The organism is Marinobacter santoriniensis NKSG1 (assembly GCF_000347775.1).
Classification (GTDB): domain Bacteria; phylum Pseudomonadota; class Gammaproteobacteria; order Pseudomonadales; family Oleiphilaceae; genus Marinobacter; species Marinobacter santoriniensis.
The window spans coordinates 1-57671 of record NZ_APAT01000019.1; the positions used below are offsets into that span (position 1 = coordinate 1).

Consider the following 57671-nt stretch of genomic DNA (forward strand, 5'->3'; position numbering starts at 1 on the left):
GCATCGCGGGGTTTTTCAACAACAGCGACCGGCCTCAGTGGAGCCCGGACACGTAATTGGCTACCGCTTCGATTTCTGCATCGGTCAACTTCGCGGCAACGTCCATCATGATCGCAGAGTTGGAATCGGTCGCACGTGAACCACTGCGATAGGCTTTCAACTGGGTCATGACGTATTCCGCATTCTGGCCACCCAGACGGGGGAAACCGCCCGGCTTGTTGCCAAGCCCCTGGGGGTTATGACAGCCCGCACAGGCCGGAACACCAGACGCCAGATTACCGCCGCGGTAAAGGGCCTCACCCTGTGCAATCAGCGCCGGGTCGGCCTGATTGACGATCATTTCCTGATTGTCCATGTAGGCCGCCAGATTCTGCAGGTCCTGCGTGGACATGTTGTCCAGAATTCCAGCCATCTGAGGCACGGCACGCTTGCCGGACTTGATGGCCTGCAGCTGGTTGAACAGGTACTTTTCTCCCAGCCCGGACAATTTCGGGTATGATCCCATAACCGGCTTCTGGCCACCCTGGCCATGGCACCCGGCACATACTGCTGCTTTCTGTTCACCTGCCTGAGGATCTCCGGCGCCATACGCCAGCGACGTGAGGCTGACACCAAGAACCACTCCTGCGATCAGTTTTTTCATGCTCGCTCCACTTCTCTCATCTTGAAAGTATTCTTAACATGCAGCCGGCAGGCACTGACAGGCAGGCTCAAAACCGAGGCTGATAGCGGTCGCGCCAAGCGCACCACCCAGATTTGGTGTAGCATTATACATTAATCATCGGTAACTGAAATCCAAAGGGAAGCCAACCGTAGTGGACCCTGATCTGACTCAAAAATCCGTCTCTTTTAACAGCGCCCGTTTTCTGATCAGCGCTTCCAGGCTGAACGAGTGCCCGCCGGATTCCGGCGCGGAAATCGCCTTCGCCGGACGCTCGAATGCGGGGAAATCCAGCGCCCTGAACGCAATCACCGCCAATGGCAAACTCGCACGTACCTCCAAAACACCCGGGCGCACCCGGCTTATCAACTTTTTTTCGCTGAACCGGGAAGACTGCCGGCTCGTCGATCTGCCCGGCTACGGCTACGCAAAAGTCTCCCGGGACATGAAAGACGACTGGCAACAGCACCTGGGGCATTACCTCAATGATCGGCGCTGCCTGCGTGGGTTGGTACTGGTGATGGACATCCGGCATCCGTTGACGGATTTCGACCAGATGATGGTTGAATGGTGCGAACACAATCGCCTGCCGCTCATGATACTGGCCACCAAGGCGGACAAGCTGAAGTTCGGCCAGGCCAAGACCGCCATGCTGGGCATCGCGAAAAAGCTGCAGGACTTCCAGTGTCTGGAACACCTGATCATGTTTTCAGCCACCTCCAAACGGGGGGTTGATGAATGCCGGGAGGCACTGAACGACTGGCTTACGGCCCCATAAACGAAAAAACCGGTCTGCCAGAAGACAGACCGGTAAAACGTCAGGGTTTGCGACGTGCTAAAACCTGAGAACTCACTCAGGAGACGCAAGGAATGTCCGATTTTCCCAACGTCGCCAGTTTTGACGGACAATCCGGCAAAAAGTTCCGAAAACTGTCTATTTTTTAATCACACCCCGGTGACCAGCCGCTCACGCCGGTAACGAAGGCCGATATTGCTCCCTCAGCGCCATCACCTGTTCCCGATACGCCGGTGTCAGGTAGGGGATCTCGAGCGTCAGCACCTGATAGATGCCCTGCTTCAGCTCCGTCAGAGTCAGGTTGTTGGAATCTTCGGCCGCGTGGGCGGTTTTCAGGAACGCCATCCAGTTAGTGATCACCAGCCAGACATTGAGTGACATCGCGGTCCGCAGATCCACCGGCTGGGGTTCGATGATGCCCGCCTCCGCCATCTTTTCGAAAATCAGCCGGATCGATCCCAGACACCGATTCGTGAAGTCCCGATAATCCCGTCGCAACCGGTTGTCACTGTCGAGCAGATACTCGAGGTCCCGGTGAAAAAACCGGTAACTCCAGAGGCCATCGAACACGGATTCCAGATAAAACGTGAGGTCCTCGAGCGTCAGTGATCGGTCTTCCGGGATATCCAGGTAAAAATCCACCAGCTTTTCGTATTCGAGAAAGATCTCGTAGATGATGTCCGACTTGTTCCGGAAATGGTAATAGAGGTTTCCGGGGGATATCGCCAGATGGGCCGCAATGTGGTTTGTCGTGACGTTCCGCTCGCCTCGTTCATTGAACAGTTCGAGGCTGGCCAAAAGGATTTTGTCTCTTGTTTTCATAGGGGTGTCGATACTTTTTGGTGATCGCGCTGTGACTGGCCCGATAGGCCATCGGGCCTTGCTTGACTCACTAGAGTATATACTCTAATAATAGACCCTGATGCAAATTGGCTACTTTTTGGCCACACCACAACAAGACGCACCCGGCCACTGAACCGGTTGCACTGAGGAGAGCGTCATGGCTGCCACCGTTGTCCAGCTGACTGAAAGCAAGAAGCACATTCAGCATACACACCGTGTCTTCGAAGAACAGAAAAAGGCGTTTCGCAGCAATACCATGCCTTCGCTGGCGGAGCGCCAGGAAAATCTCAAGCGCCTCAAACGCGCACTGCTGACCAACCAGGATCGACTCCTGGAGGCCATCGACCGGGATTTCAGCTGCCGTTCCAGGGACGAGTCCCTGATCGCCGAAGTGATGCCTTCCATTCAGGGCATCAACTACACCCTGAAGAATCTCGCCGGCTGGATGAAACCCTCCCGGCGGCATGTCTCGGTTCTGTTCCAGCCAGCCAGCAACCATGTGCACTATCAACCAAAGGGTGTGGTTGGTGTTATTGTCCCCTGGAACTACCCGCTTTATCTGGCCGTCGGGCCACTGGTGGCTTCGCTGGCAGCCGGCAACCGGACCATGGTCAAGATGTCCGAGTACACGCCCCATACCTCGGCGCTGTTCAAGGAGATCATCGAGGCCACCTTCCCGGAAGATCTGGTCTGTGTGATCAACGGCGAAGCCGATGTGGCGGCCGATTTTTCGTCCCGTCCGTTTGACCACCTGCTGTTCACCGGCTCAACCTCCGTCGGCAAGATGGTCATGCGGGCGGCAGCGGAAAACCTCACACCGGTGACCCTGGAACTGGGCGGCAAGTCGCCGGCCATCGTGTCACCGGATGTGCCCATGGAAGACGCCGCCCAACGCATCGCCTTTGGCAAGGCCTTCAACGCCGGACAGACCTGCGTCGCACCGGATTATGTCCTGTGTCCGTCCGATCGGGTTCAGGCGTTTGTGGACGAGTTCCGCAGCCGCTTCGCCGAGATGTACCCGACCCTGCGCGATAACGACGACTACACCGCCATCATCAACGAACGGCAATACGACCGTCTGCAGAGCTATCTTGAGGATGCCCGGGCGAAGGGCGCCGAGGTCATCGAAATCAATCCCGCGCGCGAGGACCTGAAAGACGGTACCCGCAAGATTCCCCTGACGCTGGTGCTCAAGACCACGCCGGACATGAAAGTCATGCAGGATGAAATCTTTGGCCCGATACTTCCGGTTGTGGCCTACGGCGCACTGGAGGAGGCGATCCACTACATCAATGATCGTCCCCGGCCGCTGGCCCTCTATTTCTTTGGCTACGACCGGGACCACCAACGTCAGGTCGTTGAGAACACGCTCTCCGGGGGCATGTGTATTAACGACGCCCTGATGCATGTCGCCCAGGATGACCTGCCGTTTGGCGGTATCGGCGATTCGGGCATGGGCCATTATCACGGCAAGGAAGGGTTCCTGACCCTCTCCCATCACCGGGCGATCTTCACCAAGCAGAAATTTAACAGCGGCAAGTTTGTGTACGCGCCTCACGGAACCGCAGCGCATAAATTGGTGTACAAGCTGTTTATCCGCTGAGCTGTCCCCGCAGGATCGGTGCGAAGACCGGTCCTGCGGCAACCTCCACGACAACAACAAAAGACACGCCAACATGAACCAACAGAACCACGCCCCTGACACTGAAGAAACCGGGATCGGACTGGATCGCCGGCGTTTTCTGAAAACCGGACTTGGTGGCGCCCTGTTCCTTGGCACCGTCAGCGTGACTGCCGGCCTCTCCGGATGTGCCTCCGCACCCGCCGGTCGGATCACGGCTGTCGGCACCCGGATGGACGCCAGTTACAACTTCCGCTTTCTGACCAACGATGATATCCAACTGTTCGAAGCCTTGCTGCCGGCCATTGTCGGTCCCGGCCTGCCAGAGCAGCCCGAGGCACGCCGACAGGCAATCGCCGGCACCATCGAGCGTATCGATTCCGGCATTCACCAGTTCGGGCCTGCCAACCAGGCAGAACTCCGACAACTGTTTGACCTGCTCAATTTTGGCCTGACGCGGGTCACGGTTGCCCGGGTCTGGTCCAGCTGGCCCAATGTGACGACCTCCGAGGCAGACGCCTTTCTCGAGCGCTGGCGCACCAGCAGCATCGGACTGTTCAACAAGGGTTATATTGCACTGACCAAGATCAGCAACGTCGCCTTTTACGGCTATCAGGATTTCTGGCATCTGTCCGGTTATCCCGGCCCGCCTCAGTATGCGGTCGACGCCCTGCCCCAATTCCACAACGCCTGATTTCCAGCAGACCAACGGAGTGAAACATGCAGTCAAACGATGTCATTGGACAGGGCCTTGCGTCCGGCTGGAACGTCACCGACGGTGCAACCCTGACAGCAAACCAGACAGTGGAAGCAGATGTGGTGGTGATCGGCACCGGTGCCGGTGGCGGCACCACGGCTGAGATCCTGGCCCGGGCAGGCCTCTCCGTCATCCTGGTGGAGGAAGGCCGGCTGTATTACCAGAAAGATTTCAAGATGGACGAGCTCACCTCGTACGCCAACCTGTATCAGGAGGGCATGAGCCGGGTCACCCGGGATGGGGCCATCGCCATCCTGCAGGGGCGATGTGTCGGAGGCTCGACAACCGTCAACTGGACCAGCAGCTTCCGGACACCGGACGAAACCCTGAACTACTGGGCCGAACAGTTCGGCCTCGAGGCGCTGACGCCCACCGCCATGGCGCCATGGTTCGAAGGTCGTGAAGAACGACACAACATGTCGCCCTGGGACATGGATCCGAACGTCAACAACGACATTCTGAGACAGGGGTGCAGCTCTCTGGGTTACACCTGGGACATCATCCCCCGGAACGTCAAGGGGTGCTGGAATCTGGGCTATTGCGGCGTTGGTTGCCCGACCAATGCCAAGCAGGGCGCCTTGCTGACCACGGTTCCCGGCGCCCTGAACCACGAGGCCCGCCTGTTCCACGGGCTCCGGGCAGACCGTCTGGTCATGGACCAGGATCGGATCGATCGCCTCGAAGCCAGCGCCATGGGTGCCGACGGCGTCACCCCGTCCGGCATCACCGTCACCCTGAAGGCCCGACACTTTGTGGCCGCAGCCAGTGCCATCGGTACCCCCGGACTGTTGTTGCGCTCAGACATACCGGACCCCTATGGCCGGCTCGGCAAACGATCCTTTATCCATCCGGTGAACGCGTCGGTTGCCGACATGCCCAACAAGGTCGACCCTTTCTACGGAGCCCCCCAATCGGTGTATTCCGACCACTTCAATTTCCTGAAGGGCGTGAGCGGTCCGGCCGGCTACAAACTGGAGGTCCCTCCTCTCCACCCGGCCATGTCCAGCGGGGTCATTCCCGGCCACGGCCAGGCCCAGGCCGACAACATGGCCAGACTGCCCTGGATGAACTCGGTCATCGCCCTGCTTCGTGACGGCTTCCATCCGGATAGCCCGGGCGGCAGCATCAGCCTGCGTGACGACGGCAGTCCGGTACTCGACTATCCGGTGACCGATTATCTCTGGGACGGCCTGCGCCGGGCCTATCACACCATGGCAGAGGTGCAGTTTGCCGCAGGCGCCAAACGGGTACGTCCGGTCCACATGGACGCCGGGTGGTACACCAGTCTGGCCGAGGCCCGGGCAGCGATCGATCGCCTGCCGATGGAACTCCACCGGGTTCGTCTGTTCACCGCGCACCAGATGGGCGGCTGCGGCATGGGGGCCAGACCGGAAGAATCTGTCGTCAATGGTTTTGGGGAACATCACCAGGTCCGCAACCTGAGCGTGCACGATGCGTCGATTTTCCCGACCAGCATCGGCGCAAACCCTCAGCTGTCCGTCTACACACTGGCGGCGCGCAACAGTACCCGGCTGGCGACGAAACTGGCCGGTTAAAGCGCCATTTCCGAAGCCAGGGACGGCTTCGCTGCAACTACAGAACCCCCGGGAATGCTGATATGATTGCAGCCAGCGAATAAAGGAGCTGTGCATGTCCAAAGTCATCTACCCGGGCACCTTTGATCCCATCACCAACGGCCACACCGATCTTATCGAACGGGCCGGCCGAATGTTCGACGAAATCGTTGTTGCCGTCGCCTACAATCCGAAGAAACAGCCACTCCTCAACCTTGAGGAACGCTGTGATCTGGTCCGCAAGGCCACCGCCCACCTGTCGAATGTCACCGTCACGGGCTTCAGCAACCTCCTGGCGGATTTTGTCAGGGAACAGGGCGCCACTGTCATCCTCCGGGGGCTGCGCGCCGTCTCCGACTTCGAGTACGAATTCCAGTTGGCGGACATGAACCGGCGACTCGCACCGGAGGTGGAGAGCGTGTTCCTGACACCCGCCAATCACCTGTCGTATATTTCCTCCACCCTGATCCGGGAAATCGCATCCCTGGGCGGGGATGTATCCGAGTTTGTCGACCCGGCTGTCGAGGCCGCCCTGAAACAGAAGTTCAACTGAGCCTGAGGAAACGCAGATGGCCCTGATGATTACCGACGAATGCATTAACTGCGACGTCTGTGAACCGGAATGCCCCAACGAGGCAATTTCTCCGGGCGATGAGATCTACGTGATTGATCCGAACAAGTGCACCGAGTGTGTCGGCCATTACGACGAGCCGCAATGTCAGCAGGTGTGTCCGGTGGACTGTATCCCACTGGATCCGGAACATGCCGAATCGAAAGATCAGCTGATGGAAAAATATCATCGCCTGACGGGCCTGTAACGAGCCGCCCAACCATAAAAAAAAGCCCCGTTCGGGGCTTTTTTTATGGAACATGGCGCCGTCAGAGAACCGGCGGCAGGGGCACCTCAACATCCTTGTTCACTTTCACCACCATATCGTTCAGCGTGGCGTCCATCACCAGTCTCTCGCCCTTTTCCACCAACAGTCCCTGCTTGATCAGGGGCGCGGCCTGCATCCGGATTTCAGGATAGTTCTCGACAAGTGAAAGCGGCAGTCCGAAATGCAGGTTCCCGGTCAGACGCTGCATCACCAGCAACATGCCGGACCTGTCATCGCCGGACAGTTCCGGATGACGCACACTCAAATGCCCTTTTACTTCGCCCTCGGGCGTGGCAATGCTCAGTTTCGGGATCGCAAACTCGAAACCGGCAGCCGCCAGGTTTCTCAGCGCGTCGTTCATCTGCTGAATGGCCGCCATCTGTTGTTCCATGTCCGGCACCCCAGCGTCTGACTGACTGACTTCCTGCAGGTTGGACAGGCCGGAGGTAAAGACATCCCAGCTCGCCACATCCAGATCCTTCAGCGCCACGACCAGTCGGTGAGGACCATAGGTGCCTGCCTCCGAGGAGACCGACTGCAGATTGACGTCCATTTGTGAATCCAGACGGGCACCGTCATCCCGGGACTCGCTGGAACTGGCGATCCGGAGCCCTTTCAGCGAGACAGACGCGCCATTCTTCGGTCTCAGGCTCATCGACGCCAGGTTCAATTCGCCATTACCGGTCCATACCTCTCCGGACAGGTGCTCCATGATTTGTTGCAGGTGCACCCCTGAAAAGCGGAGTTCAGCATCTGCGCTTTTCAGGGTCACATCCGAAACCTGGGCGAACGCATGTACCTCCTGCCCCTGATCACTGAACTCGAGCTTCGCCGAACCTGGGCTCAGGGTGACGCTCTCGCCGGATTCCGGATTACGAATACGGGTGGCGGGCACATCAAATGTCAGGGTCGCCGTCCCCCAGACGCGGGTTTCGAGCGTCAGTTTCGGTTCTTTTCCGGCGAACCAGTTGGCGTCTTTCGGCGACCAGCCGTCGACGGGACGAAGGTGAATCAGGCTGCCGGTAACCCCGTGATCGACGTCGGCGTGCAACCGGTAGCGGTGGGTGTCACCGGTTTCCGGATTGGCGATCACGACGGCCACCTGGATATCAGAGCCGAGTATCCCCCGTCGGTAGTCGCTGGTTTCCATGTGCATGAACGGCTGGGCATCGTTCACTTCGGTTGTGGCCTGCTGCCACTGGTATTCCGTCAGGTATCCCACCCCCCAGGGCAGGGCACCGGCGACAACCAGCACAACGGCGCCGGCAATAATCCATTTGCGCTTCAAGGGCGCCTCCGTTATCGATCAGGGTTTTCCGGTAAGGCGATCCAGCAGGACCAGCTGGGACGCGAGTCGTTCCTCGCCTTCCGCTGGCTGATTCTGCAGATAGCTGCCATCCGACTGCAAGACCCACGACTGACAATTGTCGGCCAGATAGGTATCGAGATCTTCTTTCACGCGCGCTACCAGGGACGGATCCTCAATGGGAAACGCGGTCTCCACGCGGCTCAGCAGGTTGCGTTCCATACCATCAGCGCTGGAACAGTACACCTCCGTTTTACCGTTGTTGCCAAAATAATACACCCGCGTGTGCTCCAGGAAACGACCAATGATCGACCGGACCCGGATGTTATCCGACAACCCCGGCACCTGGGGGCGAAGACAGCAGATTCCCCGGATGATCAGATCGATCTGCACGCCAGCCTGCGAGGCCCGGTACAGCGCCTTGATCAACTGGGTTTCCGTCAGGGCATTGAACTTCAGAATGATGCGGCCGTTTTCGCCAAACTCCGCCTCCCGCTCAATCAGGGCGAGCAGACGCGTATGGAGCGTGAATGGTGCGTGAAACAGCTTCTTGATCTTCAGCGCCTTGCCCATGCCGGTCAACTGCTGGAACAGTTTATTGACGTCGTCACCAATCGACTCGTCGCAGGTCATGAAACTGTAGTCGGTATAGAGTCGGGCATTACCGGCATGGTAGTTACCGGTCCCAAGGTGCACATAGCGACGAAGACGACCTTCTTCACGACGGACGATCAGAATCATTTTGGCGTGGGTCTTGTAACCAACCACCCCGTACACCACGATCACACCGGCCTCCTGGAGGCGACTGGCCAGCTCCAGGTTCTCCGCCTCACTGAATCGGGCCCGAAGCTCGATAACGGCCGTCACTTCCTTGCCACGACGCGCCGCATCGGCCAGCGCCTCCACGATTTCCGATTCGGCACCGGTGCGGTAGAGGGTCTGACGAATGGCCAGAACGTGCGGATCCTTGGCGGCCTGGCGCAGCAGGTCGACAACGGGGCTGAAGTTCTCATAGGGGTGCAGCAGCAGGATCGGGCGCTTGCGAATGGCATCAAACATCGAATCCCGGCTGCGAATCTGTTTCGGAATCGAGGGCGAAAATCCCGAATAGGTCAGATCCGGCCGATCCACCAGGCCGCTGACGGCCATCAGCCGGGTCAGGTTGACCGGCCCGTGGACCTGATACAGGTCACGCTCGGTCAGACCGAACTCGGTCAGCAGGAACTGCATCATTTCCTGTGGGCAGTTATCCGCCACCTCCAATCGAACACCGTCACCGAAGCGACGGCTCAGCAACTCGCCCCTCAGGGCGGAGGCCAGATCCTCAAGGTCGTCTTCGAGCTCCAGGTCGGCGTTGCGCGTCAAACGGAACTGATAGCAGCCCTTCACTTCCATGCCCGGAAACAGTTCATCGGCGTGGGCGTGAATCATCGACGACAGAAACACCAGGTTGTCGCCGTCGCCGCACACTTCGTCCGGCAGCCTCACAAGCCGTGGCAATGACCGGGGGGCCGGCACGATCGCCATACCGGTCTCGCGACCAAAGGCGTCTTTGCCATCCAGCTCGACGATGAAATTGAGGCTTTTATTCACCAGCCTAGGGAACGGGTGGGACGGGTCCAGACCGATAGGACTGACCACCGGCAGAATTTCTTCCTCGAAATAGTTGCGCACCCACTCGGCCTGCTCAGGCGTCCACTCCCTGCGCCGGACGAAATGAATATTCTCCCGTTCCATCTCCGGAATCAGGACATTGTTGAGAATGTCATACTGCTCGTTGATGTATTCGTGGGCGACCCGGCTGATTTCGGCGAGCGCCTGTTCCGGAAGCATGCCGTCGGCACCAATGGTTTCACGCCCGTACTTCATCTGCTGGCGGAGACCGGCCACCCGGATCTCGAAAAACTCATCCATGTTGCTGCTGAAGATGCAGCAGAAAATCAGTCGGTTGATCAGTGGATGGGTGGGGTCCATCGCCTGCTTCAGCACCCGGTAATTAAACTGGAGCTGGCTCAGTTCCCGGTTGAAGTAATTTTCGCTGGCGTCAAGATTGATCTCTTCGCCAGCGGGGGGTACGTCGACCGGAGCCGGGACGCTCTGGTCCGCGTCCGCCGTTGCCCGTGTTTTTGCCGATTCCATTGTCATACGCTTCTCGATCCCGCTCCTCTGACCTGCATTTTCTGACCTGCCACGCCGTCCTGTCTCACCGGCCCCGCATCAGCCGGGCCGCACGCACCGCAAAGTAGGTCAGAATGCCGTCGGCACCGGCCCGTCGCATCGCCATGAGGCTTTCCATCATCACCGCGTCGCCGTCGAGCCAACCGTTCTCAGCGGCCGCCATGTGCATCGCGTACTCACCACTGACCTGATAGACGAAGGTGGGTACCTGCAATTCCTTCTTCACACGGTGAACGATATCCAGATAGGGCATTCCCGGCTTGATCATCACCATGTCGGCGCCTTCGGCAAGATCCAGCGCCACTTCGTGCAAAGCCTCATCGCTGTTGGCCGGGTCCATCTGATAGGTCGACTTGTTGCCCTTGCCAAGATTGGCAGCGGAACCGACCGCATCCCGGAATGGGCCGTAGTAGCTGGAGGCATACTTCGCAGAATAGGCCAGAATGCGAGTGTTCACATACCCAGCCGATTCCAGGGCATCGCGAATCGCCGCAATCCGGCCATCCATCATATCGGAAGGGGCCACCACGTCGGCCCCCGCATCGGCGTGGGACAGCGCCTGGTTAACCAGGGCCTCTACCGTCACGTCATTGAGTACATAACCGTCATTGTCGATGATCCCATCCTGTCCGTGGGTGGTAAACGGATCCAGCGCCACATCGGTGATCACGCCCAGTTCAGGGTGGGCTTTCTTGAGCGCCCGGACAGCACGCTGGGCCAGGCCATCAGAGTCCCAGGCCCCGGAACCCGACAGGTTTTTCTTTTCTTTCGGCACCACCGGGAACAAGGCAACCGCCGGAATACCGAGATCGACCAGTTCGGCCGCCTGTTCCACCAGCAAATCGATACTCAGGCGTTCAACGCCGGGCATGGACGGAACGGACTCGCGCTGCCCCTCGCCTTCCAGTACGAATACCGGATAAATCAGGTTGTCCGGGGTCAACGGGTTTTCCCGCACCAGACGCCGTGAAAAATCACTGGCACGGTTGCGACGCAGACGGGTACGCGGAAATGAGCGGGGAGTCAGACTCGACACGGAAGGCCTCCTGATAGCATGACGGGAAAGTATTGGTGATGGCGCCCGGGAACCCCGAAAAACCACTCTGCCTGCCATGATACACGGCAACCGCCTGCCGGTGCAGTTGCCGCAGAGGCAATCCTCGCGGAGACTTATGACATTTTCATGACGACGAGTTCAAAAGACGCCGCCAACCGCCCGCCGGAAATCCAGGTTCCTGCTATTATCCGGGGCAGGCTATCGAAGGAATATGGGTACAGGGCGAAGCCAAAGCGCCGCCCTGTACCCCCGGAACCGAATCAGAAGGAGCGATTGTTGAATCCCACATCGACCTTTCGGGGGGAATTGGCACGGAAGGCATTGTCCACTTGCTGGATTTTGCCACCCTGTTGCAGGAACGACTCAATATCCGCCTGCAACTGCGCCCTGACCCGCGCCCGACCGGCGACGGAATGGGTATCCTCGCTGTCGCTGCCCCAGCTCCCGGACTGCTCCAGGTTGCTTTCGTCGAATTCACTCACGGGCTCATCTCCATCAACGAAAACAGATCTGAAAGTGCGCTCGCCTGAGGTGGCCAACGCGCACTCTGTGTCGACGAACGCGCCATCAACCGGTTCGTCTTGGCGTCTTTATAATCCCGAAATCCTGACGACGCCATTTCCCGGCAACGACATTTTTGTAAATTTTTGTTACAGACCATAATAGACTGATTTTAAAGATTTAATAGAGCTACAAGACACCGCTTCTTGATTGACACAAAGAATGAATAATGATTCACTGCTTATAAGGAGTAGGCATGGCCTATCGTGAAACGGAGAAAATGCGACAACGCAAGGCTGAGGCCCGTCGACGAATCGTGGAGTGCACTTACGAGTGTGTTGCCGAAGGCGGCTTCCGGAGTGCCCGGATCACCAGGATCGCCGGACTTGCCGGTGTCGCGACGGGAACGATCTACCGGCACTTTGAATCCCGGGAAGACCTGTTCGCCGAAATTTTCCGCACGGCAACACAGAAGGAAGTGGATAAGGTCGCCGAGGCACTCGACACGCCGGGTGACGCGACCACGAGACTGGAAAATGCCCTGCGGCAGTTCGCCGAGCGCGCATTAAGGGGCCCCATGATGGCCTGGTCGCTGATCGCCGAACCCGTGGATCCGAAGCTGGAAGAGGAACGGCTGGTTTACCGCCGAGCCTATGCAGAACATTTCGAGAGAGCGATCCGGGAAGGCATAGCCGAAGGCTGCATACCGGATCACGACGCCCGCCAGAGCAGCACCTGTCTCGTGGGCGCCATTGCAGAAAGCCTGGTTGGCCCACTGTCTCCGACACTGGCCAGCCAGAATTCATTGACCGAAACGGACAAGAACCGGCTGGTCGACTCCATCGTCCGTTTTTGCGTGCAGGGGTTGACCGGCTCCAGGAGATAGCCATGACAGCGCGCCAGCTCAGACCCGATAGTGACACGCCGAAACACGAAGACCGCTACCTGGCGGTCACCCACGACGTATTCAACCAGCCGCCAGCCCTGCAGGACTACAACCTGTTCGAACAGGACCAGGCGCTTCAGGAAGCGACCGTGCGGGAAGGCGCTGCCCATGCCGCCAGCGATCTGCAGGCTTTTGGCGCACTGGCGGGAGGCGCGGACACCATCGACCTGGGCTTTCGCGCCAACAACAATAAACCGGTGTTCAACACCCACGACCGGTTTGGTCACCGCATCGACGAGGTCGATTTCCATCCTTCGTACCATGAGCTCATGCGCATCGCCATGGAAAACGGCCTTCACAGCAGCCCCTGGACCCATCCCGGGCAGGGCGCCCACGTCGCCCGTGCCGCCCGCTATTATATGCATTCCCAGGTGGAAGCCGCCCACTGCTGCCCGGTGACCATGACCTTCGCTGCCATCCCGTCCATTCGAAAGCAGGCAAACCTGGCAGCGGACTGGGAGCAGAAAATCCTCGCCAATCGCTACGATCCCCGAAACCTGCCCGATTCGGAAAAAACGTCGGTCACCATCGGCATGGCCATGACCGAAAAGCAGGGCGGCAGCGACGTTCGTGCCAACAGTACCCGAGCCTATCCGATAGGGAGCGAGGGGCCGGGCGAAGCCTATGAGTTGGTGGGGCATAAATGGTTTGTCTCTGCCCCCATGTGCGATGCTTTTCTCGTGCTGGCCCAGACGGCCAATGGCCTTTCCTGCTTCCTGATGCCGCGCTGGCGGCCGGATGGCAGCAAAAACCCCTGGCAGGTCCAGCGACTGAAAAACAAGATGGGTAACGTGGCTAACGCCTCCAGTGAAGCGGAACTGCGCGGAGCACTGGCCTGGATGGTCGGGGAGGAAGGCCGTGGCGTACCCACCATCATCGAGATGGTAGCCATGACCCGCTTCGACTGCATGATCGGCAGCTCCGCCGGTATGCGCCAGGCCGTCGCTCAGGCGACCCATCACTGCCGCCACCGGAGCGCCTTCGGCAATCGCCTGATCGAACAACCACTGATGCAGAATGTCCTGGCCGACCTGGCCCTGGAAAGTGAGGCGGCCCTCGCGTACACCATGCGAGTCGCCCGCGCTCTCGATAACCAGGACGACGAGCGCGAACGTCTGTTCACGCGCCTGGCAACCCCCATCGGCAAGTACTGGATCTGTAAACGCACCCCCAACCATGCCTATGAGGCCATGGAGTGCATTGGCGGAAGCGGTGTCATGGAAGACTGCATCATGCCCCGCCTGTTCCGAGAATCGCCGGTGAATGCTATCTGGGAAGGCAGCGGCAACGTCCAGTGTCTCGACACACTCCGCGCCCTGCAGAAGGAACCCGAGACCCTCGATGCCTTTTTCCTGGAAACCGCCGAAGCCAGAGGTACTGACCGTCGCTTTGACCAGTTCCTCACGCAGTTGCAGGACGATTTCGCCGACATCAGCGATTTCCAGTACCGGGCTCGCAACCTGGTGGACCGGATGGCCCTGGCCCTGCAGGCCTCCCTGCTGATCCGCCACTCCGACAAGGCCGTGGCAGACGCCTTCTGCGCCTCCCGCCTGGAGAACACGGGCGGTCAGAATTATGGAAACCTGCCCTCCGGCACCGACCCCGCGGCCATTATCAAACGGGCTACGCCTGTAGTAGGCTAATGACATTACCTTCGGCGGGAACCCGTTCCCGCCGGATCCAGCACCAAAGCCGGAACCAACCATGTCAGAAGCCCTGCGAAAACTCCTGAGGGAAGGCAACTTGCCCCAACAGCCGGTGATCACACCGCATGTGGGCGTCCTGACCCTGCATTTCCAGCTTTATGGCTGTGAAGACCTGAAAGCCAAGCGCAAGGTCTTTACCGCATTGAAAGCCGTCTGGGGCAAGGAACCGGATCTGGCCGTGGCCGAAACCGCCGATCACGACGCACTGGATTGCGCCACCTGGACCATTGCGGCCCTCGGCACCTCCTCTCGCCAGATCAGCCAGCGCCTCGACCTTGTCGAAAAGGCCATTGAGGAGAAAGTAGACGCCGCCGTGCTTGATGTGCAGCGTGAAATTCTCTGACATCATGCCTGCTCAGGGGCGTCGGTGGCGTAACAGCCAGTGACGCCGTATACTACGCGTCCTCAGGGATGCCAGCTAACCTGCATGAAGCGGGTAACCAATTTTGCCGACGCCGGATCGTGTTCCGGCTGTGTCCGTTGGGCATCCGGAACCGGCCCTCGGATGACCACTGATTGTGCGTGGTGCCTATGACCGGAAAGAAAAAGTCCGCCCAGGCCTCGGTTGAGGCGATGTATCGTGTGTTCACGGTGCCCGAAGCACCGGAATCCACCCTCAGCCGCATAGACCAGGACATCTCCCGAAACCTTGCGGGCTTCCTGCAGGAACACATCGTTGCCGTCGAGCGGGACCTCTCGGAAGTCGAGAAAGACTTCTCCGAGTACAACATCCCCGAAAAACCCGTGTTCGTTTCCGAGCAGGCCCAGTTCCTGCTCGACAAACTGGTCGCCAACTCGGTCCATACCGCCTCGCCGGCCTTTATCGGCCATATGACATCGGCTTTGCCCTACTTCATGCTGCCGCTGTCAAAGATCATGATTGCGCTGAACCAGAACCTGGTGAAGACCGAAACTTCCAAGGCCTTTACGCCCATGGAGCGCCAGGTGCTCGGCATGGTCCATCGCCTGGTGTACGAAGAAGATGGCTCCTTTTACCGTAAGTGGATGCACGATCCCCGACATACCCTCGGGGTCATGTGTTCCGGAGGCACCATTGCCAATCTTACCGCCCTGTGGGTCGCCCGGAACCGCGCATTCCCGGCGGAGGGCAGCTTCCGGGGACTGCATCAGGAAGGTTTGTTCCGGGCGCTGAAATATTACGGCCATGAGGGCGCTGCAATCCTCGTCTCAAGCCGTGGGCACTACTCCCTGCGCAAGGCAGCGGATGTTCTTGGCCTGGGCCGGGACGCGTTGATTGCGGTCGAGACTGACGACCGGAACCGCATTCAGCCCGATGCGTTGCGGGAGAAGTGCCTGGAACTGCAAAAGCAGAAAATCAAGATCATGGCCATCTGCGGGGTTGCGGGTACCACCGAGACCGGCAACGTCGATCCGCTGGATGCCGTCGCGGACATTGCCCGCGAATTTGGCGCCCATTTCCATGTGGATGCGGCCTGGGGCGGACCGACCCTGTTCTCCCGAACCCACAAACACCTGCTCCGCGGCATCGAAAAGGCCGACTCGGTGACGTTCGATGCCCACAAGCAGCTGTACGTCCCCATGGGCGCCGGCCTGGTGGTCTTCAAGGACCCAAGCCTTGCCACGGCGGTTGAACACCATGCCCAGTACATTATCCGAAAAGGCTCCCGGGACCTGGGAAGCACCACCCTGGAAGGCTCCCGCCCCGGTATGTCCATGCTGATCCATTCCGGCCTGAGAATCCTCGGGCGGGAAGGGTACGAGATTCTGATTGACCAGGGCATCGAGAAGGCCCGCATCTTTGGTGAGATGATCGACGAAGCACCGGACTTCGAGCTGGTCACCGAACCGGAACTCAATATCCTGACCTACCGTTATTGCCCGGAGGACGTACAACAGGCGCTGAGGGTCGCGGATGAACTGCAGGCAGAAAAGCTCAACACCTGCCTCAACCGGATCACGAAATTCATCCAGAAAATCCAGCGTGAACGAGGCAAGGCCTTTGTCTCAAGAACCCGCCTTGAGCCCGCTCACTACTATCGTTTCCCGTGCATCGTCTTCCGGGTGGTCCTGGCCAACCCGCTGACAACCCGCGAGATCCTGGCGGAAATTCTGGAGGAACAGAGGAAGCTGTCCGGAGATGAGGGGATTTCAGACGAGATGACTATCCTGCATCAGATGGCGGCAGCAGTGCTGAAACAGCACGAACCGAGCGCAAGACAGGCATAAAGTGACCCGGGGTCGCGCTTAAAACGGCCCCGGGCAATCCCGGATTCAGTAAAGCGCTTCCTCGTCGTCCAGGACATCGTGAATGATGTCCAGAAACATCCGGTCCGCTTCGCTCCAGTGCTCAGGAATACGGATAGTGGTGTTGGCACTGATCTCCCGGGCAATCACCTCGTCCGCATTGGGCTCCGCCCGGTGTTTCCTGGCGATTTCCATCGATTTTACGGCGATTGTGGGGTCGCTCAGGACCTTCTTGATAAAGACTCGCAGCTCGTCGATCATCTTCGCCTGACGGCTTTCAACGGATGAACTCATACGTTACTCCCGGAACCATGGAATACCGGGGGCAGAACGCCCCCTTCGCAGGGAATAGTATGACCAAAGCCGGCCTGGACAACCAGCCCGATCAGATCAACAGGCCTCGCAGCGTGAAGAACAGGATCGCAGCCATACATGCGGAGGCCGGGACGGTAATGACCCAGGCCGCGGCAATTTTCACCAGTTGCGACCGTTTGACCATCTCTTCCCGGTAGATCTTCTTGAGCCGCTTCCGTTCAGACTTGGACAGGGGAACCTGTTTCTTTTTCTTCGCCTGCTTGAGCAGCTTTTCCATCTCTTCCACGGTGGCGTTGCGGAAATCATCCAGGAAGGGCTTCAGGCGCTCCTGCTCAGCCGGGTCATGATGCTCCATGATCTTGTGCAGCTGGGTGGCGTAGTTACGTTTGAGATACTCCCTGAGGAATCCGACGCCGAACACGCCCCCGATGGCAATGTGGGTGGAACTCACCGGCAACCCCAGTTGCGACGCCAGGATCACGGTCAGGGCGGCCGACAGGGCGATACAGAACGCCCGGGTCTTGTCCAGTTCGGTAATTTCGCTGCCAACCGTCTTGATCAGACGGGGCCCGAACAGCATCAGACCGACGGCAATGCCCAACGCACCAACCATCATGACCCACAGGGGAATACCGGCCGAAGTGATCACAGCGCCCGCCGCCAACGCGTCATTGATAGCCGCCAGCGGACCAATCGCATTGGCCACGTCGTTGGCACCGTGGGCAAAACTCAGCAAGGCAGCCGCAAAGATCAGCGGCCAGGTGAACAGGGTATTCACGCCACTCGCACTGTTTTCCATGGTTGCCGCGCGGCGGCTGACCAGAACGCGGACAATGAAAAAGACCACGGCTGCCGCAACCAGTCCGATGAGTGACGCTTCCAGGAAATCCACCTTGATGATCTTCTTGACCCCCTTGATCATCAGATAGGTTCCGAAGGCCCAGGCCATGATCCCCACCAGCCAGGGCACAAAGGTCCGCGCCGCTGCCACGACATTCTGCCGGTAGAGCACGGTCTTCTTGATAACCAGCAGGAACAGGGCCGCCAGCAAGCCGCCCAGTACCGGCGAAATGACCCAGCTGGCCACGATCTTGCCCATAACCGACCAGTCGGCAATGCCCCAGCCTCCGGCCGCAATGCCGGCACCCAGGACGCCACCCACGATGGAATGGGTGGTCGACACCGGCGCACCCATCCAGGTGGCGAGATTCAGCCAGAGCGCACCGGCCAGGAGCGCAGCAGTCATCAGCCAGACAAACGCCTGACTATTGTCCAGCACCGTGGGATCGATAATGTCGCCCTTGATGGTAGACACCACGTCACCACCGGCAATCAGCGCCCCGCCGGCTTCAAATACGGCCGCGATCACGACCGCAGCCCCCAGCGACAGGGCACCGGACCCTACCGCCGGACCGACGTTATTGGCGACATCGTTGGCGCCAATATTGATCGCCATGTAGCCGCCAATCACCGCCGCAGCCATGAGGAGCATGCTGTTGGGCATTCCATTGCTGAAAGAACCGACGGCCAGCCATATGCCGAGCAAAAACAGCAGACTGATTCCGACCCTGTATCGTTCCGTGGAGGGGCTCGTGAGGATGGTATCCAGGAATCCGGTTGAACGGGCCATAGAGACTGAATCTCGTGTGGTAGGGGTTAAATTTTGCCCGCAACTATAAAATTTTTGACATCAAAATGAAACACAACTGTCATGTACGTCAGTTGTGATCCGTCGCAGCGTTTTACATATTTTTTGACGGATAATGTTTTGAATTGGCGTCAAAAAGACAGAAAAAGGCCCCCATGACAGACCCCCTTTCAGCAAGCCACGAAGCAGCCGGTGCCCGCGAGGATGCCCAGGTAGCCGGGTTACTGAACTGGCTGTCCGGGGCTGCGATCCTGTTCCTGTCCGGCATTGGCACCAAGGCCTGGTTCGCCGGCCACACACTTCATGCCTGGGTACTCTGGATCTTTGCCGTTCTGGTTGGCCTGACCATCGTCCAGTTCTCACTCACCCGCAACCAGCCACGCCAGAAAGCCAGCCTGATTGTGATCGCCGCACTCCTGTTCATGTATCTCGTTGCCTCTGGCGGTGAGAGCAATACCGGGCCACTGTGGTTCTATGTATTTCCGCCGCTGCTGTTCTTCCTGACCGATCTGAAAACCGGCACCGCGGTCCTCCTGATGTGCTGTCTGGTAGCCGCCATCGTGTTTGAATTCCCCCAACTGCCGTTCGTCGGCGCCCATTACAGCTACGATTTCAAGATCCGCTTCTTCGCGACCCTCGCCTTCGAGTCCATTTTCTGTTTCATCCTTGAAGCCGGTCGACTGAAGGCGCGAAACGAACTCGTCGAGCTGGCGGCTACCCACGAGCACGCCGCCAGGACCGACGAGCTCACCGGGCTCTCCAACCGGCGTGATATGCAGCAACGTCTTGCCGAGGAATTTTCCCGTTACCAGCGTTCGGGGCACCATTTCTCCGTCGTGCTCATTGATCTGGACCTGTTCAAGAAAATCAACGACGTCTTTGGTCACGACGCGGGGGATTCGGTGCTGCGACAATTTTCAGGCGTTCTTTCGGAGGTGGTCCGAAAAACCGACTCCGGGGCTCGCTGGGGAGGCGAGGAATTCCTGCTGCTGTTGCCAAATACGTCACTGCTCCAGGCGCTCACTCTTGCCGAGCGGCTCCGCCAGCGGGTCGCGTCGACGTCCTTCGTTTTCAGGAACCAGACGTTGCCGGTGACACTCAGCGCCGGCGTCTGCTCGATTGCCAACTCGGCCACACTGGCAGACCTGCTCAAGCAGGTAGACCTGCACCTCTACAACGCCAAACAGGCGGGCCGCAACCGGATAGCACCAAGGGTTCGCCAGAGCGAGGACGGGATGACCACGTCGACTTGAGTCGCTGAAGGGCCATCGCTATGATCAGGCGCCCGATTCTTCACGACTAACCGACCATCTCAGGACCCACCATGACCGCGATCCGAATTCTTGTTGGCACTGTTTACGGCGGTGCCCTGCTGACAGCCCGGGAAATCAAGAAGGCCCTGGAGACCGAGGGACATCAGGTGACTGTCCTGGAACAACCCCGGCTGGAGGACATCACAAACAACGACGAGCCCCTGCTCGTGTGCACCTCCACCACCGGCCAGGGTGAGATCCCGCCCAACCTTCTGCCGTTCTATGCCAACCTGCGCGATCAGCTTCCGCAACAACCCGGACGGCCGTTCGGGATCATCGTGCTTGGCGACAGCTCCTACGGTGACACCTACTGCGGTGCCGGAGACCTGATGGAGGAAGCCCTCTACGAAACTGCGGCCCGCAAAGTCGGCGATACCCTGCGCATCGATGCCATGGAAGTGCTTGATCCCGAGGCCGAAGCGGTGCCCTGGGCGCGGGACTGGGTCACAACTCTGTAAACTGGACGACTGTCACAAAGGCGGCACTTGAGCCAATCCGGGGTAATGGTCATACTCGACCGAAAACGACAACAAAACCAACCATCCGTGACTCCGATGCGCTGGCTCCAAACACTGATCGTCCTGATGATGTCTGTCCTGGCGCTGCCCTGCCAGGGCTCCGAGGCGCCCTTTGTGCCCGACATAGCGTTTCTGAGGGTGACACCGGAGAGCGATCTGAGTCTGTCACAGGCGCTCGAGGCGCCGGGCTGGCAGACACTGACCGACCAAAGCCCGAATTTCGGTTACATCAATGATCCGGTATGGCTGCGTTTCCCCATTCCGGCCGATCCACAGCTCAACCTGCTGGAGATCGGCTACAGCCACCTGGACCATATCCGGTTCTTCCTGCTCAGGGATGGTCAGATTGTAAACCGGATGGTTTCCGGTGACCGGCTGCCCTTTTCCGAACGCCCGATCCAGTACCGGAACTTCCTGTTTCCGTTCGAGCATGGCGATGGTGCCGATTACCAGATTGTGCTGGAAATCCGGAGCAAGGGAGCCATGCAGGTCCCCCTGCGACTGTGGAACAGCCAGGCCTTCTTCGAGAACGCGTTCCGTGAAGATCTGGCTCACGCGGTCTACTACGGCATCCTGATCACCGTCATCTTTTTCAACGTGTTTATCTTTTTCGCGCTGCGGGAACCCATCTACCTGCTATACGTGCTGTCTACGCTGGGGTACCTGAGCATCATTGCCTGTCTGAACGGCATTGCCTACCAGCTTTTCTGGCCGGGATCCCCGGACATCCAGAACCAGGCCATGCTGGTCGGGATTCCGTTTACCATGATCGCGACCCTCTGGTTCTCCAGCACCTTCCTGGAACTGCGCGCCCGCAGTCCCGCCATCATGCAGGCCATCGGATGGCTGATCGCGGTGAATGCGGTCGCCGCTGCAGCCACCTTCGTCATCGACTACAACACGGCCATCCGACTGGTTGTGGCACTGGCCATTCCCTGCTGTCTTTTACTGACGTTCCTTGGCCCACAGCAATGGCTTCGCGGTAACCGTCAGGCTGTCTATTACACCCTGGCCTGGGGCGCGCTGACACTGGGCAGCGCCATTACGGCGATGAACAAATATGGATTGTTGCCGAACACCGTTGTAACCGTTTATGGCATCGAGATGGGGTCGGCACTGCAGGCGGTCCTGTTGGCGCTCGCGCTGGCAGTTCGAATCTACCGGGAACGGCAGGACAAGGTGCTGGCACAATCCGCCGAATTGCGGGCACTGGAAGCCAGACGCTCCGTGGAGCACCGCCTGATGGAGCAAGCCCTCCACCACCCTCTGACCGGCCTGCCCAACCGGGGCAGCTTCGAAATGGCACTCAGTGACCTGATCAGTCGTGAGCCGGACCGACGCTATGGCATCGCAGTGATCCACCTCGAAAACCTGGCTTCGGTCACCAAAACGCTGGGGCACCGCAATACCGACCGGATACTGGAACTGGCGTCCCGTGCCTATCATGCCATCATGCGTGACGTGCCCGGCATCCTGCCAATCGAGCAGACCGAAAGGCACGTTTATTACCTGGCCTCCCTAGATCAGCAATCCTTCGCCCTGATCACCGATGCCTCGCGCACCGAAGCCACTCCCAAATCCGTAGTGCGCTGCGTGGAGCAACTGCGGCGCCCCATCGATTACCTGGGCATGCAGGTTCCCCTCGATCCCCGGATCGGCGTGGCCATCTTTCCCGAGCATGGTGACGATGCCAACACCCTGGTCCGGCGGGCCATCATCGCCGAGGGTTCGGATCGGGCGCGGGATCGCGGCATGGCCTATTACAAACCCTCCAGGGACGCCTACAGCGCCGAGCGCCTGACGCTGGTTTCCGAACTCCGTCACGCCCTGGAAAACAACGAACTGGCGCTGTATCTGCAGCCCAAACAGTCACTTGCTGACGACACCATTGTCGGCATGGAAGCACTGATCCGCTGGCCCGACCGTCAGGATCGCATCCGACCGGATGAAATCGTGCTCATGGCCGAGCAGACCGGCCTCATCAAACCGCTCACCCGGTGGGTTCTCGAGGAAGCCCTGTCGCTGCGAACCCGCCTCCTGGATCAGGGCTGGGAACTGGACCTGTCGGTCAACATCTCGCCCAACAACCTGCGGGAGGCGGATTTTTCCCTCTATGTCCAGCGGCTCATGCAGAGTTATCACAGCCACCAGGGCGCGGTGACCTTCGAAGTGACCGAAACCTCCATGATGCTCGATCCGACCAATGCGCTGGAGGCTCTGAACGCTCTGGGAGGCGCCGGCATACGAGTGTCCATAGACGATTTCGGTTCAGGCTACTCGTCCCTCTCCTACATCAAGCAGCTGCCCGCAGGGGAGATCAAGATTGACCAGTCCCTGATCCGGGATCTGGCCACGCAGAGCGAAGACCGGGTCATCGTGCAGACCACCATCGACATGTGTCATTCCCTGGGCTACGACGTGGTGGCAGAGGGCGTCGAAAACGAGGAAGTGGCAGAACAGCTCAGAGGCATGGGCTGCGACATGATTCAGGGCTACCTGCTCACTCCACCGCTGCCGTTTGATGAGTTCCTGGACTGGTTGGGTGGGCACGAATCGGGACGCGCCCACAACCTGGGTTAGGAACGCTGGCGGATCAGAGCCTCCTGGGTGGTTGAGGCTACCAGGACACCATCACGATTATAGAAGTTGCCGCGATTGAATCCCCGACCGCCTGACGCACTGGGGCTGTCCTTGTCGTACAGCAGCCACTCATCCATCCGGAAATCACGATGGAACCAGATGGCATGGTCGAGACTGGCCACCTGCAGTTTCTTGCTCATGAAAGTCACGCCGTGGGGATTCATGGCGGTACTCAGGAAATGGAAATCGGAGGCGTAGGTCAGAAGACACCGATGCAGCACCGGATCATCCGGCAGGGGGCCCTGGGCACGGAACCAGCTTTGCTTATGCGGCGGCCGTTTTTCCGGGTGCAGAGGATGTATCGGATTGACGGGCCGGATTTCGATCGGGCGTTCCCGGGTCAGGTTGTCCCGAAGTTTCTCGGGCATCTGCTCCGCCAGTTTTTTACCCAACGCCTTCTCGGATTCAAGGGCTTCTGGCTCCGGTGCGTCGGGCTTGGCGAACTGGTGATCAAATCCCTGCTCATCCACCTGGAATGACATTGATCCGGTCAGAATTTCCTTGCCATCCTGGCGGGCAATCACCCGACGCACTGAAAAGCTGCCGCCATCCCTGACCCGCTGGACTTCGTAATCAATGGGCATACTGTGATTGCCCGGGCGCAGGAAATAGGCATGGAGTGAGTGGCAGAGCCGGTCTTCCACGGTCCGGCTGGCGGCCATCAGGGCCTGACCGAGGACCTGGCCTCCAAAGACGTTCGGGAATCCGAGATCCTCGCTGTCACCCTGAAAGTGATCATCGCCGATGGGAGACAGGTCCAGTAACTCGACCAGCCTTTTTGTGACATCTAGCATGCCTGCTCCTGTTAACTAATTAGCTCACGAATGGGTTTTCTACCCCAAGCGGACCGTTTTAGCAACGAAAAGCAGGCAACTGGCTTCCCGGACACTAGCCGTGAAGGGGAGGCACTTCCTTCGCCAGAGACTGCTTTTCAACCGCAAACTGGCCCGTTACTGCAAAGCCCAGTATCTCGCCGGATGCATTTTTGAACAGCGCCCGAACACTGGTGCCATCAGACTCCACGTCCCAGTCACCGTCAGCGTGAGCCGGCGGCGGGCAAACGGCCGTCGGACAGCAGGGCGTCTTGATCATCACTGGCATGGTGCCATAGCGCACCTCTGTCCGCTCGCCTTTGAGGGTCTTTGCCAGCGCCCGGGCACAGGCCATCAACGGCAGGACATACAACAGGACATGACCATCAACCTCGGCACAGTCACCGAGCGCATACACATCCGGAACCGACGTTTCCAGGGCCCGGTTCACCTGTATCCCGAGACCGACATCCAGGCCGGCCTGTCTGGCCAGCTCGGTCCTCGGACGCAGTCCGACGGCAGAAATCACGAGGTCGGCATCGACGGTTTCGCCATTGGCCAGCGTCAGACGAACGCCCTCCCCGTTGCGATCGATGCGGTCAACGACCGTTTCGAGATGGAACCGAACACCGAGAGCTTCCAGTTCCTGCTGCACCGCGTTTGCGGCCGGTTCCGGCAGTAAACCGGGCATCACCACATCCGAAGGCGCAATAACGTCTACCTCATAGTCTCCGTTGCGGAGATCGTTGGCAAACTCACAGCCAATCAGGCCGGCTCCCATGATGGCCACCCTGCGACCGCCCTCAAGGGCATGGCGAAAGGCCCGATAGTCCATCAGGTCGTTGATCGAGAAGACATGATCTTGCCCATCACCCTCGATGGACAGACGGATGACATCCGCGCCCCAGGCCAGAACCAGCTTCGAGTAGGCCAGACGTTCGTCTCCCAGAATCAGCTCGTGGGCCTCGTGATCAATACCGGTCACGGTGGTGAATGTCTTGAGCTGAACGCCCAGCTGTTCCGCCATCGACTCGGTGGACGCCTGTGCCAGACCATCGGCGTCCTTGCCCTTGGTGAATCCGGTGGACAACATGGGTTTGGAATAGCTGACGCCATCGTCGGCAGTCACCATGATCACCGGCGTCTCTTTATCCTGTTTCCGGAATTCCCGGACCAGGGAGTAGCCGGACAGACCGGTACCGACGATCACGACGGGGGCTTGCTCAGACATACCTTTAACTCCGCTTTATTAACCGATCTCGATCATTTCAAAATCTTCCTTGCCCACACCGCAGTCCGGGCAAACCCAGTCTTCGGGCACGTCTTCCCACTTGGTGCCTGGCTCGATGCCGTCTTCCGGCCAACCTTCCGCTTCGTCGTAGATAAGCCCGCAGACAACGCACTGCCACTTCTTCATGGTCTCTCTCCTGATTGTTGGGTCTGGCGCATATTAATTGTCAGACAATCATGCACGCAAGTTTTTTTTCATCGGTGTCACAGCCGGATTGCAGGATGTCAGATTCGACAGCCAACACTCGCTGCGACCATGATACCGGCGCCCCAGCCGTTCACCAATGCCAGTATGGACGTCGGTCGGGGAGGTTTTCTGCCAATAGCCACAAATACAGATACGCCCCATAGCCCCAGCCCCTCCCTTCGAGCCACCCACTTCGGTATAATCGCCCGTTTTAGACAGGACCCGACCGTTATGAACGATATCGTCGCCGAAATGAATCAGGTTATGGCCGAAGCCGACTGTCTGGTTAACGAGCAGCAGGTGCAGACCGCCATACGGACACTGGCTGACGACATTTCCGCCCGCCTGAAAGACAGCAACCCGCTGCTTTTCTGCGTCATGAACGGCGGACTGATTCTGACCGGCCAGTTGCTGCCCCGGCTCGCCTTTCCCGTCCAGGCCGAATACCTGCATGCAACCCGTTACCGGCAGGAAACCACCGGCGGCATCCTTGAATGGAAACTGCAGCCGGAAGCCGACATGAACGACCGCACGGTACTGATCATCGACGACATTCTCGATGAAGGCACCACCCTCTGCGCGATCGCCGACTATTGCCGGGCCCACGGTGCCAGCAATGTACTGACGGCGGTTCTGGTCGACAAACAACACGACCGAAAGGCGCGGCCGGGACTGAAAGCCGATTTTACCGGCCTGGAAGTCGAAGACCGCTTTCTCTTCGGTTATGGCATGGACTACAAGGGATACTGGCGCAACGCCCCGGGAATCTATGCCGTCAAGGGACTCTGAGCCGGTTTTGAGCATCCCTCCCACCCGTTGGTACCGATCGCTGGCCTCCGCCGGATTGCTTGAACCGTCCGTTCATGGCCCGGCAAGGTACTGGCTGAAGGTCGAAGGTTCTTTCACCCGGGCGATCCAGCGGGAATGCCATGACACCTTCCATGTCGAGGTCCGGTACGAGGGGTTCGCACAACCCACGCGGGAGGAAGCCCGCCGCCTGAAGATCCCTCTCCGGCAAAAGGCCTGGATCCGGGAAGTTCGCCTGTGCGGTGATGGTCAACCCTGGGTTCTCGCCCGCACCATCATCCCCCTGAGCTGTCTCTCGGGGCGTAATCGTGTGCTTCGGAACCTGGGCAGCAAACCGCTGGGAGCCTACCTGTTCAGCAGCCCCCACTGGCGACGCGGCCCACTGGAAACCGGCATCTGTCAGCCAAAGGCGCCGGGACAACCACGGCTGGCCCGACGATCTGCCTTCCATGACGGTAACCACTCGCTGCTGGTGGGCGAATACCTCCTGCCCACCCTTTACCGTTAGCGTTCCTCGCCCTGAGCCGCCCGGCGCTTTAATACCGCCAGATCCACTGGCTATAATCAGCGCTGTCTCTCCAATCAACACACTCAATCACCGGATTGCGCACCATGTTCCTGAATGCCATGCCCGAACACGTCCAGAGCCGTCTGACTGACTACGCCCGGTTATTGCGCATCGATCGCCCGATCGGTTCACTGCTCCTGCTATGGCCGACCTACTGGGCGCTCTGGCTGGCCGCCGATGGCCAACCGTCTATTGGCAACGTGATCATCTTCACCCTGGGCGTTTTCTTCATGCGTGCCGCCGGCTGTGCCATCAACGACTTTGCCGACCGGGACTGGGACAAGCACGTCAAACGAACCCAGGACCGCCCACTGACGGCAGGGCGCATTGAGCCGTGGGAGGCGGTTGCGCTGTTCCTGGGCCTGTGCGTCGCCTCGTTCCTGATGGTTGTCCTGTTTACCAATACCCTGACCCTCTATCTATCCTTTGGCGGTCTGGTGCTGGCCTTTATCTATCCGTTCATGAAACGGTACACCCACCTACCCCAGCTGTTTCTCGGCGCCGCGTTCTCATGGGCCATTCCCATGGCCTGGGCCGCGCAGGCCGGAGAACTGAGCCAGCTGACCTGGCTTCTGTTCACCGCCAATGTGCTCTGGACCGTGGCCTATGACACGCTTTATGCGATGGTGGACCGGGATGACGACCTGAAAGTGGGCATCAAATCCACCGCCATCCTGTTCGGCGATGCCGACCGTGCCATCATTGGCATGCTCCAGGGGCTGGTGATACTGATACTGGTGATGGTCGGCGTCCGCGCCGATCTCGGAACGCTCTATTACCTCGGAGTCACCGCGATGGCCAGCCTCTTCATCTATCACCAGTACCTGGCGCGCAATCGGGAACGGGCAGGCTGTTTCAAGGCGTTCCTGAACAACAACTGGGCCGGCTTCGCGGTTTTTGCGGGTCTGGTTCTGGACCTTATGGTTCGGTGAGACTGTCATATACTTGTCATACTTGGACGTTGTAATGAGACAGCAACAAACCAAGGTCTGATACAGGTTCTCGCTCATGAATGGAAAAACTGTCCTGATCGTCGATGACGAAGCGCCCATCCGGGAGATGATCGCGGTGGCGCTGGAAATGGCGGATTACGACTATCTGGAGGCAGCGGATGCCCGGGAAGCGCACGCACTGATTGTGGACAAGCAACCCGATCTGGTGCTGCTGGACTGGATGCTACCGGGCACCAGCGGCGTCGAACTCGCCCGCCGTCTGAAAAAGGACGAAGCCACCGCCGACATCCCCATCATCATGCTGACTGCCAAGGTCGAGGAAGACAACAAGATCCAGGGCCTTGAGGTGGGCGCCGACGACTACATCACCAAGCCTTTCAGCCCTCGCGAACTCGTGGCCCGCCTGAAGGCCGTGCTCCGCCGGGCCACCCCACCGGGCGTCGATTCCCCGATCGAAGTGGAGGGGCTGACCCTGGATCCCGTTGGCCATCGCGTCACCACGGAGGAGGGCGCCATCAACATGGGGCCGACAGAGTACCGGTTGCTGCAGTTCTTCATGACACACCAGGAACGGGTATATACTCGCTCCCAGCTTCTGGACCAGGTCTGGGGGGGCAACGTCTACGTGGAAGAACGGACGGTGGACGTCCACATCCGGCGACTGCGTAAAGCCCTGGGCGACCAGTACGATCACCTGATCCAGACCGTACGGGGGGCGGGTTACCGCTTCTCCACCAAAGCCGCTTAAGCATTTCCGGCCACCAGGCACCCGGCCGGCATCACAACAAGGCAGCTTTCGATGCAAGACAACTGGTCACGCTACCTCCGGTTGATCATCAGCGGGCTCGCGGGTACCACCCTGGTGGGTCTGTATTTTGGCGAGCCGCTCTACGGCCTGGTCGTCGGGCTCACCATCTACCTCTGGTTAACGCTGATGCAGGCCCGCCGCCTGTTTCGATGGCTGGCCCACCCCAGTGCCACTGACGAGGCACCCAGGAGCATCGGGTTTTGGGGGGATATTTTCAACAATCTCCACAAGCTGCATCAGAATCATCTCCGCACCCAGGATCGCCTCAGGGCCCAGATCAACCGGGTCCAGGAATCCACCAACGCCATGCGGGACGGCGTCATCATGACCGATGCCCGGGGCACCATGGAATGGTGGAACGGATCCGCGGAATACCTTCTTGGCTTCCGACGAAACACCGACCGTGGCCAATACATCCACAACCTGATCCGAACCCCCGCCTTCAAGAGCTACTTCGATTCCCGGGATTATCGTGAGCCGCTGGAAATCCATTCACCGGCCAGGCCCCACATCCACCTCCAGATCCAGATCAGTCTCTTTGGTGACGACGACCGGTTGATCGTGGCCAAGGATGTGACGCGGCTGTATCAGCTCGAACAGATGCGCAGGGACTTTGTCGGGAACGTGTCCCATGAAATGCGGACACCCCTGACAGTGATCAGCGGGTACCTTGAAACCCTGGTGGATCATGCCGACGAACTGCCGCCAAAATGGCGCCGGGCCATCCGGACCATGGCGGCCCAGTCGTCCCGGATGGAAGCCCTGATCACCGACCTGATACTACTGTCACGGATTGAAACCGGCGAACAGACGGTGCACGACTCACTCACTGACGTGGATCAGCTGATCCAGCAGATATGTCAGGATGCCAGAGCGCTCAGTGGCGAGAAACAGCACGAATTCACGGTCAATGTGACCGATCATCGGCTCCTGAAGGGGGACGAAAGCCAGCTCCGCAGCGCTTTCTCCAATCTGGTATTCAATGCGGTCAAATACACCCCGGCTGGCGGCCACATCACGGTCTCCTGGACCACGAATCGGGAAGGGGCGCATCTCTCGGTAAAGGACACCGGGATCGGGATCGATCCAGTCCATATTCCGCGACTGACCGAGCGTTTCTACCGGGCGGACCCGAGCCGCCACAAGGACACGGGCGGCACCGGTCTGGGCCTGGCCATCGTCAAACATGTCCTGCTGAACCACGATGGCAACCTGGAGATCCGGAGCCGCATCGGAGACGGCAGCGAATTCATCTGCCATTTCCCGCGGGAGCGGCTGGAGGAACGGGCGCCCGAGGCGACGGCCGGCACAGAATAATCCGTGAGAAATCTAGCGATTGCCCGCCCGGAAACGCGCGACAAACCGTGACAGGTCTTCGAGTTTTTTCGGATCCTCATCGACAAAGCGGATCGTGACACCAACAAAGTCCGTATCCTGCCGCTTGTCCACCGCCTGCAACTGATGCACATACCCGTTCAGTCGGGCCATCTGATCCTCACCAACCTCAATATCGACCACCGCCTGATCCAGGATGCCCGGGAACACCTGATCCCGCTTTGCGATAACCCGCACTTCCGTCAGGTTGATATCCTTGACCACAGACTTGAGCGTACTGTCGGCGAAACGGATGGACGCCAGACTCATGTTGTTCCGGGGTGAGGTCCGGCCGGTGCTGGCGGGTGCACCAGCGACTTTTCCGGATTCGGCTTCTGGCGCGGCGGACACAGGCTGACCCGGCGGTTCCCGTTTCTGGGTCAAAAGGGTCGCTGATTCCTTGAAAGCCTCGGCCGGACCGGCCATGGACTTGCCACTGCCTTCCATCGCCTCTTTCAGCCGACGTCCCATCACCTTGATCACCTTGCGGCTCAGGCCGTCCGGACTGAAAGGCTTACCCAGATACTCCGATACACCTTCCTTTACAGCCTCGATGACGTGATCCTTGTCACCCCGACTGGTGATCATGATGAAGGGCACCTTGGCGTACTGCGGCTGCTGCCGCATCCATTGAAGCAGCTCCAGCCCCGACATTTCCGGCATTTCCCAGTCGCACAACACCAGGTCAAAGGTGGTTCGCGACATCAATGACTGGGCCCGGCGCCCGTTCTGGGCATCGGTGGTCTCGATCACAGGAAAACGCTGGCGCACGGTACGTTTGACCAGATCCCGAACGAAGCTGGCGTCATCCACAACCAGCGCTTTCAACATTGCCATTGTTTCAAGCCTTCCACAGCACACAAGCGGTTATTGTTCGCTCAACTATAGAACAAAGCCCCGTCCATAGGACCCGTCCGCTACAAAAAAACGACAAACAGAATCCCGGGGAACCCACCGATTAAACATTTGTCACCCTGTGACAATCTGTAGAGTGTTTTCACGCCGCGAAAACGCGCTACCATGTCCACCGACACATTTTTATACCCTGACGGGATTTGAGGTATCGAGTGCGCACACCGCCTGCAAGGATCTTTCACCTGGCCCTGGTTTTCGCGAGCATCACCGTTGCATTCTCTGGCCGCGTGGCTGCCGAGGCGGCGGCCCCCACCAGTAACGACTTCGCCCAGTGCAAGCAACGCCTTGAACAGCGGGCCGTTTCTGAAGGCGTCAGTCCGAAGACGGCCGGCGATGTCATGGCGCAGGCCCAGTATCTGCCCCGGGTTATCGAACTTGACCGGCGTCAGCCGGAGTTCACAACGACCTTTGCCGATTACCTCAACCGCAGGGTAAATACCGACCGCGTCAGCAAAGGCCGGGAAATGCTCGATAAACACCGGGATCTGCTGGCAAGAGTCACCCGGGAAACCGGGGTGCCCGGCCCCTATCTGGTGGCGTTCTGGGGCCTTGAAACCAATTTTGGCAGTTATTTCGGAAAAATGTCCGTCCCCAGTTCCCTGACCACGCTGGCCTGTGATGCAAGACGCAGCGAATTTTTCAGCAAACAGCTGATCGCCGCCCTTCGCATCATTGATGAGGGCGCCATACCTGCGGACCAGATGGAGGGATCCTGGGCAGGTGCGATGGGGCACGTGCAGTTCATGCCGACGGTATTCCTCAAGCACGCCGTGGATGCCGACGGCGATGGCCGCAGAGATCTCTGGAACAGCCTCCCCGACGCCATGATGTCGGCAGGTCGCTTCCTTGAGTCCATGGGCTGGGATGGTGACTACCGCTGGGGACGGGAAGTACTCCTGCCCGAAGGCTTCGACTACGCGCTCGCAGACGGGCGGCGCCTGCCACTCAAACAATGGCGCGATCTGGGCATCACCGACGCCTTCGGCAACAAGCTTGCCCATGAACCCATCAAGGCAGCGCTGCTGGTGCCGGCCGGACACCAGGGCCCCGCGTTTCTGGTGTACCACAACTTCAAGGTGATCATGGGGTGGAACCAGTCGGAATTCTATGCGATCGCCGTCGGCTATCTCGCGGACCGTATCGCGGGCGCGGGAAAACTGCAGAATCCACCGCCAGAAGATGCCCCGGCCCTGTCCCGTCAGACCGTCATTGAGCTCCAGAAAGCGTTGAGCGCCCGTGGATTCGATGCGGGCAAACCGGATGGCATTCTGGGCCCCTCCACCCGAGCCGCCATCCGCCAGTTCGAGGCGTCGGCAGGAATGGTCGCCGACGGCTATCCCGGCACGGATGTGCTGCAGCGACTCAAGGTGGATAACGAACGCTGACACCCATGCGACTGGACCAGTTCATTGCCCACTGCACCCCCCTGTCCAGGAAAGAGGCCAAACGGGCCATCGCCCGGGGCCGCGTGACAATCCGGGGCCTCCCCTGCCGGGACGCTGGCGAGAAGATCACCGAAGACTGTCCGGTCTGCCTCGACGGTCAGGGCCTGCATCGCCCCGAAGAGCGCTACTTCATGCTGAACAAGCCGGCGGGGGTGGTCAGCGCCACCACCGACGCCGACCATCCGACGGCTCTGGACCTGCTGCCGCCTGAACTCATCCGGGACCTGCACATCGCCGGCCGCCTGGATCTCGACACCACCGGTCTGCTCCTGCTCACCACCGATGGTCAGTGGTCCCATCGCATTACGTCTCCCCGGACGGATTGCCCGAAGGTCTATCAGGTGACCCTGGATTCCCCGCTATCCGACGAAGCTGAAAGACAACTGACCCGGGGTGTCCAGCTGAAATCCGAAGACAGGATGACCCGCCCCGCCGATGTCAGACGTTTGGGGAATCGCATTATCGAGCTGACCATCTCTGAGGGGCGTTATCATCAGGTCAAGCGGATGCTGGCGGCCGTCAGCAACCATGTGCAGGCGCTACACCGGATCCAGGTTGGCAACATTCGGCTGGACCCGGACCTGAAACCCGGGGAATTCCGCCCCCTGACACCAGAGGAAGTCGCCAGCGTGGGGTGACCCTCCGACGGTTCGGTCCGATCAGGCCCGCTCGAAGCGCTGGGCCTCCCGATTCTTCCGAACCGCCCCTGCCTCGAAAACTTCCCCGTTCATCGCAATGTAGACACCACTGGGCAAGTTCTGAACAGCGCCCCAGGCAAACCCCAGGTTGAATACCGCATCGGAAACCCGCATCCGCGCGGGCTGCATGGCGCCGAAAAGGACAATGGTTTTATCGGAAACAGCGTCGAGCGCGGCGGCGGTTTCGGCCATGGTATCGGTGCCGTGAGTGATCAGGATTCGTTGTCCCGGACACGAGCGAACCGCAGACACAATGCTATCCCGATCTTCGGCGGTGAGATCCAGGCTGTCCTTTCGGAGCAGTTCGTGGATCCGGAAACCATCCCGGATATTGGCCTCCGCCAGCATCTCCGGCAGCTGTGACGCGCCGATCTCGAACTGACTGTTGGCGTCAAAATACACCTTGTCGATGGTGCCGCCGGTGGTAAAAATATCGATCATGTGAATGTTTTCTCTCAGCTGAACAGGCGCCCAGAACACCTTTCCGTATTGATCAGACTATACCAGCCCGCCCGCTTTACCGGCAGTCCACCCGTGTCGGCCATCCGTTTTAAACAGAGAATGCAAAATACCTTTAAATGAAGTAAAATTTACGTAAATTCATAAGGTTACAATAGGTAAAGGGATGTAAGCGAACGTAAAGGCTACCCTCCCTTCCTCTCAGGATCTGTTCCGAATGGACTCGTCAGCCCCCAATCCAGCCGCTGCGCGCTTTCCCGGAACCCTGGCCAGACGGTTTTTCCTCCGCCTTCGGCCATGGTGGCCGTTGCTGCTACTTGCATCGAGTTTTGCCTACGGCATTCTCGTGGCCCTCTGGCAAACACCCACGCTACTGAACCCGGCCGTCCCTGCCACCCCATCAACCCCACAGCCGGTGGTCACGCAGATCCTTCCGGAAACGGGTTACCGGCTTGAAACACTGGCATCGGTGCTTGCCAATCGGCGCTGGCAGGATACCTCCGCCTGGCAGCCAACCGATAACCGTCGCTCGGGTATAGGCTATCCCTATCAACCTGTGACATACCGGGTAACCCTGGCCAACCATTCCGATGCGCCGGTCGAGCGCAACCTGGTGCTCGACGCGCCCTATCTTGATCATGTGCAGCCTGCTCTGATCTCCCCGGATAACGACATCCAGACACTGATTGCAATGGGCGACAGCTACCCCGATGGACACCGGTTGATTGATTTACCGACCTGGATATGGCCCGTCACCCTGGCACCGGGTCGCACCACGCTTCTGGTTGAAGTCCGCAACAATGGGCCCGTGGTCCTGCCCCTGAGCCTTATGAAGTCAGCGATGCCCGACACCGGGGAGATCATGACGCTGACCTGGAAGTCGTTCATTTCAGGGGTACTGGTGTTCGCGCTGATCCTTAACCTCAGTACCGTTATCCGGCTCCGTAAACCCGGGCTCGGATGGCTGAGCGTGTTCATGGCCGGTCTGATCCACAGCCAACTGGTTATGGACGGGCTCGGGTTCTGGTTGCTGTGGCCTGAGCTGCCCGTGCTGAATACCCTGTTGGGCATCAGTCTGCCCCTGTGCCTGCTGGCCTTGTGCGAGTTCACGCCACACTTCATCAGTGTCAGCAGGACCTCTGCCGCCATCCTCAGACTCTTCAGTCTCCTGGCCGGCGCCCACCTGCTGGCCGCGCCCTTCGGGCTCAGACTGATCGGCCAGGATTCCCTGCTGGCGCTGGCGGCTCTCGGGGGTGCTTTTATCCTCTCCCTGGTCGTTCGCTATCACCGTCGGGTCTATGACCGATACTTCGGACTGTCCGTGCTGTCGATTCTGATCGGCGCCATCATTACCTCGTTGCGTACCATCGGTTGGCTGCCCGTCACGCCGCTGACCGACTCGGCCTTTTTCCTGGGTGCTGCGCTCGGGTCGGTGATTCTGACCAGCGGGATGGGCAGGCTGCTTGCCCAGGAGCGAAACCGCAGACTGGGCTCCGACATCCGGGCCCGGCAGGAGCGCAAGCTGCGTACACGCGTGGAGCAGGACATCGACCGGCTGATGAAAACACACCGGGTAACCGGCAAACCCAACCGACCCATGCTCGAGGAAACCCTGGACGGCATAAACAGCCAGGCTCACCCCTACAGCGTCTGCATGATCCGTCTGGCCCGGATCAACGAACTGGAACAGGCACTGGGCTATCGCACCACAGAGGATCTCCTCAAACAGTACCTCCGGCGGCTGAACGGGTTTCTGAAACGGACGGTGGGCGATCGCCTGATCATGGTCAACGGCTTTGCCGTGTCCTCCCTGGACGCCGCCAACCATGCGTTTGCCTTTTATCGAAACGCGCCAGCGAACGAGGACGATACCCTGCTCAACGCCATTGTCGCCTGGCTGGGAACAAACTTCCGGGAAGGCCGCTTCTCGTTTTCCTGGGCCCCGTCGATAGGGCTCGCCCATGCCCCCCAACATGGCAGAGATGCCTCCAGCATCCTCTCTTCTGCCGGCTTTGCCTCACTCGACGACAGCCGACCACTGACCATCTACGACCCCGCCGTCGCAGACTGGCAGTACCGACAGCAAATTCTGATGCTGGAACTCGAGGCATCACTGCGCAGTGACGATATGTGGCTGGAATACCAGCCAAAGGTTTGTATCCGGGATGGTAGTATCGCGTCCTTCGAGGCCCTGTTACGCTGGCACCACAGCGAGTTTGGCCGGGTATCCCCGGAACAATGGATTCCTGTTGCCGAGGAGGTAGGCCTGATCTCCCTGGTTACCGAATGGGTCCTGGAACGCGCCTGTCGGGATTTCGCCCGGCTCAGGGACCGGCATGGCCCGGACATCGCCGTTTCCATCAATGTCTCCGCCAAGGACCTGGCAAGGCCATCATTCCCCGACAGTGTCATCGACACAGCAGAGCGCCATGGACTTCGCCCCGAAAACCTGATTCTCGAAATCACCGAAACCGCGGTGATGAACGATACCGAACTCGCCCGCGTCAGCCTTCTCACCCTCAGCCAACGCGGTTTCAGGGTTGCCCTGGATGATTTCGGCACGGGCCACTCATCACTCGGCACGCTGGCCAGCTTTGAACTGGACGAACTCAAGATCGACCGCAGTTTCCTGAAAGACATCATGACCTACCCACGCCGCCAGAATATCCTGCGCGTGGCACTGGACCTGGGCGAAACCCTCAACCTGGATGTCGTGGTCGAGGGGGTTGAGGACGAAGCCACCGCCGTCTGGCTCCAGCAATTCCCCGGACTCTACGGACAGGGGTATTACTGGGGCCGTCCGACCCGCCTGCCCGACGCCTAGAAGTCGTCGGTCACCGCCCCGCCGGACGCGGATCCGACGGTGCGGGCGTACTTGGCCAGAACTCCCCGGCGAACCTTGGGCGCCGGCGGTTGCCAGGCCTTTCGGCGACGCTCAAGCTCCGCCTCTTCCACCGCCAGCTCCAACCGGTTGGCAACCGCGTCAATCGTGATCCGGTCACCGTCTTCCACCAGTGCAATGGGCCCGCCCTCGGCCGCCTCCGGCGTGATATGGCCAACCACGAATCCGTGGCTGCCGCCGGAGAACCGGCCATCGGTAATCAAAGCCACATCATTACCGAGGCCTTTGCCCATTATCGCAGAGGTCGGGCTGAGCATTTCCCGCATACCCGGACCGCCCCTGGGCCCCTCGTAGCGGATCACGACCACATCTCCGGCCACCACGGTCCCGTCAAGGATTCGTGCCTGGGCTTCTTCCTCGGACTGAAATACCCGGGCGCGCCCCTCAAAATACGTTCCCTCTTTCCCGGTGATCTTGGCAACGGCCCCCGTGGGTGCCAGCGAGCCATACAGAATGCGCAGGTGGCTGTCCGACTTGATGGGATCATCGAAGGCATGAATGATGTCCTGCCCATCGGGATAGGGCGCGACATCGGCCAGATTCTCCGCCAGCGTCTGGCCGGTAACGGTCAGGCAGTCGCCGTTGAGAAGCCCTCGCTCCAGCAGCATTTTCATCAACGGCTGGATTCCACCGATCGCCACCAGTTCCGACATCATGTAATGCCCACTGGGCCGGAGATCCGCCAGCACGGGAACCCGCTTGCCGATCTCGGTGAAATCATCGAGCGACAGTTTGACCTCCATCGTTCTGGCCATTGCCAGGAGATGCAGCACGGCATTGGTGGACCCGCCAAGGGCAATCACCACAGTGATGGCGTTTTCAAAAGCCGCCCGGGTCATGATGTCCGACGGCCGGATGTTGCGATCCAACAGGTTCAGGACCGCCGCGCCAGCTGCCCGTGAGTCCTCAGCCTTCACCGTGGAAACGGCATTCTGAGCGGAGCTGCCGGGCAGGCTCATGCCCATCGCTTCAATCGCAGACGCCATGGTATTGGCGGTGTACATACCGCCGCAGGAGCCAGGCCCCGGAATGGCAGTCTCTTCAATCTGTTTGACGTCAATGAGGTTCAGATCACCCCGGGCGTGGGCGCCGATGGCCTCGAACACGGAAATGATATCGGTATGATTCGCCCCCGGCTGGATGGTGCCTCCATAGACGAATACCGACGGCCGATTCAGCCGCGCGAGACCAATCATGCAACCGGGCATGTTCTTGTCACAGCCCCCGATGGCAACCAGGCCATCAAACCCTTCACACCCGGCCACGGTTTCCAGGGAGTCGGCGATCACTTCCCGGGAGACCAGGGAATACTTCATGCCCTCAGTGCCGTTGGCAATGCCGTCCGACACGGTAATGGTGTTGAAGATCAGCGATTTTCCACCGGCTTCATCAGCCCCGTTCGCCGCTTCCTCGGCCAGCTGATTGATGTGCATGTTGCAGGGAGTCACGTTGCTCCAGGTGGAGGCAATGCCCACCTGGGGCTTGCGGAAATCCTCGTCCTGGAAGCCGACCGCACGAAGCATGGCCCGACTGGCGGACTTGCCCACACCGTCCACCACGGGCGCGGAGTATCGCCGGCGTGTATCTTCACTCATTGCGTCTACCTCCTCATCACTGGCCATTACCGTTATGGAGAACCCTCGGCGCGGGCTTCCCGCCTCACGGTGACAGATCTGCCATTGGTCCTCAAACATCGCGTCGGCGCAGGTGCCCCGGAAATATGACTTTGCGAATGACCTGCATCAACCACCCCGGCTGCACCCGCCCTTACAATCCTTTCATAGCAGATATCAGCCACGGAGGCATTGGATGCCAACGCCCACACAGCCAAGCCTGACACCGACCGTCGGTGAGCAATGCCCGGAATATCAGGTCTGGCGCAAGGGCTATGGCGTGATCAAACACAGCGAAGCGACCTGCCGGGAAGTCATGGAACTGGCTGCCCGACTGGTCGAACAGGGGCAGCAACAGGACACCCGGGCCGTCTATCGCAAGCTGGCGGCACTGGACCGTATCGCCAGCGCCGGACTCTGGCTTGTGGTACATCTGTCGTATGCCAACCGGGTCAATCTCTCCGGCGCACCCCTGACGCCACAGGATTTCAAACCCACTCCCCGCGGCCATGCCGGCAGTGCCCTGAATATGGTTCCGGCCTACGCCGGCTACCTGGCACTTGACGATCTGACCGGAAACACCCGCAGCTGGGTAATGGGCCAGGGACACTGCGTCGCTGCCATCGAGGCCATCAACGTCCTCACCGGAAACATCTTTCCGGAACAAAGGGAGCGCTATCAGAGTCCGGAGGGGCTGTCGCGGCTGGCCGCCGATTTCTATAGTTTCCGACAAAAACCCGACGGCTCGCTGGCTGCCCCCGCCGGTAGTCATGTCAGTGCCCAAACCGCCGGTGCCATACTGGAAGGCGGCTATCCCGGCCTGGCTGAACTTCAGTGCGCCCATATGCCGCTCCCCGGTGAATCACTGGTTGCCATCCTTTCCGACGGGGCCATTGACGGCGAACGGGGCAGTGACTGGATTCCACGCTGGTGGCGGGCCAGTGACTGCGGACTGGTTCTGCCTCTGCTGATCCTCAATGACAGGTGTGGCGAACCGGTCAGGGACCCGGCGACCGGGGAAGGTCTTGATGGGCTTGAGGCCGATCTGCGTTCGCGGGGCTTCGACCCCTTCCGATTCGATGGCCGGGATCCGGCGGCGTTCGTCTGCGCCCTCCACCGCATGGAGGACGCCCTCCAGATCCGCAGCGAAGCCGCGTCGCAGGGACAGACCCAATACCCGGTCAACATGCCTTTCGGCCTGGCCCAGACCGTCAGGGGGTTCGGATTCTATGGTGCCGGAACCGAGGCCGATCACGACCTGCCATTACCCGGCAGCCCGCGAACCGATTCCCGCGCCCGGGATCTGTTCAATACCCACGCGGCCCCGTTATGGGTCGACCCGGAAGAGTTGCGCGAATCGGTTCAGCAGTTGGCTGGCCACTCCCGGCAGAATCGCCCACTGGAACGGGATCACCCGCTGGCCCTTCGCAACCCTGCGGACCCGGCGATTCCGAGACTGTCGTCATGCCGTGAGGCTCAGGCGTCTCCGATGCACGCGGTGGATCATTTCTTCACCGCTCTGGCAAAGAATAATCCGCAACTGCGGGTTCGTGTCGGCGACTCCGGCAGCCTGACAGAACACCGGCTGCCCAACGTGCTCGAGGATTTCCGGAAACGGGTCAGCCAGCCCCGCAACCCGCACGAAGACGTGCATGGCCGCATCGTTTCCGTCCGGAATGATGAGGCTGTCGTGTCCGCCTGCCTTGGCAACAAGGCCGGACTGAACCTGGTGGCGGGTGATGAGGCATTCTGCGTCAAGATTCTGGGCATCCTGCGCCAGGAACTGACCTTTGCCCGCCAGCAGAAAGAAGCGGGAAGACCGGCCCGATGGCTCGGCCTGCCCGTGATCGCAACCGCCCATACCTGGGAGAACCCCAACAACGCGATATCCCAACAGGACACCACCTTCTGCGAGGCATTACTGGGCGAGATGGGCGATGTGTCCCGCGTTCTGTTTCCTGCCGACTACAACAGCACCCTGGCCACCCTCCCTTCTGTCTACACCGACCGGGGCCGCATCACCGGACTGGTGGTACCGGCACAGGAGCGTCCACGGGTGTTTGATGCCAGCGAAGCGGAGAGCCTGGCCCGCAATGGTGCGCTGGTGGTGGATGAAGACACCTGCGCCGGCGAACCACTGTTGCTGATGGCCAGCGGCGCCTATCAGCTATCCGAGGCGATTCGTGCCTGCGAACGACTGCGGGAAACCGGAACGCCCTTCCGTCTGGTCTACCTTCAGGAGCCCGGTCGTTTCCGCCAGCCCCGCGATGGCTTCGAGGCTCCGTTCTGTGCCTCGGAACTGGAAAGAGAGCGGCTTTTTCCACACCGCCTGAGCTGCCGGGTGGCTCTGACTCACATGCGACCGGAAGTCTTCCGTGGCCATTTGCACCCGCTTTTCCCATCCATGGAACGATCCCGGGTACTGGGCTTCATCAATCGTGGAGGCACGCTGAATCCGGCTGGCATGCTGTTCGCGAACCAAAGTTCCTGGGGACATGTGCTGGCGGCCTGTGCGGCCATCATGGAAAAGCCGCCGGGCGAATGGTTATCGAGCGCGGAACTGGCCGCCGTCGAGGGGCGCGGGGACCCAACGGTCATTACCCGGGGATTGCCGACCGCCTGAGGAAGAGAGCAGGCCCGGCCAAAAAAAAGGGGAGCAACCCGCTCCCCTTCTTCGTGAGTGATGGTCCCGGGGGACTAACCGCTGACAAACACCGGACCGATCCCCATATTCCAGATAATCGCGGAACCGGCCCTCGTGGAAACCAGAATCACCAGTGCAACGGTTAGCAGGGCGCCACCGTACATGACCGCCTGTTCCTTCTCGATGCCCATGACAATGGGCAGGCCGTCATACATCAACCAGGCGCCGTAGCAGGCCGCCACCAGAAACACCAGCGCATTGAACCACGGTACCGGATACAGTAGCGCAAATCCGGCGAGGAACAGCGGCGTACACGAATAGGCCGCCAGGGCAATGCCGTTGGAAGGCACATGCTCCTCTTTGGCACCGTAGGTGCGCGCCATCCAGTTAATGGCATAGCCGAGGGCAAAGACCCCGACCAGCATGGATATGTAGGTCAGCACACTCAGCTGCATGGCGCTGATTTCCGTCAGCTTGATCAGCCGCTCATTGCCGATCGTCCAGCCGAAATGGGCGGTGGAGATATAAGCGCATACCGGGCCAATCAGGGCCAGAATCGCCACATAGGCCACATAGACCCGCCGTGGAGTTTCATGTTCTTTACGTATGGTCACCCACTCGTCATCGGGGTGTGTGAACATTCCGAACGCGTGTGACAGGAGCATGGATACCCCCTCTTCTTGCTGTTTTTGGGTCAGGGACGACCGGTCAGCAGCACACCTCCGGCACATCCCTTTCATTAACTATAGTCAAGAACAGGGGGCGAAACAGAACGGACTGATGATATTTTGTTCAGTCGATGCCCGGTTTCATACAGTTTGGTTCTGACGGGGATCCGTCTGGGCGACCCAGGGCTTGTCCTTACGGGCATCCCGGAACGCAACGAGGCTTTCAACACCGCTGAAATCAACGATATCGCGAAAATCGAGCCAGTCCACCAGACAGTAGAGGCAAATAGCAGGATAGTCCCAGGTTTCAAAGCCGCCGTCATCAACCTGAGCCGCCAGGGTCCGGAGCGTCGTCATGATCCGCTCGCGCTGGAGATTGAAGAACATGATATCGGCATCAACGTCGACACCGGATTTTTTGGACAGCAGAAGCGTCACCGCCGAATCGTTCGCCGCATCGACCAGAGTCAACTGGTTTTCCTGGTCCCAAGTCAGGGGATCACGATTCTGTTTGGCACTGAGATATCTGGCAATGATCCGGGAATCGAAGAGTTCCTGACCGTCATCCTCGATCATCGGGATTTTCAGGGCAGGATTGTTACGACGCAGTTCGTCCCGACCCTCGCCGTAGATATCGAGATTGACGAACTCATAAGGATCCTCCCCGAGCAGAATGCGAATGCGCCTGACATAAGGGGAGGTGGTGGATCCGATCAGTTTCATGACTGCTCCGGTTTTCAGCTTCCCAGAAGGGACTCTGGATCTGTGTATGGATACCCGGTGGCTTCCGCCACTTCCCTGTAGGTCACCTTGCCAGCCATCACATTCAGGCCGGCCATCAGATGCGGGTCCTCTCTCATCGCCTGTTCGGCCCCCTTGTTCGCCAGCGCAGCGATGAACGGCAGGGTGGCGTTATTCAGGGCGAGCGTGGAGGTCCGTGCGACTGCACCGGGCATGTTTGCCACGCAGTAATGTACCACACCATCGACCACGTACGTGGGGTTGTCATGGGTGGTCGGTTTCGAAGTCTCCGCACAGCCCCCCTGATCAATGGCAACGTCAACGATCACACTCCCCTCGGGCATCCTTCGGATCATGTCACGGGTAATCAGTTTGGGCGCGGAGGCTCCGGGAATCAGTACACTGCCGATGACCAGATCCGACCCCACGATCGCTTCGTCCAGAGCATGGGCCGTGGAAAACAGCGTGGTTATGCGGTTGCCATAGTGGTGATCGAGCTGCCTCAGGACGTCCATGCTCCGATCAATCACCGTGACATGAGCCCCCAGACCAATGGCCATGGCCACCGCGTTCTGACCTACAACGCCGCCACCGACGACTGTCACTCTGGCCGGACTGACGCCCGGGACACCACCGAGAAGCACGCCCCGGCCGCCCAGATACTTCTCCAGACAGTGTGCCCCCGCCTGAATGGACATCCGACCTGCCACCTCGGACATCGGCGCCAGTAACGGCAAATGGCCCGCCCGATCCGTCACGGTTTCATAGGCAATGCAGGTCGCTCCCGACGCCACCAGGTCATCCGTCTGCGCCTGGTCCGGAGCAAGATGGAGGTAGGTGAACAAGGTTTGCCCCTCCCGCAGGAGGGCGCGCTCTGCGGGCTGGGGTTCCTTGACCTTGACCACCAGCTCCGCCTGCTCGAAAACGTCCTCTGCGCTGTCAACAATCCGGGCACCGGCCTGTCGGTAGTCGTCGTCGGAGAATCCACTGGGGGCACCGGCACCCTGCTGCACACACACATCATGCCCGTGGCTGTACAACTCGTGAACCGACGCCGGCGTCATGCCGACACGATACTCGTGATTCTTGATTTCCCGGGGTACACCAACTTTCATGAACACGCTCCCACGATCCGTTCCGAATTTCGCAAACTCTGCTCATCCAGTGTAGTCAAAAGACGGGCGCCCGATGCAGGGGACGTATCCGTACTTTTACAGGGTGCCCGCGACCGTATTCCGGACCTCGTCCATCAGGGTTTCCAGAGGCTTGTCACCGACCGTTACCGGCGGATGGATCACGATGTGGATATCGCCGCTGCTGAATGCCGCGTGGCCCTTGGGCAAACGGTCATGGGATCCGCGAATGGTGACCGGAAGTATGGGAAGACCGCCATCCCGGGCAATCACGAAGCCACCGCGTTTGAACGGGAGCAACCGACCGTCCCACGACCGGGTGCCCTCAGGAAACAACAGGATACCGGTCCCGTCCGGCAACTGGGCGACGCCCTGCTTGATGCTCTCGAGGGCATCCGAACCTTTTGACCGATCAATGAACAGGTTCCGGGAGGTTTCAAGCGCCAGGCCGAACAATGGAACTTTCCGCAACTCCTTCTTGATGACCCACCGGTACTGCAGACCCAGCGCGAGCACCAGTGCCGGAGGGTCGAAATACGAAGCATGGTTGCTGAGGATGACATAGCGCTCGCCTGGCCGGATATGTTCCCGTCCACTCACCCGCAGGCGGATGCCGCAAACCTTCAGGATGCACCAGGCGTAAATCTGGGTGCCATGGAACGCCGCGTCCCCACGCTTGCCGACAAGCGCAGCCACGACAATGGGAAGAAACAGAATCAGGGTGAGAAGGATGGCCCAGAAGAAAATCCAGACAGTCTTCAAAACTCGCAGCGGCATGAAACCTTCCCGTGTATCTCGACAACCAATTAAACGAGCAACCGGGAAAGAAAGATTACACAGTCTTTTAAAAATCACAAAAAAAGGCAGCCGAAGCTGCCTTTTTGATGTTGCCGAAGCCGTCAGGGCTTACAGGGCAACAACGTTCTCCGCCTGAGGACCTTTCTGGCCCTGAGTCACGGTGAACTCGACCTGCTGGCCTTCGGCCAGGGTCTTGAAGCCAGAGCCCTGAATGGCGCTGTAGTGAACAAATACGTCCGGGCCGCCTTCACGAGTGATAAAGCCAAAGCCTTTTGCTTCGTTGAAGAACTTAACAGTACCGGTAACAGTAGACATACTTAAATTTCCTGAAATCAATCATATACTCTGCCGCCATACGCCTTGTGCGTCTGGTCAGCGTTTGCGGAAAAACAGAACTCGCGGAATCAAAAACAGGACGGCACTACTGACTACAGGTACGTCTTATTCATGAAATGCTTTACTAATCTTTCCTTGAGAACTCACTCTACTCGGGAATTCGGGAATTGCCAAGGGAATTTTCGAACATTTGTATAGGTACTGATACCCATGGCACCACCTGGCCCCGATGGCAAGGCGGGCACCCCTGTGTGCACCGCCAGGACCACCGGGAAACACCCGCCGGATCAGGCGGGATTATGGTCAATCAACGTATCCTTGTTGCGGGCGAACTCATCGAAGGGAAAGTCGTCCACCGTCAGCATTTCCAGCACGACCTGCTCGTACTCGCGCATGAAATCGGCTTCTTCCTTCGTGAACACGCCTGCCTCCAGTGCGGCATCAAAGCGCTCTTCAGGGTGTAACGCCGTCATTGGCAACTCGCCCTTCGCGTAGGCCTTGGTTGCCTTGCGGTAGAGCTGTTCCGCCTTGTCGTAGTCCTTCAACAGCGCATTGTAACGGGCTACCGGGTTCTCCACGTCACCCTCCCCTTCGCTGGTCCAGATACTGGCCAGCAGACGGTTCCGGATGGGCGTATCGGTAGTAATGAACCTGGCCAACTTCCTCGCCAGATCATCGCCGGGCGCATGCCAGCGCCGACCCAGAGGCAAGGTGACGGCCCGAAGCACCAGGGCCACCGCCCGGTTCGGAAGATTCTGGAGAAATTCATCCAGTGCGGATTCGGTGCGATGCAGCAGCAGCTCCATGCTGTACGCCATCACTTCCTTCTCTCCGGCCACTGGCTGGTTTTCGTGCCAGTCTTTGAGCACCATCGAGGCCAGATAGAGGTTCGACAGCATGTCCCCGAGACGGGCCGAAATCAGCTCACGCATCTTGAGTTCGCTGCCCAGCGTTGTCATGGCCGCATCGGAGCAGAGACCGAAGGCCGCGCTGAACCGTGCCACCGCCTGCGCATAGCGGCGACTGGCACTGTCAAACGGGACATCCGCGTGGCCCAGGCCCAGCGCCTGCGTGAAGGCCCGGGCAGCATTGCCGAAAATCAACCCGGCGTGACCGAAAAACGCCTTGTCGAAGGCCCGGATGTCGTCGTTGTCTTTCGCCGCCAACTCCTCGAGTACGTACGGATGGCAGCGAATCGCGCCCTGCCCGAAGATCATCAGGCTCCGGGTCATGATGTTGGCACCTTCCACGGTAATGGAAACCGCTGCGCCACTGTAGCCAATGCCGAGATAGTTTCGTGGGCCCAGGGTCACCGTCTTGCCACCGTGGACATCCATGGCGTCGGACAGGACGCCTCGCTGGAACTCGGTCAGGTGATATTTCAGAATTGCCGACGGCACCGCGGGTTTCTGTCCGTTGTCGATCATGTTGGCAGTGTGGTTCACCGCCGCCTGCGAGATGTAGGTCTTCGCCGCAATGCGGGCCAGCGGCTCCTGAACACCTTCCATCTCCGCCACCGGTGTATTGAACTGGCGGCGAATTCGCGTGAATCCGCCGGCGGTACCAACGGAATAGGCCGCAGCACCGGCTGCGCCCGAGGGCAGCGTGATACAGCGCCCTACCGACAGACACTCCACGAGCATCCGCCAGCCCTGGCCGGCCATTTCCTGACCGCCAATAATGTAATCCAGAGGGATGAACACATCCTTGCCACGAATCGGGCCATTCAGGAACGGCGTACCGATCGGGCAGTGACGGCGCCCGATCTCCATGCCCTCGGTATCCCGGGGAATCAGGGCACAGGTGATGCCATAGTCCCTGGTATCTCCGAGCAGTCCGTCCGGATCGAACATTCGGAATGCCAGGCCAACCACGGTGGCCACCGGCGCCAGGGTAATCCAGCGCTTCTCGAAGTTGAGCCGGATACCGAGCACCTCTTTGCCGTCCACTTCCTGCTTACAGACGATGCCCGTATCGGGCAGGGATGTCGCATCAGACCCCGCGCGCGGACCGGTCAGGCCGAAACAGGGGATTTCCCGGCCATCAGCGAGCCTCGGCAGGTAATACTGCTTCTGTTCTTCGGTACCGTATTTGACCAGCAACTCGCCCGGCCCGAGCGAGTTGGGCACACCCACGGTGACCATCAGCATCTCGTTTCCGGCCAGCTTCTGCAGCACCGCTGTCTGGGCCTTGGCGGAGAACTCCAGCCCCCCATACTCCCTGGGAATGATCATGCCGAAGAACTTTTCCTTCTTCAGCAGTTCCCAGAGTTCCGGCGGCAAGTCCGCACGTTCGACGGCCACATCCCAGGCGTTGCACATCGAGATGGCCTGGGTGCACTGGTTATCGACGAAAGACTGCTCTTCCTCGGACAAGCCGTTATGGCGATTGACCAGCAGGTTCTGCCAGTCCGGGCGCCCGGTGAACAGCTCTCCGTCCCAGCCGACCGTGCCCGCTTCCAGCGCGACCTTTTCCGTGTCCGAGACTTTCGGCGCCACTTTTTTGAACATGGCAAAAATACGCGGGGTCAGCCAGCTACGGCGGAATCCGGGGAGACCGGCAACCGCCGTTACCGCAGCGCCGGCCAAAAGAACCAGGGCCAGCCATCCGGATGCGAAAATCCAGGATAAAAGGCCGACAACCACCATAACGGCGATCGCCTGACCGGCACCGGATTCACGGCGCATTACAATCAAAAGGCCGGCCAATGCGACCAGAAACAGAATGAGAGTCATCATAGGTTTTCTCTGTCCTCCATGGATTTCGAGACCCCATCCCGACCCCATGCCAGAGGCATGGAGCCCGGGGAGCACCAAGACTACACTGTGTTACGTTTACGGTAACGCATCGGATGAGGCCTGACCAGCAACTGCCGCACAGTCAGAGGCTTAGCGATATCAGGCGGTCACGATCACCCGTATTCCCTCCAGGGCAAGACTCGCCCGCCCCACGGCCTCCCGGGCCGCGTCGAGCTGACTCCGGAAGAAATCGATTTCTTCCTCGCGGATGGCCGGATTGACCTTCTTCAAAGCGGTCAAGCGCTGGATTTCCGGTTCGAACGCGGCCTCAACCTGCGCCAATGCCTGGTCTTTCAGGGGTTCCAGATGGGGTTCAGAGAGCCGCTCGGCATGATCCACCATGGTTTCAACCTGGGGACGGATTTGCGGCACGATCGCCTGCGCGGTCCGCCGTCGGATATTGGAGCACAGGTCATTCAGGCGATCGTGGGGCAACGCCGCTGACAACTCCTTGCCATTCACATCCACCAGAAGCCGAAGCGGCGAAATGGGGAGATAGCGGGTCAACTGAAGCGACTCCGGCGCCGGACAATGAACGGTAAACAAGGCTTCCAGCAGCAAGGTCCCCGGTGGCAGCGCCTTGACGGACAGACTCGCCAGAGCCGCCTTTCCGAGACCCGAGCTGGTGACCGAATCCATCACACCGGTAACCATGGGATGTTCCCAGCTCATAAAAGCCAGATCCTCACGCTCCAGCGCCTGCTCCCGGCTCCATGTCACAGTCATGCCTTCCTCGGGCAAGCCCGCGACGTGGCCCGGCTGGTATTGCTCTCCCGGCCTCAGGACATCCGAATGCTCGGTGTGATCCTCGATATCCACACCCAGGATATCGAACGCGTCGACCATGTAATCGCGGACCTGCGTCGAGACCTCCTCCTGCTCGATCTGTTCGATCAGTTCGTTGGCCATCTCCGGCCGGCAGGAATTGAGTTCAATGAGGGCGTCGCGGCCCTTCTGCAGCAAGGTCTTAAGACGCTGGCTCTCGTTTGCCGACCGCTCGATCAACGGTTCCAGCGCACCAGGTTCTCCTGACAACGCCTGCTGCCATTGATCCTGAACGGTCTCCTGGACCGCGACGCCGACGGAGCAACTCTCGGCAAACGCGTTGAGCCCCTCCTGGAACCAGCGATACTGGACCTCCTGACTGGTGCCCTCCAGGTAGGGAATATGGATCCGGATCGCCTCTCGCTGACCAATCCGGTCGAGCCGGCCGATCCGCTGCTCCAGCAAATCCGGATTGGCCGGCAGATCAAACAGGACCAGGTGATGGGCAAACTGGAAATTGCGGCCCTCGCTGCCGATTTCCGAACAGATGAGCGCCTGCGCCCCCTGTTCATCGTCCGCAAAGTAGGCAGCCGCCCGGTCTCGTTCGACCAGGCTCAGGTGTTCGTGAAACGCGGCGCTGCGGATACCGGCCCTGAGCTGCAGATAATGTTCCAGGGCCATGGCCGTTTCCGCACGGGCGCAGATCACGACCACCTTGGCCGGTCGCAGGCTTTTGAGTGTCTGCTCCAGCCAGGCAACCCGGGGATCGTCCGTCAGCCACCGCTCTTCCGGACAACCCCGCTCGGGTGTCAGGCCATCCAGTCCGGTAGACGCCCCGTCGAAGAGTTCCGGACGGGGCAGGCCAACCGGAACCGGCTGCCGTTCGGGAAAGTCCGGAATCGCGGCCCGGGTGTTCCGAAATAACACCCGACCAGTACCGTGCCGGTCCAGCAGGGCATCAATGATGGCATCCCGGGAACGGGCTTCGAGCTGATCCAGGTCGTCCCCCAGCCAGGTCCGCAGAATCCCGCGATCGGCGTCGCTGATGGCGTCATCCGCCTGCAGACGTCGAACCACATCGTTCACCGCCTGATACTGCGACTCCTGTTCACGGAACGCCTCCAGGTCGTGGAAGCGGGCCGGGTCGAGAAGCCGAAGTCGCGCGAAGTGGCTGGCGATGCCCACCTGCTCGGGGGTGGCGGTCAACAACAACAGCCCCCGGGTGCGTGCGGACAGGGATTCCACAACTTCGTATTCGGGGCTGGCGGCTTCAGGCTCCCAGGCCAGATGATGGGCCTCGTCGACGATCATCATGTCCCACCCGGCGGCAAGCGCATCACGCCGGGCGCGCTCACTGTCGGTCAGGAAATCAAGGCTGCACAGGACCAGCTGTTCGCTTTCGAAAGGATTCTCCGAATAGTCGTCGCCGAAAATGTTGTTGACCAGGGCATCGATATCATCTTCATCCTCCTTGAGTGCGTCGTAGCGGGTCTGATCAACGATCGAGAATCGCAGGTTGAAACGGCGCAGCATCTCGACAAGCCACTGATGGATCAGCGAATCCGGCACCACGATCAGCGCCCGCCGGGCCCTGCCCGTCTGCAGCTGGTAATGAAGGATCAGACCGGCCTCAATGGTCTTGCCCAGGCCGACCTCATCGGCAAGCAGTACCCGCGGAGCATGGCGCCGGGCAACTTCATGGGCGATATAGATCTGGTGCGGCAGATGCTGGGTCCGCGCACCGATCAGCCCCTGGGCCGGCGACGCCCGCAGCCGATCCATGTGCTGCAAAGTGGCATACCGCAGGCGGAAGGCGCCGTTTCGATCAAACTGACCGGCAAACAACCGCTGGTGAGGCGCCGAAAAATCCACGGATCCGGCCAGCTTGACCTCGGAAATCGGGTGGATATTGTCGCCATCGTCCGCGTGATACATCAGGACGCCACCCACCTCCTCAACGGCTCGCACGATGTATCGCTGACCATCGTAGGTCTCTATTTCCTCGCCCATCTGAAACACGATTCGGGACAGCGGGGCGTTGTCGATGGCGTAGGTGCGTTCTTCGTCCGCCGCCGGGAACCCCAGTGTGACCCGTCGCCCGGCAATGTCCGTGACAATGCCCAGCCCCAGTCCGGTATCGCTGTGGCTGACCCAACGCTGGCCAATGACGAAATCCGATGTATCCAAGAAACCTCCAATCCGAAATTACTGATGATTTGAATCGTTTTCACGCACCCAGAAAGCGGTCGCTCCGCACACCGCGGCTGGCACGACCACCAGGTTCAGCAACGGCACCATGGCTGCGAGCGCCACGGGCAACCCGAAGCCCAGTGCCGACAGCCGGGAACCACCGAGCGTCCTGCGCAGGGCCGGAAAGCTCACCCGGTGATTGTCGGCGGGGTAATCGACATACTGGAGGGCCATCATCCAGCTGTTGAACAAGAACCAGAGTACCGCCGCCACCAGGTTGACCACCGGTACGAGGCCAATGATGAACAGGCCAATGGCCCGGGGCAGGTAATAGAGGATCTTCTGCACCTCACGCCAGAGGGCCCGGGGAATATCCTTGACGATGGTGGCCCAGCCATCCTCGGTGGTGACCTCCTGACCGGTCAGATGCTTTTCCGTCAGCTCGGCCAGATACCCGTAAAACGGAGAACCAATCAGATTGGCTACAATCACGAAGCCGTAAGCCAGCATCAACAGAATCACTGCGCCATAGAGGATCCAGAACAGCCAGTCCAGCGACTGCAGCCAGTTCCAGTCGGGCAGCCAGCCCATGGCGGTGGCAATCAGCGTCGAAAAGCCTTCAGCCATGAAGTAGAAAAGAACGGCGAAAAGAACGATATTGATGGCAATGGGCAGCAGCACGAAAAGCCGCAGACCAGGCTGTCGGATGAGGCGGAAACCTTCCCCCAGGTAGCCCAGTCCACGAAAAAAGTTACCCTTGAGCATAACTGGCAGATCCTCCGTTCCAATGACAGTGACGGGGCGCAAAGCATATCATGATGGCTCCCGGCCCACAGCCTGTAAGGACCTACGGAAAATCCCCATGGCATCATTCAGACACAGCATTAACGCCCTTCTCCAGAACCGCACATTGTGGCGCATCGCGCTTCTGATTTCCGTTATCGTGATCATTGTGCTGGCAACGGCGGACCCGGAAACCCCGCTGCCTTCAACCCCCAGCGACAAACTGAACCACCTTCTGGCGTTCGTTGAACTGACCCTGCTGGCGCGACTGTCATGGCCGGATCGCAGCCCGATTGTCTATGTGCCCGCCCTGCTTGCCTTTGGCATGGGCATCGAACTGGTCCAGGCCAACCTTCCCTACCGGGACTTTTCGCTGTTGGATTTTGCAACGGACGCCATCGCCATCGGGATTGGCCTACTGCCCTGGCCCGGCGTTCCCGGGCTCAAAAAGACCAGCCTGGGAAAAACACCCGGATCGATGTGAGATATTTCCTACATGGCCGTAAGCCGTTTTACCGACATGGCGTACGCAAGCATGCTCAAAGTCGACCAAACCTCTCCCATGCCATTGATGGGAAAGAATTTTTTAATTAACCCGAAACTCAGCCTCGGTGTAACCGTGCAAGGTTCACAGGTTTGTCAAAGTCCGATTGGTATATTGTTCTCGTCAGGGATGACAGGGAAAAGGACGACGCACCGGATGCACCCCGGCACGGAATGCGGGGAGAGGCAGGGACACAGGGATGCCTCGCTTAAGGGATAATTACTGGAGCGCCGGCTCGGACGCCGGCACCACGGAGTGGCAGAATGGACCGGCAACAGGGGGTTGCCATCGCGCACGGACGCGCCGACCTGTTCCGAAAGGGTAGCCGGGAAGGCTACCCTTCATTTTTTATGAATACCGGCCAGCCCGGTAGATCCGCACCCGATTGAATTCCTCGAACTCGTCAAGATCCGGCCAGGTACGTGCCTCTATCACCGCTTGCCGAACATACCGCTCATCGCCCAGATCCTTCACCCGTGAATCCGCCAGCAGTACCTCCGAGGCCGCCTCCAGGAATTCATTCAGGAACGACCGATTCTCCCGGTCGTACAACACATCCGCAGCGGTGATAGTATCAATAGTGTCCGGGCGGGCCGCCCAATCACTACAGACCTCCAGCTCCACGCCATTCAGCTCGGCATTCGAAAGGGCCGCATCAAGCGCCGCCGCATCCAGGTCACAGGCAATCACTCGGGCGGCGCCGGCCATTGCCGCCGCGACAGCCACCACCCCCGAGCCGGTACCGAAATCCAGCAGCGTTTTGCCCGCCACCACCTCCGGATGGTTCAGTATCCAGCTTGCCAGCACCTGGCCGCTGGCCCAGCAAAACGACCAATACGCCGGTTCAGCCACCACCGACTGGGCCTCGTCGTGCGACAGGGGCCCCTCCAGAACCGTCGGATCAAACAGATAAAGGGATAGCGGCGGGCACCCTGCCGGGCGGCTTTTTGCCACGCGTCCACGGGTCAGGGTCTTGCGCAGGTGTTCATTCAGGCGTTCCGCGGACATCTTCCCTCCGGCTCAGACAGATTAAAGCGGCGTATTGTACCGGGGCATTGATCGGGGATCAGCGGCATCCGAGCAGAAAGACGCCGGTTTCGATATACTCGTACCCCACATTTCCAATCTCCAGGTCCGTGAAATGGCAAGCCGACCCGACACCGACGACTACCTCTCCCTGTTTCTGGACGACGTTCCGCTGATGGACGTACGGGCGCCCGTAGAGTTTGCCCGCGGCAGCTTCCCGGCTGCCGAAAATGCCCCCCTCATGAACGACGAAGAACGGCACCGGGTCGGCATCTGCTACAAGGAGAAAGGTCAGGACAAAGCCATTGAGCTGGGACATCAGCTGGTTTCCGGAGACATCAAGGCCCAACGCATTGAAGCCTGGAAGCGCTTCATCGCCCGGAATCCGAACGGCTACCTGTTCTGCTTTCGGGGCGGCCTGCGATCCCGTTTAACCCAGCAATGGATCCGTGATGCCGGCATCGACTATCCGTTGGTCAAGGGTGGGTACAAGGCCCTGCGACGCTTTCTGATCGACAGTCTGGAATCGTTGACCGAAACCTCGGAGTTCCAGATCGTGAGTGGCCGGACTGGTACCGGGAAGACCAGGGTTCTGCAGCAATTGCCCAATCCAATCGACCTTGAAGGGATCGCCAATCACCGAGGCTCCAGCTTTGGCCGTCAGGTGACGCCCCAGCCTTCCCAGATCGACTTTGAGAATCGGTTGGCCGTGGCCATGCTCAAAGCCCATCACCGCATTGGCGGTACCATTTTCCTGGAAGATGAGAGCCGGCTGGTGGGTCGCTGTGCGCTGCCCGAAAGCCTCCGTAAGCGTATGGCCGACGCGCCCCTGCTGGTGCTGGAGCGCCCGATGGAAGAACGCATCGCCATCATTCGCCAGGACTATGTCGAAGATATGCATGCCGATTACGTGGCCCGTGACGGTGAGGAGGCCGGGTGGCTCAACTTCCGGGATTACCTGCTCGCAGCCCTGGATCGCATCCGCAAACGCCTGGGCGGAGAACGACACCAGCAACTGAGGGCATTGATGGAGTCCGCGCTCGCAACACAGGTGCAACAAGGCATGCTCTCCGGACATGACGCGTGGATCGAGGCGCTGCTAACCGACTATTACGACCCCATGTACGACTACCAGCTCGGTCAGAAAGAAGGACGCATTCTGGTGCGGGGCGGACCGGCTGTAATCCGGGAGCAAGCCAATCTGGCCCAGCCTGCGTAACAATCACGTCAGGTGCTCCCGGTATCGTTATACCGTCAAAACAAATCTCTGCTACATAAAAAGGGCTGATAGTCCCTGTTTTCTAACGGCACCTTCCGATCCGGTACATCTGGAAAACTACGAATGAACAAGGAGTCTTGGTATGGAAAATCTTTTCGGCGCGGATGGTAGCGCTTCCCAGTTGATGGATCACGCGATGACGCTGGTCATGACCTATGCGCCCAAGGTCGTGCTGGCAATCGTCACGCTGATCATCGGTATGTGGCTGATCAACCGTTTCGTGGCATTACTGGACAAGAAACTGGGACAGAAAGACCCCACCCTGAACAAGTTCCTGTGCGGTCTGATCAACGCGCTCCTGAAAGTTCTGCTCCTGATCTCGGTCGCCTCCATGGTCGGCATTGCAACGACCTCCTTTATTGCTGTCATCGGTGCCGCAGGCCTCGCAGTCGGTCTGGCCCTGCAGGGCAGCCTGGCAAACTTCGCCGGCGGCGTCCTGATCCTGATCTTCAAACCCTTCAAGGTCGGCGACACTATCGAAGCACAGGGGTTCCTTGGCGCGGTAAAAGAGATCAGCATTCTCTATACCATCATTGATAGCTTCGACAACCGGCGCATCGTGATTCCGAATGGCCAGCTCGCCAATGCCAGCCTGACCAATGTGAGCATTTACGATACCCGTCGTTGTGACATGACCTTCGGTATCGGGTACGGCGACGACATCGACAAGGCCAAGCAGATTATCCAGCAATGCCTGGAGGAAGATGAACGGGTCCTGCCCGAACCGGCCCCAAGGATTGCCGTCGGCTCCCTCGGCGACAGCTCCGTCAACATCATTGTTCGTCCCTGGACAAAAACCGACGACCTCTGGCCCGTGTACTGGGACATGCACGAAAAGATCAAAAAGGCCTTCGATCGCGAAGGCATCTCCATTCCTTTCCCGCAGAGAGACGTACATCTCTACAAAGAGGAGTGAACGGTTTCGCATTGATACACCCCGTAACTCGCAAACGGCGTATGCTCAACTAAGCTGAGCAGTAAAGGCGGGAGGCTGAATCAGTCCTCCCGCCAGTTCCGACGGAGCCCGGCCAACCAACAATGAACGGCTCCGAAACGCTGTCATTGCTGGTAGGAGGATGTAACGATGCCGGTACAGCAGTTGAAGGATTACCTCGAGACGGCAGGCGTGGAGTACATGTGCCTGTCCCACCCTCCCGCGTTCACGGCCCAGGAACTGGCCCACCACGTCAAGATTGCCGGCGACCGCGTCGTCAAGACGGTCATCATCGAACTGGATGGCAAAATGGCCATGCTGGTGATGCCCGCAACCTGGCGCATCCGCTGGGATCGCCTGTCCCGTATACTCGATACCGATTTCGTCGACCTTGCCGACGAACAGGAATTCAAGGACCGCTTCCCCGATTGCGAGGTGGGCGCCATGCCTCCCTTTGGCAACCTGTTCGGAATGACCGTTTACTGCGCCGAATCCCTGACAGAACAGCCTGAGCTGGCATTCGCAGCGGGCAGCCACACGGAATCGGTGCATATGAAGACGGCAGACTTCCTGACCTTGGTGCAACCGATGGTCCTGAACCAGGGATTCATCAAGCCGGGCGCGAAAAAACCGGCCTGGCTGGTGAAGGGCCGCCGTCAACCGGAGAGTGTTGACGAGGCAGGCATTCCCGGAGCCATCGGCTACTGAGATCATCGCACCGACTTGATTCGGGTCGCTTGTCTGCGCGCTGCCATCGCGTAAACTGACGGCAACAGACAGGAACCCGATATGAACCAAGCATTCGACATTGCCATCGTCGGCGCGGGCATGGTGGGCAGCGCGCTCGCGACCGGGCTCGGCCGCGACGGCTTCTCCGTTGTACTGATCGACCAGGCCGCTCCGCCCGCCTTTGATCCGGCCGGAGCGCCAGACATCCGCGTCTCCGCCCTCAGCGCCGGTAGCGAACGATACCTGAAAGATCTTGGTGCGTGGCCTCATATTCTGGCCATGCGCACAACGCCCTATCGGCGCCTGGGCGTCTGGGATGAAACCCCGCATCCCCTGAGCCGCCTGCTCCCGGGTCCCCTGGCGAAGGTCATGTTCGATGCCCGGGATCTGGGCGCTTCCCACCTCGGCCATATCGTTGAAAACTCCATCACCCAACAGGCGCTCTGGCAATGCGCCCGCGACGAGAAGACCGTGACCGTCCGGTCGGGTGAGGGTGTCAGTGGCCTGAAAGAACAGGACGACCATGCCGTTATAAGCCTTGAAAACGGGGAACAACTCACTGCAGGCCTGGTTATCGCCGCCGACGGTGCCCAATCGAAGGTCCGGACGCTGGCCGGCATCGGTGTCAGTCGTGACCAGTATGCCCAGCAAGCCATGGTGATTTCGGTTCGTTACCGGGGACCCGTCGAAGACATTACCTGGCAGGGATTTTACCCCTCGGGACCGAGAGCCTTTCTGCCATTGCACAGTGCCGGAGCCGACCATCCCGGAGAGAGCTGGGCCTCGCTGGTGTGGTATGACGCCCCTGAGGAGCTGTCGAGACTGAAGGATCAGGACGAACAGACCCTGATGGATGCGATTCAAAGGGCCTTTCCCGGGAACCTGCCGCCCCTGACCCACATCGACACCCGCGCCAGTTTCCCGATCGCCCGTCAGCATGCACGGCGGTATCATCAGGGACGGGTGGTGCTTGCCGGCGATTCTGCCCACACCATCAACCCGCTGGCCGGACAGGGGGTCAATCTCGGCTTTCAGGACGCGCAGTGCCTGCAGTCCATACTCCGGGAAGCACGGCGCAGTGGCGCGGACCTGGCGGATGAGCAGTGGCTGAGCCGCTATGAACAACAGCGCCGGCCGGCGAACCAGCGCATGATGATGGCCATGGACCTGTTCTACTACCTGTTCAGCAACAATATTCCGCCGGTCCACCTCCTGCGGAACCTGGGGCTTGGCGCCGCACGCGCCCTGCCCTTTGCGCGCAATCGCGTGGCCCGTTACGCCATGGGCATCGACGAAGAGTGGCCGGCAATCCTCAAGCGTCTGGCGAGCAGCCTGCCAGGACTTCCCCAACGTCTTCTGCCATAGTCATCGAATCAAACCACAAGAGAGGAGCCCCCATGTCCGAGACGATCTTCACCAAAATCATCAATCGCGAAATTCCCGCTGATATCGTGTACGAAGACGACATCAGCCTGGCTTTCCGGGATATCAATCCCCAGGCACCGGTGCATCTTCTGGTCATCCCCAAGAAGGAAATCGCGTCTATCAACGAAATCGAGGAAGGTGATCGGGAACTGGTGGGACACCTCTACTGGGTAGCCGGCAAGCTGGCCAAAGAGATGGGGTTTGCCGAAGATGGCTATCGAACCGTAATGAACTGCGGTGAGAATGCCGGGCAGACGGTCTTCCATATCCATCTGCACCTGCTGGCCGGCAAGCCTTTCGGATGGCCTCCCTACACCGACAGAATGAAGCAGGCCTGAGCCGTCTTGTCCGACCGGGTCCGTGGGGTGTGACGGGGCAATCCCGCTCCCCACGGCAAGCGATCAGCCGAAACGACCGGTGATGTAGTCTTCCGTTTCTTTCCGGTCCGGGTTGGTGAAGATGTTGTCGGTATGGTCGTACTCCATCAGATCCCCGAGGTACATGAAGGCGGTATAGTCAGACACCCGGGCCGCCTGTTGCATGTTGTGGGTTACGATCGCGAT

Annotated in this window: 52 protein-coding genes (1 of these 52 running past the window's edge); 28 read left to right on the plus strand and 24 right to left on the minus strand. The window is 59.6% G+C overall.

Annotated elements, in window-relative coordinates; translation table 11 throughout:
* Positions 1-34 precede the first annotated feature (34 nt).
* On the minus strand, positions 35-643 hold the full coding sequence (locus tag MSNKSG1_RS12670; protein WP_008939676.1) for a c-type cytochrome: 609 nt from the start codon (positions 641-643) through the stop codon (positions 35-37).
* Between the two features lie 172 nt (positions 644-815).
* On the opposite strand from MSNKSG1_RS12670, the gene yihA reads away from it, so the two are divergent.
* Entirely contained in the window at positions 816-1439 is a 624-nt protein-coding gene (gene yihA / locus MSNKSG1_RS12675; RefSeq protein WP_008939677.1) for a ribosome biogenesis GTP-binding protein YihA/YsxC, read from the plus strand.
* Between the two features lie 189 nt (positions 1440-1628).
* On the opposite strand, the gene MSNKSG1_RS12680 is transcribed toward yihA, so the two are convergent.
* Positions 1629-2279, minus strand: coding sequence for a TetR/AcrR family transcriptional regulator (locus tag MSNKSG1_RS12680; protein ID WP_040886921.1), 651 nt, complete (start codon positions 2277-2279; stop codon positions 1629-1631).
* 178 nt (positions 2280-2457) lie between these two features.
* Between MSNKSG1_RS12680 and MSNKSG1_RS12685 the strand changes: the two genes are divergently transcribed.
* The 5 genes from MSNKSG1_RS12685 to MSNKSG1_RS12705 all read left to right on the plus strand — a co-directional run bounded on the left by MSNKSG1_RS12685 (position 2458) and on the right by MSNKSG1_RS12705 (position 7070).
* The gene (locus MSNKSG1_RS12685) at positions 2458-3903 is read left to right on the plus strand and encodes a coniferyl aldehyde dehydrogenase (protein WP_008939679.1); all 1446 of its coding nucleotides are present in this window, start codon (positions 2458-2460) and stop codon (positions 3901-3903) included.
* 73 nt (positions 3904-3976) lie between these two features.
* A complete protein-coding gene (locus MSNKSG1_RS12690) occupies positions 3977-4615 on the plus strand; it encodes a hypothetical protein (RefSeq protein WP_008939680.1) in 639 nt (212 codons plus the stop codon).
* A 26-nt stretch (positions 4616-4641) separates the two neighbouring features.
* A complete protein-coding gene (locus MSNKSG1_RS12695) occupies positions 4642-6234 on the plus strand; it encodes a GMC family oxidoreductase (protein WP_008939681.1) in 1593 nt (530 codons plus the stop codon).
* 94 nt (positions 6235-6328) lie between these two features.
* Positions 6329-6805, plus strand: a complete 477-nt coding sequence (gene coaD / locus MSNKSG1_RS12700; protein WP_008939682.1) for a pantetheine-phosphate adenylyltransferase — start codon at positions 6329-6331, stop codon at positions 6803-6805.
* Positions 6806-6821: 16 nt separating this feature from the next.
* Positions 6822-7070: a YfhL family 4Fe-4S dicluster ferredoxin gene (locus MSNKSG1_RS12705; protein ID WP_008939683.1), complete on the plus strand. Its 249-nt coding sequence runs from the start codon at positions 6822-6824 to the stop codon at positions 7068-7070.
* A 61-nt stretch (positions 7071-7131) separates the two neighbouring features.
* On the opposite strand, the gene MSNKSG1_RS12710 is transcribed toward MSNKSG1_RS12705, so the two are convergent.
* From MSNKSG1_RS12710 to MSNKSG1_RS12725, 4 genes are all read right to left on the minus strand, one after another.
* Positions 7132-8418 (minus strand): DUF945 family protein, encoded by a 1287-nt coding sequence (locus MSNKSG1_RS12710; RefSeq protein WP_008939684.1) that lies wholly within the window; start codon positions 8416-8418, stop codon positions 7132-7134.
* An 18-nt stretch (positions 8419-8436) separates the two neighbouring features.
* Positions 8437-10581: a polyphosphate kinase 1 gene (gene ppk1, locus MSNKSG1_RS12715; protein ID WP_008939685.1), complete on the minus strand. Its 2145-nt coding sequence runs from the start codon at positions 10579-10581 to the stop codon at positions 8437-8439.
* A gap of 58 nt (positions 10582-10639) precedes the next feature.
* Positions 10640-11650: a porphobilinogen synthase gene (gene hemB, locus MSNKSG1_RS12720; RefSeq protein WP_008939686.1), complete on the minus strand. Its 1011-nt coding sequence runs from the start codon at positions 11648-11650 to the stop codon at positions 10640-10642.
* A gap of 281 nt (positions 11651-11931) precedes the next feature.
* Complete coding sequence (locus MSNKSG1_RS12725; protein ID WP_008939687.1) at positions 11932-12153, minus strand: hypothetical protein; 222 nt, start codon at positions 12151-12153, stop codon at positions 11932-11934.
* Positions 12154-12428: 275 nt separating this feature from the next.
* Here MSNKSG1_RS12725 and MSNKSG1_RS12730 point away from each other — a divergent pair, with 275 nt between their 5' ends.
* The 4 genes from MSNKSG1_RS12730 to panP all read left to right on the plus strand — a co-directional run bounded on the left by MSNKSG1_RS12730 (position 12429) and on the right by panP (position 17032).
* Positions 12429-13058 (plus strand): TetR/AcrR family transcriptional regulator, encoded by a 630-nt coding sequence (locus tag MSNKSG1_RS12730; protein ID WP_008939688.1) that lies wholly within the window; start codon positions 12429-12431, stop codon positions 13056-13058.
* A gap of 2 nt (positions 13059-13060) precedes the next feature.
* Positions 13061-14761: an isovaleryl-CoA dehydrogenase gene (locus tag MSNKSG1_RS12735; RefSeq protein WP_008939689.1), complete on the plus strand. Its 1701-nt coding sequence runs from the start codon at positions 13061-13063 to the stop codon at positions 14759-14761.
* Positions 14762-14822: 61 nt separating this feature from the next.
* Positions 14823-15167 carry a DUF503 domain-containing protein gene (locus MSNKSG1_RS12740; RefSeq protein WP_008939690.1) on the plus strand — a complete coding sequence of 115 codons (345 nt, stop codon included), beginning with the start codon at positions 14823-14825 and terminating at the stop codon, positions 15165-15167.
* 188 nt (positions 15168-15355) lie between these two features.
* Entirely contained in the window at positions 15356-17032 is a 1677-nt protein-coding gene (gene panP / locus MSNKSG1_RS12745) for a pyridoxal-dependent aspartate 1-decarboxylase PanP (protein WP_008939691.1), read from the plus strand.
* A gap of 45 nt (positions 17033-17077) precedes the next feature.
* On the opposite strand, the gene MSNKSG1_RS12750 is transcribed toward panP, so the two are convergent.
* Together MSNKSG1_RS12750 and MSNKSG1_RS12755 are read right to left on the minus strand one after the other, a co-directional pair.
* Complete coding sequence (locus tag MSNKSG1_RS12750; RefSeq protein WP_008939692.1) at positions 17078-17344, minus strand: hypothetical protein; 267 nt, start codon at positions 17342-17344, stop codon at positions 17078-17080.
* A 91-nt stretch (positions 17345-17435) separates the two neighbouring features.
* Positions 17436-18995 carry an inorganic phosphate transporter gene (locus MSNKSG1_RS12755; protein WP_008939693.1) on the minus strand — a complete coding sequence of 520 codons (1560 nt, stop codon included), beginning with the start codon at positions 18993-18995 and terminating at the stop codon, positions 17436-17438.
* Between the two features lie 173 nt (positions 18996-19168).
* On the opposite strand from MSNKSG1_RS12755, the gene MSNKSG1_RS12760 reads away from it, so the two are divergent.
* The 3 genes from MSNKSG1_RS12760 to MSNKSG1_RS12770 all read left to right on the plus strand — a co-directional run bounded on the left by MSNKSG1_RS12760 (position 19169) and on the right by MSNKSG1_RS12770 (position 23424).
* Positions 19169-20266, plus strand: coding sequence for a GGDEF domain-containing protein (locus MSNKSG1_RS12760; RefSeq protein WP_008939694.1), 1098 nt, complete (start codon positions 19169-19171; stop codon positions 20264-20266).
* A gap of 71 nt (positions 20267-20337) precedes the next feature.
* Positions 20338-20784 carry a flavodoxin gene (locus tag MSNKSG1_RS12765; protein ID WP_008939695.1) on the plus strand — a complete coding sequence of 149 codons (447 nt, stop codon included), beginning with the start codon at positions 20338-20340 and terminating at the stop codon, positions 20782-20784.
* Between the two features lie 96 nt (positions 20785-20880).
* On the plus strand, positions 20881-23424 hold the full coding sequence (locus MSNKSG1_RS12770; RefSeq protein WP_008939696.1) for an EAL domain-containing protein: 2544 nt from the start codon (positions 20881-20883) through the stop codon (positions 23422-23424).
* On the opposite strand, the gene tesB is transcribed toward MSNKSG1_RS12770, so the two are convergent.
* The 3 genes from tesB to MSNKSG1_RS12785 all read right to left on the minus strand — a co-directional run bounded on the left by tesB (position 23421) and on the right by MSNKSG1_RS12785 (position 25713).
* Positions 23421-24278, minus strand: a complete 858-nt coding sequence (gene tesB / locus MSNKSG1_RS12775; protein WP_008939697.1) for an acyl-CoA thioesterase II — start codon at positions 24276-24278, stop codon at positions 23421-23423. The genes MSNKSG1_RS12770 and tesB overlap by 4 nt on opposite strands.
* A 94-nt stretch (positions 24279-24372) precedes the next feature.
* Positions 24373-25527 carry an NAD(P)/FAD-dependent oxidoreductase gene (locus MSNKSG1_RS12780; RefSeq protein WP_008939698.1) on the minus strand — a complete coding sequence of 385 codons (1155 nt, stop codon included), beginning with the start codon at positions 25525-25527 and terminating at the stop codon, positions 24373-24375.
* A gap of 18 nt (positions 25528-25545) precedes the next feature.
* Positions 25546-25713 (minus strand): rubredoxin, encoded by a 168-nt coding sequence (locus MSNKSG1_RS12785; RefSeq protein WP_008173532.1) that lies wholly within the window; start codon positions 25711-25713, stop codon positions 25546-25548.
* Positions 25714-26004: 291 nt separating this feature from the next.
* On the opposite strand from MSNKSG1_RS12785, the gene MSNKSG1_RS12790 reads away from it, so the two are divergent.
* From MSNKSG1_RS12790 to phoR, 5 genes are all read left to right on the plus strand, one after another.
* A complete protein-coding gene (locus MSNKSG1_RS12790; protein ID WP_008939699.1) occupies positions 26005-26562 on the plus strand; it encodes a hypoxanthine-guanine phosphoribosyltransferase in 558 nt (185 codons plus the stop codon).
* On the plus strand, positions 26543-27088 hold the full coding sequence (locus tag MSNKSG1_RS12795; RefSeq protein WP_040886922.1) for a chorismate--pyruvate lyase family protein: 546 nt from the start codon (positions 26543-26545) through the stop codon (positions 27086-27088). Before MSNKSG1_RS12790 ends, MSNKSG1_RS12795 begins: the two co-directional genes overlap by 20 nt.
* A 104-nt stretch (positions 27089-27192) precedes the next feature.
* Complete coding sequence (gene ubiA / locus MSNKSG1_RS12800) at positions 27193-28080, plus strand: 4-hydroxybenzoate octaprenyltransferase (protein ID WP_008939701.1); 888 nt, start codon at positions 27193-27195, stop codon at positions 28078-28080.
* 76 nt (positions 28081-28156) lie between these two features.
* Positions 28157-28849, plus strand: coding sequence for a phosphate regulon transcriptional regulator PhoB (gene phoB / locus MSNKSG1_RS12805; protein ID WP_008939702.1), 693 nt, complete (start codon positions 28157-28159; stop codon positions 28847-28849).
* A 51-nt stretch (positions 28850-28900) separates the two neighbouring features.
* On the plus strand, positions 28901-30226 hold the full coding sequence (phoR, locus tag MSNKSG1_RS12810; RefSeq protein WP_008939703.1) for a phosphate regulon sensor histidine kinase PhoR: 1326 nt from the start codon (positions 28901-28903) through the stop codon (positions 30224-30226).
* Positions 30227-30238: 12 nt separating this feature from the next.
* Here phoR and MSNKSG1_RS12815 read toward each other — a convergent pair whose 3' ends face one another.
* Entirely contained in the window at positions 30239-31120 is an 882-nt protein-coding gene (locus tag MSNKSG1_RS12815) for a response regulator (protein WP_008939704.1), read from the minus strand.
* Positions 31121-31401: 281 nt separating this feature from the next.
* Here MSNKSG1_RS12815 and MSNKSG1_RS12820 point away from each other — a divergent pair, with 281 nt between their 5' ends.
* On the plus strand, positions 31402-32583 hold the full coding sequence (locus tag MSNKSG1_RS12820; RefSeq protein ID WP_264622974.1) for a lytic murein transglycosylase: 1182 nt from the start codon (positions 31402-31404) through the stop codon (positions 32581-32583).
* A 5-nt stretch (positions 32584-32588) separates the two neighbouring features.
* Positions 32589-33281 (plus strand): pseudouridine synthase, encoded by a 693-nt coding sequence (locus tag MSNKSG1_RS12825; RefSeq protein ID WP_008939706.1) that lies wholly within the window; start codon positions 32589-32591, stop codon positions 33279-33281.
* Positions 33282-33302: 21 nt separating this feature from the next.
* Here MSNKSG1_RS12825 and MSNKSG1_RS12830 read toward each other — a convergent pair whose 3' ends face one another.
* Complete coding sequence (locus MSNKSG1_RS12830) at positions 33303-33782, minus strand: asparaginase domain-containing protein (RefSeq protein ID WP_040886929.1); 480 nt, start codon at positions 33780-33782, stop codon at positions 33303-33305.
* 235 nt (positions 33783-34017) lie between these two features.
* On the opposite strand from MSNKSG1_RS12830, the gene MSNKSG1_RS12835 reads away from it, so the two are divergent.
* Positions 34018-36624, plus strand: a complete 2607-nt coding sequence (locus tag MSNKSG1_RS12835) for an EAL domain-containing protein (protein WP_008939708.1) — start codon at positions 34018-34020, stop codon at positions 36622-36624.
* Here MSNKSG1_RS12835 and ilvD read toward each other — a convergent pair.
* Positions 36621-38297: a dihydroxy-acid dehydratase gene (ilvD, locus tag MSNKSG1_RS12840; RefSeq protein ID WP_008939709.1), complete on the minus strand. Its 1677-nt coding sequence runs from the start codon at positions 38295-38297 to the stop codon at positions 36621-36623. The genes MSNKSG1_RS12835 and ilvD overlap by 4 nt on opposite strands.
* A gap of 214 nt (positions 38298-38511) precedes the next feature.
* On the opposite strand from ilvD, the gene MSNKSG1_RS12845 reads away from it, so the two are divergent.
* Positions 38512-40938 carry a phosphoketolase family protein gene (locus tag MSNKSG1_RS12845; RefSeq protein WP_008939710.1) on the plus strand — a complete coding sequence of 809 codons (2427 nt, stop codon included), beginning with the start codon at positions 38512-38514 and terminating at the stop codon, positions 40936-40938.
* 74 nt (positions 40939-41012) lie between these two features.
* On the opposite strand, the gene MSNKSG1_RS12850 is transcribed toward MSNKSG1_RS12845, so the two are convergent.
* From MSNKSG1_RS12850 to cysZ, 8 genes are all read right to left on the minus strand, one after another.
* Positions 41013-41624, minus strand: a complete 612-nt coding sequence (locus tag MSNKSG1_RS12850) for a Yip1 family protein (protein ID WP_008939711.1) — start codon at positions 41622-41624, stop codon at positions 41013-41015.
* Between the two features lie 144 nt (positions 41625-41768).
* Entirely contained in the window at positions 41769-42350 is a 582-nt protein-coding gene (locus MSNKSG1_RS12855) for a glutathione S-transferase family protein (RefSeq protein WP_008939712.1), read from the minus strand.
* A 14-nt stretch (positions 42351-42364) separates the two neighbouring features.
* Positions 42365-43483, minus strand: a complete 1119-nt coding sequence (ald, locus tag MSNKSG1_RS12860; protein WP_008939713.1) for an alanine dehydrogenase — start codon at positions 43481-43483, stop codon at positions 42365-42367.
* A gap of 96 nt (positions 43484-43579) precedes the next feature.
* Positions 43580-44278, minus strand: coding sequence for a lysophospholipid acyltransferase family protein (locus MSNKSG1_RS12865; protein ID WP_008939714.1), 699 nt, complete (start codon positions 44276-44278; stop codon positions 43580-43582).
* Between the two features lie 129 nt (positions 44279-44407).
* Positions 44408-44614, minus strand: coding sequence for a cold-shock protein (locus MSNKSG1_RS12870; protein ID WP_008939715.1), 207 nt, complete (start codon positions 44612-44614; stop codon positions 44408-44410).
* A gap of 308 nt (positions 44615-44922) precedes the next feature.
* Positions 44923-47373, minus strand: a complete 2451-nt coding sequence (locus MSNKSG1_RS12875; protein ID WP_008939716.1) for an acyl-CoA dehydrogenase — start codon at positions 47371-47373, stop codon at positions 44923-44925.
* Positions 47374-47532: 159 nt separating this feature from the next.
* On the minus strand, positions 47533-50385 hold the full coding sequence (gene rapA / locus MSNKSG1_RS12880; protein ID WP_008939717.1) for an RNA polymerase-associated protein RapA: 2853 nt from the start codon (positions 50383-50385) through the stop codon (positions 47533-47535).
* A gap of 18 nt (positions 50386-50403) precedes the next feature.
* Entirely contained in the window at positions 50404-51153 is a 750-nt protein-coding gene (gene cysZ / locus MSNKSG1_RS12885; protein WP_008939718.1) for a sulfate transporter CysZ, read from the minus strand.
* Between the two features lie 97 nt (positions 51154-51250).
* Here cysZ and MSNKSG1_RS12890 point away from each other — a divergent pair, with 97 nt between their 5' ends.
* Positions 51251-51655, plus strand: a complete 405-nt coding sequence (locus MSNKSG1_RS12890; RefSeq protein ID WP_008939719.1) for a VanZ family protein — start codon at positions 51251-51253, stop codon at positions 51653-51655.
* Positions 51656-52063: 408 nt separating this feature from the next.
* Here MSNKSG1_RS12890 and MSNKSG1_RS12900 read toward each other — a convergent pair whose 3' ends face one another.
* Positions 52064-52723, minus strand: coding sequence for a 50S ribosomal protein L11 methyltransferase (locus MSNKSG1_RS12900; protein WP_008939721.1), 660 nt, complete (start codon positions 52721-52723; stop codon positions 52064-52066).
* A gap of 133 nt (positions 52724-52856) precedes the next feature.
* Here MSNKSG1_RS12900 and mnmH point away from each other — a divergent pair, with 133 nt between their 5' ends.
* From mnmH to MSNKSG1_RS12925, 5 genes are all read left to right on the plus strand, one after another.
* The gene (gene mnmH / locus MSNKSG1_RS12905; protein WP_040886930.1) at positions 52857-53960 is read left to right on the plus strand and encodes a tRNA 2-selenouridine(34) synthase MnmH; all 1104 of its coding nucleotides are present in this window, start codon (positions 52857-52859) and stop codon (positions 53958-53960) included.
* 142 nt (positions 53961-54102) lie between these two features.
* Entirely contained in the window at positions 54103-54936 is an 834-nt protein-coding gene (locus MSNKSG1_RS12910; protein WP_008939723.1) for a mechanosensitive ion channel family protein, read from the plus strand.
* Between the two features lie 168 nt (positions 54937-55104).
* Complete coding sequence (locus tag MSNKSG1_RS12915) at positions 55105-55662, plus strand: aminoacyl-tRNA deacylase (RefSeq protein WP_008939724.1); 558 nt, start codon at positions 55105-55107, stop codon at positions 55660-55662.
* Between the two features lie 81 nt (positions 55663-55743).
* Entirely contained in the window at positions 55744-57048 is a 1305-nt protein-coding gene (locus MSNKSG1_RS12920) for an FAD-dependent monooxygenase (protein WP_008939725.1), read from the plus strand.
* Positions 57049-57080: 32 nt separating this feature from the next.
* A complete protein-coding gene (locus tag MSNKSG1_RS12925; RefSeq protein WP_008939726.1) occupies positions 57081-57446 on the plus strand; it encodes a histidine triad nucleotide-binding protein in 366 nt (121 codons plus the stop codon).
* Positions 57447-57509: 63 nt separating this feature from the next.
* Here the strand turns inward: MSNKSG1_RS12925 and pstB are convergent, their stop codons facing one another.
* Positions 57510-57671 carry the 3' end of a phosphate ABC transporter ATP-binding protein PstB gene (gene pstB / locus MSNKSG1_RS12930; RefSeq protein WP_169331930.1) on the minus strand. 708 nt of this gene lie beyond the right edge of the window, so only the last 162 of its 870 coding nucleotides appear in the window; its start codon lies off the right edge, out of view; the stop codon is at positions 57510-57512.

Excerpts from the sequence above, each read along its gene's own strand:
- MSNKSG1_RS12670 (WP_008939676.1), bottom strand. The coding sequence starts at position 643 with ATGAAAAAACTGATCGCAGGAGTGGTTCTTGGTGTCAGCCTCACGTCG.
- MSNKSG1_RS12680 (WP_040886921.1), bottom strand. The coding sequence starts at position 2,279 with ATGAAAACAAGAGACAAAATCCTTTTGGCCAGCCTCGAACTGTTCAAT.
- MSNKSG1_RS12685 (WP_008939679.1), top strand. The coding sequence starts at position 2,458 with ATGGCTGCCACCGTTGTCCAGCTGACTGAAAGCAAGAAGCACATTCAG.
- MSNKSG1_RS12690 (WP_008939680.1), top strand. The coding sequence starts at position 3,977 with ATGAACCAACAGAACCACGCCCCTGACACTGAAGAAACCGGGATCGGA.
- MSNKSG1_RS12695 (WP_008939681.1), top strand. The coding sequence starts at position 4,642 with ATGCAGTCAAACGATGTCATTGGACAGGGCCTTGCGTCCGGCTGGAAC.
- coaD (WP_008939682.1), top strand. The coding sequence starts at position 6,329 with ATGTCCAAAGTCATCTACCCGGGCACCTTTGATCCCATCACCAACGGC.
- MSNKSG1_RS12705 (WP_008939683.1), top strand. The coding sequence starts at position 6,822 with ATGGCCCTGATGATTACCGACGAATGCATTAACTGCGACGTCTGTGAA.
- ppk1 (WP_008939685.1), bottom strand. The coding sequence starts at position 10,581 with ATGACAATGGAATCGGCAAAAACACGGGCAACGGCGGACGCGGACCAG.
- MSNKSG1_RS12730 (WP_008939688.1), top strand. The coding sequence starts at position 12,429 with ATGGCCTATCGTGAAACGGAGAAAATGCGACAACGCAAGGCTGAGGCC.
- MSNKSG1_RS12735 (WP_008939689.1), top strand. The coding sequence starts at position 13,061 with ATGACAGCGCGCCAGCTCAGACCCGATAGTGACACGCCGAAACACGAA.
- MSNKSG1_RS12740 (WP_008939690.1), top strand. The coding sequence starts at position 14,823 with ATGTCAGAAGCCCTGCGAAAACTCCTGAGGGAAGGCAACTTGCCCCAA.
- panP (WP_008939691.1), top strand. The coding sequence starts at position 15,356 with ATGACCGGAAAGAAAAAGTCCGCCCAGGCCTCGGTTGAGGCGATGTAT.
- MSNKSG1_RS12750 (WP_008939692.1), bottom strand. The coding sequence starts at position 17,344 with ATGAGTTCATCCGTTGAAAGCCGTCAGGCGAAGATGATCGACGAGCTG.
- MSNKSG1_RS12755 (WP_008939693.1), bottom strand. The coding sequence starts at position 18,995 with ATGGCCCGTTCAACCGGATTCCTGGATACCATCCTCACGAGCCCCTCC.
- MSNKSG1_RS12760 (WP_008939694.1), top strand. The coding sequence starts at position 19,169 with ATGACAGACCCCCTTTCAGCAAGCCACGAAGCAGCCGGTGCCCGCGAG.
- MSNKSG1_RS12765 (WP_008939695.1), top strand. The coding sequence starts at position 20,338 with ATGACCGCGATCCGAATTCTTGTTGGCACTGTTTACGGCGGTGCCCTG.
- MSNKSG1_RS12770 (WP_008939696.1), top strand. The coding sequence starts at position 20,881 with ATGCGCTGGCTCCAAACACTGATCGTCCTGATGATGTCTGTCCTGGCG.
- tesB (WP_008939697.1), bottom strand. The coding sequence starts at position 24,278 with ATGCTAGATGTCACAAAAAGGCTGGTCGAGTTACTGGACCTGTCTCCC.
- MSNKSG1_RS12780 (WP_008939698.1), bottom strand. The coding sequence starts at position 25,527 with ATGTCTGAGCAAGCCCCCGTCGTGATCGTCGGTACCGGTCTGTCCGGC.
- MSNKSG1_RS12785 (WP_008173532.1), bottom strand. The coding sequence starts at position 25,713 with ATGAAGAAGTGGCAGTGCGTTGTCTGCGGGCTTATCTACGACGAAGCG.
- MSNKSG1_RS12790 (WP_008939699.1), top strand. The coding sequence starts at position 26,005 with ATGAACGATATCGTCGCCGAAATGAATCAGGTTATGGCCGAAGCCGAC.
- MSNKSG1_RS12795 (WP_040886922.1), top strand. The coding sequence starts at position 26,543 with ATGCCGTCAAGGGACTCTGAGCCGGTTTTGAGCATCCCTCCCACCCGT.
- ubiA (WP_008939701.1), top strand. The coding sequence starts at position 27,193 with ATGTTCCTGAATGCCATGCCCGAACACGTCCAGAGCCGTCTGACTGAC.
- phoB (WP_008939702.1), top strand. The coding sequence starts at position 28,157 with ATGAATGGAAAAACTGTCCTGATCGTCGATGACGAAGCGCCCATCCGG.
- phoR (WP_008939703.1), top strand. The coding sequence starts at position 28,901 with ATGCAAGACAACTGGTCACGCTACCTCCGGTTGATCATCAGCGGGCTC.
- MSNKSG1_RS12815 (WP_008939704.1), bottom strand. The coding sequence starts at position 31,120 with ATGGCAATGTTGAAAGCGCTGGTTGTGGATGACGCCAGCTTCGTTCGG.
- MSNKSG1_RS12825 (WP_008939706.1), top strand. The coding sequence starts at position 32,589 with ATGCGACTGGACCAGTTCATTGCCCACTGCACCCCCCTGTCCAGGAAA.
- MSNKSG1_RS12830 (WP_040886929.1), bottom strand. The coding sequence starts at position 33,782 with ATGATCGATATTTTTACCACCGGCGGCACCATCGACAAGGTGTATTTT.
- MSNKSG1_RS12835 (WP_008939708.1), top strand. The coding sequence starts at position 34,018 with ATGGACTCGTCAGCCCCCAATCCAGCCGCTGCGCGCTTTCCCGGAACC.
- ilvD (WP_008939709.1), bottom strand. The coding sequence starts at position 38,297 with ATGAGTGAAGATACACGCCGGCGATACTCCGCGCCCGTGGTGGACGGT.
- MSNKSG1_RS12845 (WP_008939710.1), top strand. The coding sequence starts at position 38,512 with ATGCCAACGCCCACACAGCCAAGCCTGACACCGACCGTCGGTGAGCAA.
- MSNKSG1_RS12850 (WP_008939711.1), bottom strand. The coding sequence starts at position 41,624 with ATGCTCCTGTCACACGCGTTCGGAATGTTCACACACCCCGATGACGAG.
- MSNKSG1_RS12855 (WP_008939712.1), bottom strand. The coding sequence starts at position 42,350 with ATGAAACTGATCGGATCCACCACCTCCCCTTATGTCAGGCGCATTCGC.
- ald (WP_008939713.1), bottom strand. The coding sequence starts at position 43,483 with ATGAAAGTTGGTGTACCCCGGGAAATCAAGAATCACGAGTATCGTGTC.
- MSNKSG1_RS12865 (WP_008939714.1), bottom strand. The coding sequence starts at position 44,278 with ATGCCGCTGCGAGTTTTGAAGACTGTCTGGATTTTCTTCTGGGCCATC.
- MSNKSG1_RS12870 (WP_008939715.1), bottom strand. The coding sequence starts at position 44,614 with ATGTCTACTGTTACCGGTACTGTTAAGTTCTTCAACGAAGCAAAAGGC.
- MSNKSG1_RS12875 (WP_008939716.1), bottom strand. The coding sequence starts at position 47,373 with ATGATGACTCTCATTCTGTTTCTGGTCGCATTGGCCGGCCTTTTGATT.
- cysZ (WP_008939718.1), bottom strand. The coding sequence starts at position 51,153 with ATGCTCAAGGGTAACTTTTTTCGTGGACTGGGCTACCTGGGGGAAGGT.
- MSNKSG1_RS12890 (WP_008939719.1), top strand. The coding sequence starts at position 51,251 with ATGGCATCATTCAGACACAGCATTAACGCCCTTCTCCAGAACCGCACA.
- MSNKSG1_RS12900 (WP_008939721.1), bottom strand. The coding sequence starts at position 52,723 with ATGTCCGCGGAACGCCTGAATGAACACCTGCGCAAGACCCTGACCCGT.
- mnmH (WP_040886930.1), top strand. The coding sequence starts at position 52,857 with ATGGCAAGCCGACCCGACACCGACGACTACCTCTCCCTGTTTCTGGAC.
- MSNKSG1_RS12910 (WP_008939723.1), top strand. The coding sequence starts at position 54,103 with ATGGAAAATCTTTTCGGCGCGGATGGTAGCGCTTCCCAGTTGATGGAT.
- MSNKSG1_RS12915 (WP_008939724.1), top strand. The coding sequence starts at position 55,105 with ATGCCGGTACAGCAGTTGAAGGATTACCTCGAGACGGCAGGCGTGGAG.
- MSNKSG1_RS12920 (WP_008939725.1), top strand. The coding sequence starts at position 55,744 with ATGAACCAAGCATTCGACATTGCCATCGTCGGCGCGGGCATGGTGGGC.
- MSNKSG1_RS12925 (WP_008939726.1), top strand. The coding sequence starts at position 57,081 with ATGTCCGAGACGATCTTCACCAAAATCATCAATCGCGAAATTCCCGCT.